Origin of the sequence: uncultured Tenacibaculum sp., assembly GCF_947495995.1 — a bacterium.
In the GTDB taxonomy this organism is placed as follows: Bacteria; Bacteroidota; Bacteroidia; order Flavobacteriales; family Flavobacteriaceae; genus Polaribacter.
The window spans coordinates 57,672-108,609 of sequence record NZ_CANMAX010000011.1; the positions used below are offsets into that span (position 1 = coordinate 57,672).

Consider the following 50,938-nt stretch of genomic DNA (forward strand, 5'->3'; position numbering starts at 1 on the left):
TTAGCATAGACTTTATTTTTTCTTTTGTGAAAATGTTACGTAATCCCTTTTTATCTAAATTTTCGTTATCAACTTCTACTCTATCTGTAGTTGTTTGATTCAATAAAAGTACTTTTGATGAATACTGATTTTGATGAAACTTAAGAAATTCTATAAATTTTGAATCAGATACGATATTGCTATCAAAAACAAGTTCTTTATAACTCATTACTTAGTTCTTCTTTATACTTTGATAATAATCTTCTAGTTATTCCTAAATTCCCTTTCTCTTTATTTAAAGCTAAATAAATAAAATACTCTCCACTATCTGAAATATTGATAACATGCACCTGATCAGAAAGATTAAATTCTATGTCGTTTAATGTATCAGATATATTTAATATTTCCATAGTTTTTCTTTTAGCATTGATAATCTCAACATTAAATGCAGATGCTAACTCCGGATCAAAACCTTCTACAACAGAATCTGAAACTAAAGATTCTCCAGATGACATTTCAGTTACGCTTACACCTATATATCCTGGAATATTTTCTTTGATGTTACTGATTAGTTTGTTTAATATTACTTCCATTATTTTTTATTTATTTCTCTTTGTACACTTACGCCTAATAAGGCTAAATTGATATTTTTATCAGAAAAAAAACAAAGAATTAATTCTTCTAATTTTACGAGAACAATGTTTTCTTTATTTGATTTCATAACTACTGACTTTAATCCTGATTTTAAAAAATCTTCAAAAAAATGATTTATCATATTTGAAATTGTACCACTGAATGCAATTATTCTGTCTTCTAGTATTTTATCTGTAGTGTCATCTTTTGAGTAAGAATCTATGACTTTACAATTTTTATCAATAAGAAAGACTTTATTCGATTTTGTATTTAATAATAACTCTTCTAAATTCAATGTTATGCTATTTAATTATTTCCAATGCTTGTGAAGTATGAAATCATACTTTTATAATCCTGTGCAAAGTTATGTTTCCACTTAGTTTTGATTCTGGAAATAAGACGTGTAAGAGTTCATAATTCGGAAATATGAACCGAAAACGAAGAGTGAGATTAATCTTTGGAGTTCTTGTATTGAGCTGGAGTCATATTCACATTCTTTTTAAAAGCATTGTAAAAAGTTGTTTTAGAACGAAATCCAGATTCTACACCAATTCCTTCAATAGATAGCGTGCTAGCTTTGCTACTTTTGAGAATTTGTTTTGCTAAAGCAACTCTGTAAGAATTAATATAATTATTGAAGTTTAACGATTTAATGGTATTTACAGCATATGAAATTCTCTTAGGATGAATTTGAATAGCTTCAGCAATATCAATAATGGTTAATGTATCGTTTTTATAACACTCAGAATTCTTAACATAATCATCAAGAATCTCAAAAGTATTTTCAGCTTCATCTTTAGTCATAAAATCTTGTATGTGCTGAGAAGTACTTAAATCTAATTCTGAAGTTTCTTCTAGTTCAATCTCTTGTTTAGCATCAATTATTTTTTTCTCTTTTGAAGTATCATTATCGATCCAAATCAACGCAATTATTTTTTCTTGTTGTATACCTTTAAAAGAAACCCAGTATATTAAAATCACATTTAAAACTGAAATCCATGCATACCAAACATGACTATCTATAAAAAAATTGAAAAAGTTAAGTCCTAAAAAAATAATATTCGTGTAGACAAACCATTTACACCAGTTTAATGTTTTCTTATCTAAAAATGTGTATTGATTTTCAACCTCTTTGGTATGAAAAGTAATTCTTTTCAATATTATAATCATTATATATACTGAATAACACAGTCCTAAAAAGAAGTAGATAATTGCAAAAGAGGAATCTTTTATTTCTAGCTTTTTAGCATAAGGCAATAAAAAAACAAAAGTTGCAGCTATGAATTCAAAAACTCCAGGAATTAATGTCCAATAACTCAAACTTTTATTATTGAATATTGAAATTTTTTCTACATAGATTAATAAAAACGGATAAGCTAAAAAGTGAAAACCTACAGGTAATAATTCTAAATTCGGATTGGTATTTAATATTCCTAAATCGTGTAAAATATTTGGAATTGGTTCTAATGAAAACAAGAAAATAAAAATCCCCAAAAACAATAATGATTTATTTTTTTGAATATGTATTATCATCAATAAAATTGCTAATAACACTCCTTGAACAACACCTAAAGCATCTATAAAACTGATAATACTATTCGATAAATCCATGTATTCTGATTACTTAATGAGTATTCTCATTAATTTTATTTAAAAGTTTACAAAAGTCTCATTTTTAAATTTTAATGACGCTATTGTAATCTCTTTTCTGTTTAAATTTCTGAATTTTGGACTTAAAAACAAAAAGCCTTACTAGATTAGTAAGGCTTTCGTGTTCTCTTAAATGACTTTCTTTATTGTTGCTTTATTATTTCTTCTTTAGATTGCTTTTTTTGCCACTCGTAAGCCGATTTTAAAGCTTCATTTAATGTTTTTTCTGTTTTCCAGTCCAACTCTCTATTTGCTATAGTTGTGTCTGCAAATGCAGCCGTAACATCTCCTTCTCTCCTAGCTACAATTTTGTAATTCAGTTTTAAATCATTTGTTTGCTCAAATGCGTTTATTATTTCAATTACAGAATTTCCTTTTCCTGTACCTATATTGAAATACTCAAAATTTTGCTTATTCTTTTTTTCAATCAATCTTTTAAGCGCTTCAACATGAGCTTTTGCTAAATCAACTACATGAATATAATCACGAATTGGTGTTCCATCTGGTGTATCATAATCGTCACCATAAACAGATAATTGTTCTCTAATTCCTAAGGCAGTTTGAGTAATATAAGGCACTAAATTTTGAGGAACTCCTAATGGTAATTCTCCTATATTTAAACTATCGTGCGCGCCTATTGGATTAAAATATCGTAACGCAATTGCATTTAAACCATTGGCTTTACATGTATCTCTGATGATTTCTTCTCCGATCTGTTTTGTATTTCCGTAAGGAGATTCTGCTGGTTTTATTGGTGCATTTTCAGTTATTGGTAATTCATCTGCTTGACCATATACTGTACATGAAGAACTGAAGATAAAATGATCTATATTTCTATCTCTCATTTCTTGAAGAAGATACACCAAAGCCCCGATATTGTTTTCGTAATAATCTAAAGGTTTTTGTACACTTTCTCCAACAGCTTTAAACGCAGCAAAATGGATGATTCCATCAACTTTTACATTATTGAAAAAGTTTTTCACCTCTTCTTTAACTCGTAAATCTATTTGATGATATTCTGGAGTCTTACCTGTTATTTTTCCAATATTATCTAGTACTTCTATCCTAGAATTTGATAAATCATCTATGATAACAACATCGAACCCTGCGTTCTGTAATTCTACAACTGTATGTGAACCAATAAAACCTAATCCACCAGTAATTAAAATTTTCTTCATTTAAATTATTTTGATGATTTAGAGATTTCTAAAAGTAATACTCCTTTAGATTTCAATTTAAAGTTCCCTCCTATCTCTAATCCGTTTATCATATTTTTTATAGCAATATTTTCTTCACCTTCTAAGCTAACTGTTAAATCTGCTGTGTTTTTTCCTAAATTCACTATTGACATTACATAACCATCTTCATTTTCTTTTTTTACTACTTTCCAAACACAACCTTTCCAATCTGTTCCGTTAGTTTCTGTTACAGATACTTTTCTATCTGTTTTAATTTCTGAAATAGCTAAATCTTTAAACTCATTCAAGCTTGTATTATCTGCATAGATTAATTTTCCTTTACTAGCTAATAATTTTGTAGCACGTGTTTGTCCGTATTCATTTTTAGTCAAGCTCTCTTTAGAGTCAACAAGTATAACTCCACCTTTATCTAAGTAACTTTGTAAAGCTTTAAACTCATTATCGGTTACATATTGCGTTTTATACACTACAATAACATCCCAATTTTTATGATCTTGTTTATTAATGATTTTCTCTGTTGCAAAACCAATATTAACCCCTTCAAAATACAACGATTCGTATAATTTTGATTGCTCCGTCATGTGATGATTTTTATTAATCGCTGAGGTTTCTGAATGAAAAATTCTCAACGGTCTTCTTTGATCTCTTAAAGCTAAAATTTCTTCAGAAAAACTATTTAAATCGTACATCACTTGAGAAACTTCGTTCACCACATGAGGTTGCATATTTGCTGAACCTGCGTATGAACCTGCCAAAGCTGGATCGAAGAAATTCAATTCTCCTTCTAATCTATCTTCTGGAGAACCATCAGCATCTCTAGCCCAGAACCAAGACATACTCGCATCCATTCCATGTAAAGTTGCCAACCAAAAACTACTTCTAACATAATCGATATCTGTATCTAATTCTCTAAACCCAGAAGTTGACAAGAAATGTCCTTCTGAATTAATATGCAGTTTATTTGGTGAAACTGATTCTTGAAAATCGTAAGAATGTGCTAATTCATTCCAATAAAAAGCGTACTTCTTTTCCCATTTTTCTGGTTGTTTGGCTCTGAAATTTCTTCCTCCTGTAATTTTCGCATCATCACCAATCATCGAAGTTAATTCTGTTAATGCTTCATAATCGATTCCATGAGAACGGTGATCGCCGATAAACATTTTGGCCATGATTTTAATATGGGTATCAGCATCTGGATTTACACTACGTAATTCATTCTGTAAAAAAGTAAACCATTCGATACCTCTATCCATATTATAACGACACCAATCGTACCATAATGCCGTTCCACGTTGAGCTGGATCCATAGGAATATCAATAGTAACTTCATTAAAACTTTTAAAACTACTGTTCCAGTTTTTATTGAACTCTTTTAAGTTACCATCGTATTTTTTTTCTAACCAAATTCTAAACTTATTTAAAGTATACGATGAAATTGAATTCATCTCTAAATACTTTTGAGTCCAATGTCCTTTTTCAGAAAACCAATGTGGTTCGTTAGATAAAATGTAACCTAAATCAGTAACTTTTTTCCCTTTTGTTACTTCTCCTGTTTTTTTAATTACTTTACTCCAAACCTCTCTCAACAAAGGATTATCGACATCAAAACCTGTGAATAATGATCTTCCTTTTTCTATTTCAGGTTCTTGCTTTTTCATCCAATCAGGAACGCCCATATTCCAAAGTAACAAGAAACCAATATTAGTATCTGGAACCTCTGTGATATAACTCAATAACGTTTCATCAAAAGTTCCATCTTCGTTTAACATGTACGGATTACTAGGACGATCTTTATTTACATCGTATAAATGACTTCCTGTGTGATAAATTGCACCTAAATGATCGTTATAAATATTTTTATCGGTTAAAGGAGCTCCTACAGTTTTAGAAAAATAATCATGTAAAAAAACAGGTCTTCCATTATTTATCAATTTATTTTTTTCTACTGTAATATTATCCCAAGCGACTTTTTGTGCAGGTTTTCTAGTTACCTTTCCTTTTAAAATATTTTCTAAATCTTCAATTCCTTTATCAAGAATTTGAATTACTTTTTTTCTTTCAAAATCTGGTAAATCTTTAGCTAAAGTTTCTTTATCTGCTTCATATTTTTTATAGTAACCAAATAGTTTTTCGACTGCATCGTAATTTTCTTGATCCCAATTGGCAAACTTTAAAAATTCTTTAGAAAACCATAAAACAGTTTCTTCTCTAGCTACATCTATTGATTTTTTCCTAGCATCATCTGTTAGTTTTTCTAATGTTTTAATCTTCTCTAAAGCTTCGCTTTCTAACTTATTTTTAGGTGTTGTTTTACAACCAAAACATAAAATTGTAAAAACTACTAAACTTAAAACCTTTAGTAGTTTTATTCGGTTTATTAATCTCATTATAACTTGTATTTGTTTTTACATCATCTGAACTAAGCTTTTTCAGACTTCTTCATCAATTTTTGAATTTCTTCGATAGTTAAATTCTTTGTTTCTGGTAAGAATTTATAAAGTATTAAAAGCCCGACCGAAACGATACTTGCATAGAAAATAAAAATCGTGCTTGCTCCCATATTTTGTAATTGCCACGGAAAGAAGAATTGTACAATTGCACTTACTGTACTTGATATTAAAGCAAATAAAGGAATTGCAACTCCTCTTAAAGAAATAGGAAATATTTCTGATAATAATACCCACATTATTGGTCCGATTGAGAAATTAAATGCAGCCACAAAACTTAATATTCCTAATAGAATAAGTAAGGCATTAATATTTGTAGCTTCTTTTAATAATGCTCCAGAATTATCTCTTGCTGAAGTTTCTCCTAATACTTCCTTTATGGCTTCTTTAAACTCAGTATCGCTATTGTATTCTTTCCCAACTAAAACGGAAAGTTTATCGACATCTGGAATATCATTCATTTTACTGATAGCTTCATTCGTAACTTTATAAGTAGCCTGATTGAATCCGAATGCGCAAATTCCTAAACTTAGAATAATCCATATTAATCCTCCAACAACTAGCGGTCTTCTTCCTATTTTATCGATCAATGAAAGCGATAAAACAGTTGCTAATAATCCAATAACTCCTAACCAAATTGCGCTCGCAAAAGCTCCATCTGTTCCTAAACCAAGTTGTTCAAACATTGTAGAAGCATAAGTCATTATCGCATTGATTCCTGTTGATTGTTGAACGATAGCTAAGGTTAATGCTACGATACAAACAACTTTCATTGGTCCACTAAAAATTTCTTTTAATTGTGAAGTAGTTGATTTATTGTTATCTGCATTAGATACACTTTCTTTCATTTCCTGAATATGATCTTCTATTTCATTTTCAGGATATACTTTCGCTAAAGAACTTCTAGCCTCTTCTTCTCTGTTCTTATAAATTAACCAAGCCGGACTTTTAGGAATTATAAATAAAAAAAAGAACCATAACACAGCAGGTAAAATTTCAATTCCTAACATCCAACGCCAACCAGTTTCATCTAGATTAATAGCTGTTACCCAACCTGCATCTGTTCCCATTTGCTGTAAAATCCAGTAATTGATAAAATATGCAGCTGAAAATCCAATTCCAATATTGATTTGTAACATTGAAACTAACTTTCCTCTTTGTTCTGGTGGAGCTATTTCTCCAACATACATAGAAGCTAACGTAATAGAACTAAAAGCTAATCCGCCTAAAAAACGTGCTAAAAATAATGTGGTGAATGATGTTGCTAGTGCAGATCCTATTGCAGAAATTATATACAATAAAGCAATTGTTTTTAATGTAGTTTTTCTACCGTATGCGTTACTAGACCAAGCAGCTAATGGCAATGCAATTAAAACGCCTAAACCTGGGCCAAAACCTATGGCTCCAACTTCCCATTCGTTTAAATTAAATTCAGCAGTAATAAATTTAAATCCTCCTGAAATTAACGCTGCATCTAATCCGAAGACAAAACCACCTAGAGCAACTATTGTTGCATATATAAATACATTTCTCTTATACGATTTCATAAAATCATTTCAAATTAATTTTAGTTTGTTTTCTGATAGATTTCAGAATATTTAGTTTCAAACTATTTTAAGTTTTTAAGAATAATAGCAGCCTTACAGTACAAACTCTCTTGCATTATACTTCTATAAAATTTAATACGTAAAACTGCTAATCTTACATGGGGATTATAAAATTATTACCAAACAACAGGCATAAAGACTGTCATTTCAGCTTGTCCTCTATTACTCCATGCGAAATAAGGAACAAGATTCGTTTTATAAGAATTCCACTGAGGAGCTTTTACTGTTTTGTACATTGAATTTGGATTATCACTACGTAACATTAATTCACTATTAATTGTAGTAACTCCACCTAAAAAATCTGGTTTAAATTCTGCTTCTAAAGCTTCTTTTCCGTTGATGTAAACATCTAAAATATTTGTATCCTTTGGTAAATCTGGAGATTCAACACAATATACAACCGGACCTCTTTTTACAGCAACCTGATTTCTTACCTCTTCAATACGTGGATGACCTTCTACAAAGTGAGTTTCCATAGGTAAGTTTATTGTAATTACATCTCCTGCATTCCATTCTCTGTTTAAAATTGCATAAGTACCAGAAATAATTTCTGCAGTAACTGTTTCTCCGTTAATAGAAATTGAAGCATTATTTACCCATTCTGGTATACGAACTAATATTTCAAATGCATCTGATTTACATTCATCTATTGTTAGATTGATGCTTCCTTCCCAAGGATAATTGGTTTCTTGAGTTACTTTTATCGAAGAACCGTCAAGTAATTTTGTATCTAAAACACTACTTCCGAAAAGATTTACTACTAATCCGTTTTCTGATAAATTATATGCCCATTCTGAAACTCTAGCAATTGTACGTACTAAGTTAGGCGGACAACAAAAACATTCTAAATATGGTTTTCTTTCTGGAGTTTCTGTTACATCTTTATGTGCATCGTAATCTCTAGTATTGTTTACCATTCGTAATGGATTTGCATAGAAATACTCTTTTCCTGATAAACTAATTCCAGAAAGCGCGCTGTTGTACATTACCAACTCTATAATATCTGCATATTTAGATTCTCCTTTAACTCCTAACATTCGATAACTAAACATGGCATTACAAAGATTTGCGCAAGTTTCGTTGTATGCTGTCATATTAGGCATCATATAATCATCAATAAAACCTTCTTCGATCATATCTCTGTTCTTTGATGCTCCATAATGTGTTTGTCCGACTGCTCCAGTTACATACATTTTCTTCTGAGTTACACTTTCCCAAAGTCTATCTAAAGCATCCAGTAATGCTTGCTCACCAGTTTCCGCATAAACATCTGTAGCTCCTGCATAATAATACAAAGCCAATACAGCGTGTCCAACAGGTTCTGTTGCATCACGAAGAGCAGTTCGCTCTTGCACCATATCTCCAATAGGATATCCTTCTGTTGTAGAATGATGTGCTACTTCGTATTTACCTCTATTGTTTATAAAACGTTCTGCTAGTTCTAAATACTTTTTATCACCAACAGTTCTATATAATTTTACCAATCCCATAATTTGAGTTTGATTAAAACCAAAACGGCCATAATGTTTGGTTTCAGGCATAAAAATGGTGTGTAATAAATCGGCATGTTTTATAGCAATATCCAAGAAATTTCTTTTTCCCGTAATTGTATAATGTGCACAAGCACTCAACAATAAATGCCCTGTGTTATACATTTCGTGATACTTTCTATTTTCGTAACGATCTGCATCTTCTCTTAGTTGGATTTGAGTTTGCAGATATCCGTCTTCTTCTTGTGCTTTTCCAATGATACTGATATACTCGTCAAGTTTTTCTAAGATCTTTTCATCTTTATTATGTCCGTAAACATAAATTTGCGCTTCCATGTATTTGTAAAAATCGCCATCGTGCCAATACATCCCTTTATGCTCTCCTGTTTTTTCTCCAGCAGCAATCTTAAAATTATTTAAAGCGTGACCTATATCTCCGCATAATACATCTCCCATATAAGGAACCATAATATCTTCACAAAGCTTGAATTTATCTGCCCAAAAACCTGTGGTCCATTGACAATCTCCTAACTTAATTCCTTTAAACTTTGTATGAGTTGCAAATGCTTCTTTATTTGATGAAACCTGATCTTCTATACTTGTTGATTCTGTTATCATTATCTGCTATATTTTTATAAACATGTTGAATTTATCAGAGAAAACTTCAACATTAATTCTTTGATTCAGTTATTTAATTTTTGATAGATTTTTTACTCTTGAAATCTGAAGTTTTTTCTTCTTTCTTCCAATAGTCATCCATTCTATCAATATCGTATTTCTCATAACTCTTTTTCAACATCCATCTTGGTCGTTCTAAAGTTAATTCCCACTCGAATAACTCTTTATACATTTCACGAAACAATTCTGGGTGTTCACTAGAAACATCGTATAATTCTTTTTCATCTTCTACAATATTAAACAACATCGCTGGACGATCTGGAAATCGTATTAGTTTAAAGTCTCCTTTACGAATTGCTCCTCTTCCGTCTTTTCTCCAAAACAAAGTTTTATGAGGTCTTTTCGTATTCTGTCCCTTGATATAAGGAAGTAAGCTTACTCCGTCAATATCTTTAATCTTTGATACATCACCTCCACCAACTTCATAAAAAGTTGGTAATAAATCGAAAGTACTAATCGGATATTTATAACTTGAGCTTACTTTATTTTTCTTCGGAAGCTTTAAAAGAAAAGGCACTCGAATACCGCCTTCTAAATGATTTGATTTTGTTCCACTAAGCGGATAATTTACTGAAGCATTTTTATCTGAAGGTCCGCCATTATCATTTGTAAAAACAATTAACGTGTTATCATCTAAACCTAACTCTTTTAATTTATCCATAATTCGACCACAAGCTCTATCTAAAGCTAAAGTCATTGCTGCAACTTCTTTTCGCTTTCCTTTTAATTTCGGAAACTTTTCTAAGTCTTCTTTTTTAGCATCCATTGGTGTATGCACAGCATTAAAAGAAACAAATGCAAAAAAAGGTTTCGATTTATTTTTCTCTATAAACTTTATCGTTTCATCAGCTAAAAAATCAGTCAGATACCCATTATGCTCCTGATAATTTTCAAATCCTTTTTCTAACCAATTCAATTTATCTTTTGGTAATTTCTTGTACGCAAAATAATCTCTTGCTCCTCCTCTAAATCCATAAAACTCATCGAATCCTCTTCGAGTAGGATGAAAACGATCTGCACCTCCAACATGCCACTTTCCATAAAAACCTGTTACATAACCCAAACTCTGCATGTAATCTCCCATGGTTTTTTCTTCTAAAGACAATCCCATTTCTGCATTATCTTGAGCAGAAACTTTACTCATATATCCTGGCACATTGTTTTCTTCGTAACCAAAACGTTGTTGATACTTCCCTGTTAACAAACCGGCTCTAGACGGACCACAAGTTGGGTCTGTAACATAAGCTTGTTTAAACTGAATACTTTCTTTTGCCAACTTATCTAAGCTAGGAGTCAACATTTCTTTACTTCCTTGAAATCCGAAATCGTGATATCCAGCATCGTCTGCAAAAAGTAATATAATATTAGGTTTATCTTGAGCTTTAACAACAGCGGTTATCTGAATTGTAATTAACAAGAAAAGTATTTGTAAATGTTTTTTACTCATTATTCCGTTTTTATAAAACATACAATCACCAAATTTAGAATTTAAGCAACCATATTTATTAGTTAATTTTATCGCAACCTTATTATATTTTACCCTCTTTTACCTACTTTTCACAAATAAGTAGGTAAAATATTGTTATTAACAGGTAATATACACTTCTATCTCTTGCTTCATTTTTTATTGTTTTGTTGAGGTTATCCTTAACCGTATTTACATGATTACAAAATCTTGTACAATAAACTAAAGCTCCAAACATAAAGTTGAACAATATGAAATCTAAATATTTTATTAGCTGTGATTGGGGAACTACTAATTTCAGATTACGTGTAATTGAAACAGAAACTTTATCTATTCTTGAAGAAAGAACTTCGAATCTCGGTATTCGAGATTTATATGAATCATTTAAAACTTCTTCAACAGTAACACAGGTTGATTTTTTCTCTGAGCATTTGAAAGAAGAAATTTTAAAACTCTCACAAAAATATCAAAATGAAATTATTGTAATTGCTGGAATGGCTTCTTCTAATATTGGAATGAAAAATTTGCCTTATGCTGATTTTCCTTTTCATGTTAATGGAAGCAATTTAAATGCTGAAAATCTGGAGACTTCAAACGGATTAAAAATCATTTTAATTTCTGGAGTAAAAAACAATTCTGGAATGATGCGCGGTGAAGAAATTCAGGCTATTGGATTATCAGAATATTTAGCATATGTAGAAAAAGGTATTCTTTTATTACCAGGCACACACAGCAAACATATTAGTTTTTCAAATCAGTTTTTTACAGATCTTAAAAACTTTATGACTGGTGAATTATTCGAAGTGATTGCTAACAACAGCATTTTAGCTAATTCTGTTATTAAAAGTCCTTGGAATTCTGAAAGAAAACAAGCTTTTAAAAATGGTGTTTCCGTAGGCATTAAAAACGAATTAGCATCAAATTTATTTAGTGTTCGAGTTAATGATGTACTTGAAAACAAGAATAAAAAAGATAATTATTATTACCTGAGCGGAATGCTTATAGGTGACGAGCTGCGTTATTTACAAAATACTGACACAAAAATATTTCTAGCAGCTTCAAATCCTATTTTTGAAATGTATAGAACTGCTCTTGAAACTATTATTCCCGAAAATCAACTTGTGCTTTTAGATGATTTAGCATTAAAAAATGCGCTTTTAATAGGACAGAAAAAAATACTCACGTTACATGACACAAAATAATTCATCTTTCTCTTGGGATCTATTTAATGAAGGTCCCGTAGTTGGAATCGTAAGAGGATTATCAAAAGAAATCACTCTGAATATTGCTAAAACTCTTTTAGAAGCAGAGTTCTATACACTTGAAGTTACTATGAATACAGAAGGTGCTTTGGAACTAATAAATGAATTAGCTAAACAGTTCCCTAAATTGAATATCGGTGCTGGAACTGTATGCACTTTAGACGATTGTAAAAACGCTATTAAAGCTGGTGCTCAATTTATTGTTACTCCTATAATAGATGAAGACGTTATTACATATTGTGTTTCAGAAAACATTCCTGTTTTTCCTGGAGCTTATACTCCAACAGAAATTTATAAAGCTTGGTCTTTAGGTGCTTCTGCTGTAAAAGTATTTCCAGCAACTCAGTTAGGTTCAAAGTATATTAAAGATGTTTTAGCTCCTCTTAATGAAGTAAAATTACTTCCTACTGGAGGAGTTTCTAAAGATAATATTACTTCATTTTTTAACGCTGGCGCTGTAGGTGTTGGTATGGGAAGTTCATTACTTCATAAAGAACATATAGCTGCACAAAATTTCACTGCTTTAAAAGAGCATTTTGTAGCTATCAAACAAGAAATTCAAGATTATACACAATGAATATGAATCCGAATTTAAAATATGATGTTGTTATAGAATCTCCAGGAAGAATTAACCTTATTGGAGAACATGTTGATTACAGTGGAGGTCATGTTTTACCAGCATCAATTGATAAAAAAATAACGCTTCGTTTCCGCAGAAATAATAGTGAAACTTGTAAGGTTTATTCTGAAAATTTTAAAAATCATTTTGAAATTAATTTGAATGATTTGAAAAGAAGTGAAATTGAATGGCATAATTATATTATTGGTGTAATTTTTCATATTAATGTTTTAAAACCAAATTCTATAAAAGGGTTTGATTGTAATATTTACAGTAATCTTCCTTTAGGTTCTGGTGTAAGTTCTTCTGCTGCTTTAGAATGTGGCGTTGCTAAAGGATTAAATGAATTGTTTGATATCGGACTTACTGATCTTGAAATTATTAATATTTCTAAAGATGCTGAACACACATTCGTGGGAACTAAATGCGGAATTATGGATCAATTCGCTGTAGTAAAAGGAGCTGAAGATCATTTACTTTTATTGAATTGCGAAACACTTGAACATGAACTAATTCCTGCTGATTTTGGTGATTATCGAATTATCTTACTGAACACGAATGTTTCTCATAATTTGGCTACAAGCGAATATAATATTCGACGTGATGAATGTAGCACCGCTTTAGAAGCTATCAATAAAAAATATCCGCAATACACATTGTTAGCACAAGTAAGTCCGGAAATTATTCAAGAATTTGAAAATATTCTTCCTCTTAAAATTTTTAATCGTGCTTTGTATATCACTAAAGAAAACAGGCGAACACTTTATGCTGTTGAATGTTTAAAAAACAAAGACATTATTGGTTTTGGAGAATGGGTATACAAATCGCATCGAGGTCTTACAAATTTATTTGAAGTAAGTTGTGAGGAGCTAGATTTTCTGGTTGATTTTACTCACAATTTAGATTATGTAGTTGGTGCTAGAATGATGGGCGGAGGTTTTGGTGGTTGTACCATAAACATTATCCATAAAGATTATTGTGAAGAATTCATCAATATTATTTCACCAGCTTACCAAGAGAAATTCAATATTAATCTTACTCCAATTACTGTTGCTATTGGCAACGGGGTTTCAAAAATTTAATTATGGAATTTAATGCAAAGTCACACAGACGATATAACATATTAACTGGAGAATGGATTTTAGTTTCTCCGCATAGAACAAAACGACCATGGCAAGGAAAAAAAGACAAACCTGTAGTTATAGAAAAGGTTTCGTATGATCCTAATTGTTATTTATGTCCAGGAAATACAAGAGCAAATGGAAGTATAAATCCTAATTACGAAAGCACATATAGTTTTGTAAATGATTATGCAGCTTTAGTTGAAAATCAAGAGCACGAAACTTACACTAACGGATTACTAAAAGCGGAAAGTGAAGAAGGAATTTGTAAAGTAATTTGTTTTTCTTCAGATCATTCTTTAACATTACCATTAATGTCTGTTTCAGCAATTACAGATGTAATTACTTTATGGCAAAAAGAATATGGTGAATTGGGAAAAAAACCGAATATCAATCATGTTCAAATTTTTGAAAATAAAGGCGCAATTATGGGATGTAGTAATCCTCATCCACATGGTCAAATTTGGGCTCAGTTTTCTATTCCAGAAGTTGTTTTGAAAAAGCAATTTCATCAACTTAAGTATTGGAACGAAAATAGCAGCAGTTTACTTGCAGACTATATTCAACAAGAACTAGCATTAGATGAACGTGTTATTTTAAAAAACGAACATTTTATTGCTTTGGTTCCATACTGGGCTACATGGCCGTACGAAGTTATAATTGCTCCAATCAAACAATTTCAACATATCGGACAATTAAATGAAGAAGAAAAAACAGCTTTTGCAGAAATCATAAAACAGTTAACAACGAAATACGATAATCTGTTTAAAACTTCGTTTCCTTATTCTTCAGGAATACATCAAAGCCCGACAGATAAAAAACATCCAGAATGGCATTTTCATATGTCTTTTTATCCGCCATTATTAAGATCAGCAGAAGTGAAAAAATTTATGGTTGGTTACGAAATGTTTGCCAATGCACAACGAGATATTACTGCTGAACAAGCCGCTGACACTTTAAAAAAATTAGATCTTAAACATTATAGTCTTGTATAAATTGTAATGAAAAGTAACGTCACTTTAAAAGACATCGCGAAACTTTTAAACGTTTCTACTTCAACAGTTTCTAAAGCTTTAAACAACAGCTATGAGATTAGTGAAGAAACTACAAAAAAAGTAAAAGAATTAGCTTCGAACTTAAACTACATTCCCAATGATGTGGCTCGAAGTTTAAAATCTAATGTTACGAAAAGAATCGGTGTTATTGTTCCTAATGTATTAGATGATTTTTTTGCTAAAATTATTCACGCCATTGAACGAGAAGCTAATCAATTCAATTATAAACTTATTATTTGTTTATCGAATGACGTACTTAATAAAGAAGCTGATTCTGTTTCATTTTTACTCAATGGAAGTGTAGATGGTATTCTTATTTCTCTTGCGGAAGAGACTCAAAATAAAAACAACTTTACCCATTTTAAAAACTTAACGCGTCGTAATTTTCCTTTGGTAATGTTCGATCGTGTTTCTGAAGAAATTAACTGTGATAAAGTAACTGTTAATGACTTTGAAGCTACCTACGATGCTGTAAAATATTTAATTCAAAGAAATCATAAACACATCGCTTTCTTGTCTACAATTACTACTACTAGTGTTGGTGAATTAAGAACCCAAGGATATTGTAAAGCGTTAAAAGACGAACTTTTTGCAACTCCTAATTTGATAAACATTACAGATTATAACGAGTTTGAAAGTAAGTTAACAATAGCTTTACAACAACATAAAATTGATGCTTTAATTACTGCTGATCAACTTTCCGCGATTTGTGCTATTAACATTATTCAGAAAAAAGGATTACATGTTCCAAATGATATTTCAGTTATTGGTTTTACTGATGGTTCTATTCCTAAATACACATTACCTTCGCTAACTACAATTAATCAGAAACCCGAAGAAATGGGGAAATTAGCGTTCAAAACTTTAATGAAACGTATCGAGAATAAAAACCGAACCGTTAAGAACTTAGTTATTGAAACAGAATTAGTAAAAAGAGCATCGACCAACTAATTATGAATACTTATATTTTAAAGAACAAAAATAATCTTGAATTAGAGATTAGTACGCTAGGTGCAACAATTCTAAGTCTAAAAGTTCCTGATAAAAACAATAAGCTTGTTAATGTAGTAGTCGGACTTAGTTCTAGTGATGATTATAGTGCTGAACATTATTTACAAAACTATCTTTATTTAGGTACAACTGTTGGCAGATATGCTGGTCGAATTTCTAAATCTAAACTTCATTTTGGAACTGAAAAATATCCAATTCACACTATAGATGGAGTGCATTTACATGGTGGAAAAATTGGTTTTGATAAGAAAATTTGGAAAGTAGAAAACATTACAAACAGCGAAAATTCTTCGATAACATTATCGTATTTAAGTAAACATTTAGAAGAAGGTTATCCAGGTAATTTGAATGTTACAGTTACTTATACTCTTACAGAAAATAATGAACTTAAGATTATTTATACTGCAACTACAGATCAAACTACACATGTAAATCTTACCAATCACGCTTATTTTAATTTGAATGGAAAACAATCTATTTTAGATCACGAATTATTTATTGACAGTGATTTCTATTTAGATGTTGATGATCAATTAATTCCTTCAGGAAGAAAAAACCCTGTTAAAGAAACTTGCTATGATTTTACCGAAAAATCTAAAATTGGAAGCACTAATCTTCAAGGTTTAGATGATACTTTTATTTTAAACAAAAATCATCGTAACGCAGAAATAAGTTCTGAAACATCTGGAATTTACATGGAAGTTTTCACTAATCAACCTGCGATTGTGGTGTACACTCCAAGAAGATTTGACGGATTAACTTTTAAAGAAAATGCTATTTACAGTGATTTTCCAGCAATTTGTTTTGAAACTCAACATTATCCAGATGCGCCTAATAATCCTGATTTCCCCTCTACACTATTACAACCTGATGAGGTTTACACGAATGAAACTACTTTTAAATTTTCAGTTTTAAAATAATTCTTACAGTTTCGTTTTAAGTTCATCTAAAAATCTCATGTATTGTGGATTTTCAGGATGTGCTTTTATCAATTTTTCAATTATGGTTTTAGCCTTTTTATACTTTTCTTTTGTATAAAATTGATATGCTAATGCATACAATAAACTTTCATTATTCTTATCAATTTTCAAACCTTCATAAAGTATTTTTTCAGCATTTACTTTATCTCCTTTTTTATCGTACAACAAACTTAAATTATAGTAAATACGTATATTTCCAGGCATTTTAACTTGTGCATTTTTTAGCGCTAGAATTGCTTCATCAGTTCTATTTTGCTCAGCCAATAATAACGCTAACGAATAATACACTGGTCCGAAATCTGGTTCTAAAGCAATCACCTTTTTGAATAAACCTTCAGCTTTGGTAAAATCTCTATTTTGATAATATAAATTTGCTAAAGTTAAGCGTAAACTGTTATTCAATTCATCAATTTTAAGCGCATCAACATAACCTTGAATTCCTTTTTGAAGTTCTCCTTTTTTAAGGTAATAATTTGCTTTTTTAACTCTTCCGCCTACAAAATCAGAATTTATATTTATATGTTTCCAAAACTCTTTTTCAACCTTATCATAATCTGTTTTATATGCTTCAGGAATTTGACTTTTTGGAAAACTACTCAATCCGTAAAAAGCTTTAATCCGAACACTTCTCTTCGGATCTTTTAATAACGAAAAGAAATAAGAAATATAATTTTGATTGTTAATTTCACTCAACGCATCTACACTTACCGCTCTTACTAAAGGAGAATCGTCGTTTAATAAATTGATATATTCTTTTACAAAAACAGTTGTATTATAATTTGATAATGCTTTGGCTGCTGAAGCTCTTACAATTTCTGGATATTTATCATCTTTTATTAATGATAATAATTCTGTATGTCCGTTTGGAATTCCTTTAATTCCTGGAATAAGTTTTTCAGAAAAATGGATAGAATCTACTTCTCCATACAATTTTTTAAATGAGTTCCACGCCCACTGGTTGTCTTTATCATTATGACAATTAGTACAGGCATTTGGTGTATTATATTTTAAACTTAAATCTGGCCTTGGAACTCTTAAACTATGATCTCTTCTAAAATCATTTCCCATATAATATTTCCCTGGCATATGACAATTCACACATTTAGCCCCTTCTGAATTTTCTGGATGTGCATGATGTTCTGTAGTATTATATTTTTGAGGTTCGTGACACTGTGCGCATAATTTATTTCCTTCGAATTTCAATTCTAACGAATGCGCATTATGACAGTTCGTACACGTAATGTTATTCTGATACATTTTACTTTGAACAAACGAACCATAAACATACACTTCATCTAAAATTTGTCCATCTGCATGATAACGACCTTCTTCTATTAATTGAGGGAAATAATGATCTAACATTGTTCCTTTGTAATCGTAAGCTTCTGAGAATTGTTCTCTTCTCATATGACAACGTGCACATTGATCAACTAATTCTTTCGGAGAAGTTTCAGAAGTCATAAAAAAAGTGCCTGTTGTTTTATAATTTTCACCTAAATCAACTACATCATTTACATGTTGTTTTCCTGGTCCGTGACAAGCCTCACAACTCACATTAATTAAAGAATATTGTGTATTGTAACTATCTGTCTTATGCGAATAGTTTTTTCTAACATTTGTAGAGTGACAATCGGCACACATTGTATTCCAATTTAATCCGCCTCTCGACCAATGCAACCATTCTGAATGCACAACTTTAAAATCTGGATACAAATCGAACCATTTTTCTTCTTTACAATCCCAAGCAGTTCGTAAACATTGAAAACGTCCGTTCGGGAATTTCACGATATACTGTTGTAAAGGAAAAATGCCAAACGTATATTCTATTTTATAATCATGATAATTTCCATCTGGTCCTTCTGTGTTTACATAAAAGTCCTTTCCTTGTTTGTAAAACCTTGATTTTACACCTTGACTTACAAAAGTAGTATCGTTAAAATTCCCTAAAACAGTTAGACTATCTGCAATTTGCATTGCTTTATCATGATGAGAACCTTTCCATTCTTTAAATTCTTCTTGATGACATTCTTTACATTTTTTATCTCCTAGGAATAAATCGTCTGTGATTTTATCATATGGATATTCTTTTGCTACCGAAGCAACACTCTTATATGTATTCTTTTCTTTACATGAAAGAATAATACAAGAGCAAACTATTGATAAAAAAATGTACTGAATTAACTTCACCTAATATTTCGTTTTACAAACACAAATGTATTACAAAACAAACAAGTCAATTTCTTCTAATTTATCTTTGATCAGTGAAATTCTATTCAAATACGGTTAAAAAAAAGTAATTATAAGATAATAACTACTTATTCTTTGAACATATTATTTCATTATTTAGACGGTCAAACAAACTGAATATGATGCTGATGATAAAATCATTTACGAATACACGAATATTAAAAACTACAATGATCGCAGTACTGCTATGTGTAGCGAGTTGTACTAAGAATAAAAAGAAAGCAAAAGAAAATACAGAACAACTTTCAATTTCAGAAAAACCAACTAAAAACAGACCTAATATTTTGGTGGTTTTGTGTGATGATTTGGGTTATGCCGATGTAGGCTTTAATGGTGCAAAAGACATAAAAACACCTGCTTTAGATAAACTTGCAGCCAATGGAACAATCTTTACTTCTGCTTATGTTGCTCATCCGTTTTGTGGTCCGAGTAGAACTAGTATTATGACTGGAAGATATGCGCATAAAATAGGCGGACAATTTAATCTTCCTAGAGCTCATGAAAATGCTGGTTTAGGTGTAACTACACAAGAAGAATTTATTAGTAAAACATTACAAAAATCAGGTTATTACACTGGTGCTGTTGGAAAATGGCATTTAGGAACTGTTCAAAAATATCATCCAAATAGTAGAGGTTTTGATGATTTCTATGGCTTCTTAGGTGGCGGACATAACTATTTCCCTGAGCAATTTAAAGCTGAATACGAAAAACAAAAAGCTAACGGAAACACTCAAATTAGAGATTATATTACTCCGCTTCAATTCAATGGAAAAGAAGTAGATGAAAACGAATATATTACTGATGCACTTTCTAGAGAAGCTATCAATTTTATTAATAGAGCTCATAAAAAAGAAGATCCGTTTTTTCTTTATGTTTCTTATAATGCTCCGCATACTCCGTTGGAAGCTAAAGAAGAAGATTTAGCACTTTATACACATATTAAAGACAAAAAAAGGAGAACTTATGCAGGTATGGTTCACGCTGTAGATCGTGGTGTTACTAATATTGTAGAAGCACTTAGAAAGAACAAACAGTTAGATAATACTTTAATCGTTTTCTTTAGTGACAATGGTGGTAAACTTAGTAAAGGAGCGACTAACTTTCCTTTAAAAGAAGGTAAAGGAAGTACAAATGAAGGTGGTTATAGAGTTCCAATGTTTTTTCACTGGCCTAATGTTGTTCCTTCTGGACAAAAATTTGAACATCCAATTTCTGCTCTTGACTTATATCCTACTTTCACTTTCCTAGCTAAAGCGGAATTACCAACTAATAAAATTCTTGATGGTAAAAATATTTGGAATGATTTCTTAAATGGAAAAAACGCTTATGAAAATGAAAATATTTATGCATTACGACATCGAATTGAATTTGAAAATCATACAGATGTAGGAGTTCGTAAGAACCAATGGAAAGCTTTAAGAACACATAATAAAAATTGGACTTTATATAATATTAATAATGATCCTGGAGAACAAAATGACTTGAGTAGTAAACATCCTAAAATACTACAAAACTTAGTTAAAGAAGCTGAAGCATGGAGTACTACAAATAAGAAACCATTATGGTTTCATAACGAGCGAACAGCTACACAATGGAAGAAAAACAAGATGCCTCATTTTAATCAAACTTTTAAAATTAACTAAGCATGTCTAGAAAAATAAAATCCATTTTACTTATACAATTAATTATCATAGTTAATTTTTCATTTGGACAAACTTCGTCAGAAAAAGCTTCTGTTAGAAATATTAAAAATTATAACGATTGGAAATGGGATGAAACTTTTGTCGCGAAAAATAAATTTATAAGTGTTGCGGTGGTTCCTGACGCAGCCGGTAGAGTTTTAGAATATAATTTAGGTGATGTTCCATCACTTTGGATTAATCCGAAATTATTTGGAAAGTCGTTCTCTAATGATGAACATGTAAAAATGAAAGATTGGAGAAATTTTGGTGGTTACAGACTTGTTCCTATTCCTGTAAAAAATTGCGCAGTAAATAAAAACGGGAAAAAAGTAAAGAGGTGGCCGCCACCGGTAAGTATTGGTGATGCTCCTTATCAAGCTGAAATTATCAAAAAAGATGATTTTACATCCATAAAAGTTACTTCAGGAATCCAAAATTTACCAGTTCCAAAATTTGATTACAAATCAAAAAGTTTTTCAACACCTGACAAGATTGAAGAACAATTTCAATACAGTCGTTCTTTACATATTGAAGATAATAGTAGTTTAGTTTTTATAGATCATACACTAACAAACAAAGGAACAAATACTATTCAAAGAGGATTAAAAATCTCTAGTCAACATATTTCAAGAAGTAAACCTGAGCTCGAAGACGGAGAAAATTTTGTCGCGCATATTCCATTCAGTAAAGAGTTCAAGCTTCCTGACGGAAAACAATTTCATATTAGCGTAACTCCAGAATCAAGATGGAGATATATCAATAGAAATAGAATGAAGTTAGATAAAAACAATCCTGATCATGTTAAGAAGTATTTCAATCATGGAACAAATTGGACAGGTGAAGTTTCTCCTGGAATCTACGAAACACATTATGATTACTATTTAATGGGTGGTATTGAAATGATTTCTTCTAAATCTTGGCTTAGTTATGTAAACAAAACCAACAATACAGCATTTGTAAAAATGTTTGAACCATATGACCCGAAACTCACTTATGAAGATGGTGCTAATAGTGTGATATTTCATAGTGGTTTAGAAGATGGATATTTAGAAACAGAAGTTAAAACTCCTATTTATACTTTAAAACCAAACGAAAGTTTTAACTACAAAGAAATACATGGAGCAGCGAAAATTAAATCTACTCCGATACTAGATGTTAATCAATCTGGAATAATTACCCAAAGACTAAATTTAAATAAAAAAACAAAGACTGTTACCGGTGAATATGGAGTTTTTAAAGCAGGGAAAGCTATTTTACGAATTGTAAAAAACACTGGAAAAACCGAAGATATTTCTATTGCTGATGTAGATCCTTTACATGCATTCTCATTGAATATTTCTTCTACAAAAATTACAAAAGCAACAACGATTTTACTTCTTATAAAATCTAAAAACAATTATTATACATTAGACAAGTTAGCAATATAAATTATTGCTTTTATTGATAATCTCTAGGAATTATAAAATTGATTTTCCGCTATTCAATCTTATATTTTTCTAGAGATTTTTCTTTGCATCAGAAAAAGTTAAAAAAAGCTGAAAATTGTTTTAATGATTAATAATACTTAATTTTGATGATATTTTTTAAATTATTTATGGTTTATTTTATTAATACCATATTTAAGTAACACTTAAAGTATTTATTGAATTACATAATGAAGTTAGTATTAAAACACCCGGAGGAGATTACGAATAAAAAATTAAGCGTTTCTAAAAACACTACACCTTGTTTAGACTCTTCTTGGCATTATCATAGTCAATACGAACTTATTTATATTTCAGTAAGTCATGGTATCCGATTTGTTGGCGATAGCGTATCTAGATTTCAACCTGGAGATTTAGTTTTAGTCGGACCATATTTGCCTCATTTATGGTTAAATGAACCTGCAGATTATAAAGACCAGCCTGACAATAAAAAAGTAAATACAATTGTTGTAAAGTTTACTGAAGATTTTATTGGAACTGATACTTTTAAAAATCCAGAGTTTTTAAAAATTGACAAAATACTTAAGGAATCTAAATACGGAATTAGCTTTGGTCAACATGTTAGTGATAAACTTCACAATGAATTAATGGGATTAAACAAACTGTCATACACAGAACAGGCTATTAAACTATTAAACATCTTAAATCAATTATCATTAACCAATTCTAAGGAAGTACTTTCGTCTACAGATATGCGACAGTATACTTCTATAAATTCGACTAGAATAGATACTGTTTTAAAATATATTTCTGATAATTATTCAAAAAACATTTCATTAGAAGACATCTCACAGGTTGCATGTATGACGACTAATTCTTTTTGTCGTTTCTTCAAAAAAGTTACGAATAAGTCATTCACTCAATTCTTAAATGAAGTTCGTATTCGTAATGCTTCTCGTTATTTAGCTCAAAATAATTTATCTGTGTCTGAAGTTTCTTATTTAGTAGGATATAATTCTATTACAAACTTCAATAAACAGTTCAAACAAATTATGGGTAGCACACCTAAAAGTTACAGAGAAGCTATCTAAACGTTAAGAAAACTTTGTTGACTAGCTTATTTTATACATTATCCAATTTCACTCTTTTAGATTAGTAAAAATGTAAATTTTACCCAACTTTTTTATGCTTTGTGCATTCTAGGGTAAAAATGGAGTAGTAAGAGATAATATTGACAATTCTTAACATCTGCATTTTGTATAATTTTCACATCACAAAAAACCACTTAATATTAAGTTAACTTTTTATTTAAGATAGACTTACAACATTCATAGATTATTAAAAAGTAGTCTTACATTTTCTGTCTTCTTCAATAAAAAAGTTAAAAAATCCAATTAGAAATAATTAAAAATAAATTTTCATTTTATGAAAAAAACAACATCACTTAAAGTTCATAAAAACTTTATTAGGTTGAATTTTTTTGATTTAGATAAGATTTTCAAAAAGCTATGTGTTTTTATTATTATCATTTTTGTTGGTAATAACAATGCTTTTGCCAAAAACTCTACAAGTTTACAAGAACAAATATCTGGAACAGTTTCAGATAGTAGCGGACCTTTACCTGGAGTAAATGTCGTAATTAAAGGCACTACAAAAGGAGTTGAAACCGACTTTGACGGTAACTATAAAATTACTGCATCGGGGGGAAATACAGTATTAATCTTTTCGTATGTAGGTTACAAAACTCAAGAAATAGAAGTTGGTAGCAAAAAAGTTATTAATGTTGTACTTACGCCAGATAATGCAAAATTAGAAGAGGTTGTTGTTTTAGGATATACAACTAAAAAGAAAGGTGAATTAACTGGAGCTGTAGGAAAGATCGACAACGAAGTAATTCAACGATCTTCAAGTAAAGACATTGCTAAATCTTTATCTGGTAGAGTAACTGGACTTAATATTATTGACAGAGGTGGTACTCCAGGAGCTGGAAACGGTGGTGATGGTGATACTTCTAACGATGCAACAACAATTTTAATTAGAGGTAAATCTACCTCAAATAATAACTCTCCATTAATATTAATTGATGGTATTCAATCAACTACGTTCTCTAATTTATCCCCAGAAGATATCGAATCTTTAACAGTTTTAAAAGATGGAGCTGCAGCTATTTACGGTTCAAGAGCTGCAAACGGTGTAATTTTAATTACTACGAAAAGAGGAAAACTTGGAGCACCAACAATTAATGTTTCAAGTTCATTTACAGTGTCGTCTTTTACACAAAGGCCACAAATTATGAATGCTAGACAGTACGCAATTTATGAAAATGAAATTGCTGCAAGACAACGTTTAATCGATCCAAATATTACGATTCCTTTTACCGATGAACAAATAGACAGATTTGGTACAGACCCAATCAGATTTCCTGATACAAATTGGGCAGATGTTACTTTTGCTGATTTTGCTCCTGAATCAAGAAACTCTATTTCTATCTCTGGAGGAACAGAAACTGTTAAGTACTTTGTAAGTGCAGATGCAATTAGACAAGGTGGATTATTTAGAGCTCGATCTTTACAGTTTGATCAAAATCAAGTACGTTCTAATTTAGATATTAAAATGACAGACGATATTAAAATTGGTGTTGATATCGCTGGAATTTTTGGAGACAGAAATCAACCTGGAGTAGATTTAGGAAACATTTATAAACACATTTACACAAACTTACCAACTGATGTAGGAATTTACCCTAACGGATTACCTGCACGTGGTGGAGAAAATGGACAAAATCCATTTATAATGTCTAGTAATGAATCTGGTTTTATTAATACTAAAACTACGAACTTACGTGGTCGTTTCTCTTTTGATTATAATCTAGATAAAATTACAAAAGGATTAAAGTTTAAGAGTTTCATGGGAGTACGTAAGATTTTTACTAAAACAAAATCTTGGTATACGCCATGGACATATTATACTTTTCAAGAAGGTACAAATGAGTACATCCCTGAAACAGGTTTTTCTCCAAGAGGAGAAGATAGAATCTTACGTGAAACATCAAACACGTTTGACCAAATTCTGTTAAATGCTACATTAAACTATACGACCAAAATTAAAGACGATCATTCTCTTAATGTAATTGTTGGTACAGAAAAATTAGATTCAGAAGTAAGTAATTTCTTTGGAGAAAGAATTGGTGGTTTCCCATCTTCAGATGTTCCTGAATTATTTGCTGGAAGTGAAGAAAATGCGAGAACAAATGGTTCATCTGGTGAAGGTGCTCGTTTCGATATTTTCGGTGCATTATCTTACGATTACATGAAAAAATACTTCTTAGATTTTACAATCCGTCGTGATGGTTCTAGTAATTTTGGTCCAGGAAAACGTTTCGGAGTTTTCCCAGGATTATCTGCTGCATGGGCATTGGATAAAGAGAAATTTCTTGAAAAAGCAAGTTGGATAAACGCTTTAAAAATTAGAGCTTCTTGGGCTCAATTAGGTAACGACCGTATTGCTCCTTTCCAATTCTTATCTCGTTTTAACTTCGGAAGTCAAAACCCAAATACACCGCAACCTAACTTTTTTGTTTTTGGTGTTGATGGTGAAATTTTTAATGGTTTTTCTTCTACGTTCGAACCTAATCCGAATGTGACTTGGGAAAAGTCTACACAACAAAACTTAGGATTAACATTCTCTTTATTTGACAATAGATTATCTGGAGATGTAAACTATTATTTTGAAAAAAGAACAGATATTCTTAGATCAAGAAATGCTAGTACACCAGACTTTGTTGGAGTATTACCAGGAGAATTTCCTTCAGAAAACTTTGGTGAAGTAAATAATTTTGGATGGGAATTAGAATTGTCTTGGGCTGATAAAATTGGTAATGTTGAATACAGCTTTGGCGGTAATGTTTCAACAAACAGAAACGAAGTGGTTTTTATTGACGAACCAAGCAATGTTCCAGATGCATTAAGAGCTGAAGGAAAATCAATCGATACTTATATTGTTCAACCTACGGCTGGTATTTTTAGAGATCAAGCTCAAGTTGACGCAACAGCAGTAAAACTGCCAGGAACAGTAGAAGGTGAACCAATATATGTAGACACAAATGGTGATGGTGTTATTGATGATGGAGATAGAATTCGTTTAGATGCTTCGAGTATTCCACGTGTTCAATATGGTTTTTATGGTGGTTTCAAATACAATAATTTTGATTTTAACTTCCTTTTCCAAGGACAAGCAGATGTGCAAACTTTAGTTTTCTTCGATCAAGCAGGATCTAAACCTGCACATGTTTTCGAAGACAGATGGACTCCAGACAACAGAAATGCTAGATACCCAAGAGCTTTTCAGCAAGAAGATAGATTTAGTGGAAATCAAAGTGGTGATGTAGATAACTTTATCGGTGCTGATTTATGGTTACACGATGGTTCTTTCTTACGTTTAAAAGAAGTAGAAGTTGCTTATACTATTGATAAGAAAATCGCAAAAATAGGAGACATAAGACTTTTCATGAGAGGTTTTAACTTATTTACTATGTTTTCAGAAATTGCAGATTTAGGTTTAGATCCAGAAGCAAATGGATACAATAATTTTAGAGGCTCAACTTATTCAACTTTGAAGAGTTATACGCTAGGTGTTAACTTTAATTTTTAACAAAACGAAATGAAAAATATCAAAATTGTTTTCGCATTAATGTTACTTTTTCTAACCTCAAGTTGTGAGGAAGTGTTAGAAATAGAATCAAGAAATACATTTACTGAAGATTTTATTTATAGTGATCCCGATCAATTAGAACGATTGGTTTTCACATCATACAACAGTACAGAAAGTTGGGGATTAAATAAATTTATTTGGTGGTCGAGAAGATTTAATATCGAAGGTGCTTCTTTTGAAGCTAAATTTAACTTCAGAAATTTAGATCAATATAGATTACGCGCAGGTTGGAATCCTAATAACGTTGGGGTTTTTAGAGATCAATGGAGAAAATACTATAGTTACATTCGTGATATTTTAGTTTTCTTAGATAAAGTAGACGATAGTGAAGCTATGCAAATTGATCCGCAAAGAGTTAACATGCTTAAAGCTGAAATGAAATTTTTATTAGCTAACACCTACAGCAAACTCATAAAATATTACGGAGGCGTTCCTTTAATTACTAGAGCTTTAAGTTTAAATGAAGATTTCAATATTCCTAGAAATAGTTACGAAGAATGTGTTAATTTCATTGTAACTACTTTAGATGAGGCTGCTGATGTTTTACCATTAACTCGTCCTGACAACGAATTTGGTAGAGCTACTCGTTTGGCTGCTTTAGCTGTAAAATCTAGAACATTATTATATGCAGCGAGTACTTTACACGATCCAAGTACATTACCAAACGGACCTTTATATGATTATACTGCTCCTAATAAATGGCAAGCTGCTGCAGATGCTGCAAAAGAAGTAATTGACGAGGTTGGTGCTAGAGATTTAATTCCAGTTGCAGATGCTGAAGGATATAGAGATTTATTTTTATCGCCAAATAGAGATATTATTTTTGCAAGACCTTTTGGTGCTACATTATTTGATTTTGGAACCGATGTAAACTCTTTATGGAACCAAACACAAGCACCAAGTGGTTATGGTGGTTGGGCTTTAAGTTCTCCTTCTCACAACTTTGCTTTATTGTATAACATGAATGATGGTTCTTCTACTTCTAGTGCTTTATACGATCCTGCAAATCCTAACGATAATAGAGAAATGAGATATTATGCAGATCTTAATTTTAATGGAGCTGAGTTTAGAAATAGAAATGTAGAATATTTCGAATCTAGAGATACTAATATATTTCCTCATGGTTTAGATTCTCCTTTTGGTTTAGGTAATGTTTTACACTCATCAAAAACCGGATACAATATCAGAAAATTTCAAGATGAATCTGTTGGAACAACAGAAACTTCACCTGGTCGTCCTTTTATCTTATATCGTTTATCTGAAATTTACTTAAATTATGCTGAAGCTAATTATGAATTAGGTGAAGAAGGAATTGCTCAAGAATATGTAAATAAAATTGCAACTAGAGCCTTACAACCTGCAATTACAGCTACAGGAACAGATCTTTTAGAGGCAATTAAAAGAGAGCGAAGAATTGAATTATCTTTCGAAGGACATAATTTCTTTGATGAGAGAAGATGGATGAACACAGCTCATTTAGGTTTTGATGTTAAAGGATTAAAGTGGTATAAAGAAACTGATGGTAGTTTTACAAATGAAGAAATAACTGTAGTAACTAGACCTTGGTTCGACAGACAATATTATTTACCAATACCACAATCAGAAATTAATAAAACAGCATCATTAATTCAGAATGATGGCTATTAAACAATACGAATTATTGTAGATTATTTGAATTATAGTATTCCTGAATAGATAATACCGAGTTAACCTCTCGGTATTATTTATTTAAGAAAATTAAACAATCTTAGTTTATATAAAACACTTTTATCATTTTTATACTAATGAAGTACAACTTAAAAAATCCTCAACTATTTTTTCTTTTTCTCCTTTGCATTTTCAGTTGTAAAACAAAAGAAAAACCAACTACTCCGGAAGAAAAAACAAAACCAAATATTGTTTTTATTGCTGTAGATGATTTACGTCCGGAATTAGGATGTTACGATTCTGATATCGCAATTACTCCAAACATAGATAAACTAGCATCATCAGGATTAAAATTTAACAAAGCTTATTGTCAAGAAGCAATTTGTAGTCCGTCTCGAGCTAGTTTAATGACTGGAGCAAGACCAGAAAGTATTAATGTTATTGAAAATTTCACTTACTTTAGAGATGCAAATCCTGATATTGTAACCTTACCTCAACACTTTAAAAACAATGGTTACGAAACTGTTCATACAGGGAAAATATTTCACAAGCCTTCTTTTGCTGATTTAGATCTTTCTTGGAGTAGAAAACCTGCTTATGACAAAATGAGTATTAAAAAAGAAAGTACTCCTGGTGGTTATGCTTTACTAGAAAATCAAGTTTTATTCAAAAAGAATAGAGCTAATGTTATTGCCAAATACGGAAAAAATGCACCTCGTAACGGTTTAGGAAAAGGTCCGGCTTACGAAAATGCAGATGTACCAGATACATTCTATGAAGATGGTTATAACGCAGAATTAGCCATTGCTACTTTAAAAGATTTGCAAGAGAAAAATCCAGATAAACCTTTTTTCCTAGGAATGGGAATGAAAAAACCACACTTAGATTGGTTAGCTCCAAAAAAGTATTGGGATATGTACGATCCTTCAAAAATTAAATTAACCGATCAAAACAATGCTCCTATTGATGGTGCTGCTATGGGATTACATCCTTCATTTGAATTAAGAGCTAGATTTGGAATTCCTAAAAAAGGACCAATTTCAGAAGATTTAGCTAAGAAATTAAAACATGCATATTTAGCTTCTATCAGTTATATCGATGCACAAATAGGAAAACTAATTAATGCTATTGATAAACAAAGTTTACGAGAAAATACAATCATTATTTTATGGAGCGACCATGGTTGGCATTTAGGTGAAATGGGAATTTGGGGAAAAGCGACTAATTATGAAATCTCTACTCGAGTTCCGTTAATTATTGCTACTCCAAATATGACTAAAGAAATTAAAGGAACAACATCTGAAGCTTTAGTAGAATTGGTAGACATGTATCCTACTCTTGCAGATTTAGCTGAATTACCATTACCGAAACATTTAGAAGGGCAAAGTTTTAAACCATTATTAGACAATCCGAATAAAAAATGGAAAGATGCTGCTTTTTCACAGTTTCCTTCACCAGCACTCAGAGAATGGGCGGCAAATCCGCTTTCTAAAGGAATGCGAGAAACGTATTTCGGACCTTTAATTGAAGAAGTTGAAACTAAAATTAAAAAGCAACAGAAAGATAAATGGGACAGAAATTTATTTGAAAACTATTTAATGGGATATGCAATGCGTACCGAAGATTATCGATTAATCGTTTGGAAAGATTATAAAGATACGAATGCTGAACCTGTTTTTATAGAGTTATATGATCATAAAACAGATCCAAATGAAACTGTAAACATCGCTAACAAAAAACCAGAATTGACAAATACATTATTAGCACAATTTAACAAAGGTTGGAAAGGAAATCTAGCAAAGTAAAGATCAAATACGATTGTAATTAATAAACCCCGTTTAATGAAAATTAAGCGGGGTTTAACGTTACCAAATTTACTTACTCAAAGTTGATTGAGTTCTTATATATCGTTTAAAATATTGCTGTAGAAACACGCTTTTTTACTAAATAATCTTCTAAAGCTAAATGTGAACAATCGTGACCAATTCCGCTTTCTTTAAATCCACCATGTGGTAAATAAATAGCATATTTTACACCGTTAATTTGAATTTCTCCAAAATCAAGTTCTTCTGTAAATCGTGCTATTCTTTGATGATTATTAGTAAAAATATATGATGCTAATCCGTATTCAGTATCATTTGCTAAAGCCAAAACTTCTTCATCAGTTTCAAAACTCATGATTCCAGCTACTGGTCCGAAAATCTCTTCTTTAAATACTTTCATATCTGTAGAAACTCCAGATAAAACAGTTGGCTCTAACCAATTTCCGCCTTCAGGTAAATCTGTTGGAATTTCTCCTCCAAATTCTAAAGTAGCGCCTTTATCTACTGCATCGTTAATTAAAGTTAACATTCTGTCTCTACCTTTACGACTTGCTAAAGGTCCCATAAATACATCTGGATTTTCTTTTGTCCCTAAACCAACTTTTAGCTCAGAAGCTTTCTTAGCATAAGCTTTTACGAACTTATCATAAATTGATTTATGCACAAAAATCCTGTTTGCTGCTACACAAACCTGACCACTATTTCCAAAACGTAAAGCAACTGCCAAGTCTAAAGCTTTATCAAAATCAGCATCATCGAAAACTATAAACGGAGCATTACCACCTAATTCTAATCCGAATCTTTTGATAGAAGTTGTACTCTCAGCTATAATTTTCTTTGCAGTTTCTGTAGAACCTATCATTGTAATTACAGCAGGAATTTTACTCGAAGTCATTGTTTTTGCAACAATTTCACTTGGTCCTTCAATAATATTTACAACTCCAGGAGGGAAATTAATATCATTTAGAATTTCACCAATTAAGTATGCTGACAAAGGTGAAATTTCTGATGGTTTGATAATTAAAGAACAACCAGAAGCTAAAACAGGTCCGATTTTATACCCAATATTTAGAATAGGAAAATTCCAAGCCAAATATGCTACTACAACTCCAGCTGGTTTTGAAATCATCTTGTGTGTATGCGTATTTTCATAATCTGGAATTTGTTCTTCACGCATGTTTTGCATAGCTGCAGGATACCATTCTAAAGCTTCAACTAATCTGTCAATATCTTCTGCTCCACCTCCATAAGTTTTACCCATTTCGTAAACCATGGCCGTGCGTAATTCTTCTTGTTTTTCAAGAATAGCAGTTCTTAATTTTTGCATCCAGGCAGTTCTTTCTCCTAAAGATAAAGCTGACCAATATCTGAAACCTTTCTCTGCTGCTAATAAGACTTTTTCTGCATCTTCTTTTCCTGCCTTTGCTATTTCTGCGATAACTTCACCTGTAGCAGGACAAATAACATTACTACGTTCTCCACTAATGGCATCAACTAGTTCGCCATTAATGTACATTTTTTTATATCCGTAATTTTTAATCTTCATTTTTATCAATATTAAAGGACATTTATTTCAGCGTCAGAAAGTGCATATTCCATTAAAACATCTTCATCTACTTCTATTCCTAAACCAGGTCTTTTCGGAACTTCTATCATACCATCAACCATTTCAATTTTCGGGTATGTTAAACGTTCTCTTAATCCGTTTTCTGTTTGATCGTATTCAATTAAGAAATCTGGAGTTTTCATACGTCCAGGAATGAGCTCTAAATTAGCAATAAAATGTAAAGCAACATGAATTCCAATAGCTGTTCCCCAAGTATGAGGCACAACATCTACTCCGTATGTACTTGCCAAAGCTGCAATTCGCTTCGCTTCTGTTAATCCACCTGCTGCACAAATATCTGGTTGTACAATATCTACAGAATTATTTTGGAATAACTGATGAAAACCAAAACGTAAATATTCACATTCTCCGCCAGAAATTGGTATTGAAGTTTTATCTCTAAGTTCTTTGTATTGCTTGTAGAACTCAGGAGAAATAGGTTCTTCAAACCAACCAATATTAAAAGGTTCTATTTTATTTGCTAAAATTGTTGCTTCTCTAAGACTATACGCATGATTAGAATCTACCATTAACTGTATATCGTCTCCAATAATTTCTCTTACTTTTTTAATGTTTTTATAATCCTCTTCAATACCTAAACCAACTTTCATTTTAATTGCCTTAAAACCTTGTTTTACATAAGATTCTGCTTCTTCTTTAAAATGTTTTGTTGGATTATCAGGATCCATAAAATATAAACCTGTTGCGTATGGTTTTATCTTATCTCTAAATACACCACCTAACAACGTTGAAACAGGCAAATTCAATATTTTTCCTTTTAAATCCCAAAGCGCAATATCGATAGCACTTATAGAAGCTACCAAAACTCCACGCCTTGCATAATCTAAAGTTTTACGGTAAAGGTGATTCCATATCACTTCATTTTCTAACGGATTTTTTCCAATGATCTGATTCTTTAAAAAATCTACTCCTGCTTTTAAAATAGGTGCTGGTCCGTAACCTTCTCCCCATCCATATTGACCATTAGAAGCTGTGACTTTAACAACACATATACATCTTTCAGAATATTCCCATTGTGAGAAATAAAAACTACTTGACAATTTATCTTTAAGTATAAAAGTTTCTATTTTTTCAATTGTCATATTTAAATAAATTAAGTGATAGTAAACAAAGCTAATGATTCACCTCACTCTTTTTAAGCTCATAATTATCTCAAACAAGTCAAATATTACCCTTTGATTTCAGTTGATATCTTGATTTATTTTACTTTTTTATAATTTTAAAAATTTCATTATTGTAGCGTAAAAGGTAGAATCCACTTTGTAACTCTTTTCCTATCTGAATACTTTCTCCTACTGTTACTTTTTTATCTATTAATAATTTTCCTCCGACAGAAAAGATTTCTACTAAACCATCTTGTTGTGCATTCTTAATATTAAGTTCAGAAATAAACGGATTTGGAAACATTTTCACTTCATTATTCTTTACAAAATCTTCAGTCCCTAGCGTATTACTGTTAAGTACAAAAGGATAAAATGTTCCGCCACTTGGTGGTGTAGATGATAATTCTCTCGGATTGCTATATTGATCGAAAACAAATACTTTCGTTACACTACTAAATCTTGAGGAATTGTTTTTCCCACTAACTTCGTTATTAAAAATGATATTGTTTTCACCTGGTGGTTTGTGTCCGAATTGACTTCCTCCACTTGCAAAAGCTCCCCAAGATCTCCATTGTTCACTTTTTACTTTATTATTTTCAATTAAGTTAAACCCGTCGTCTCCATTATGAAAGTTGATATCAACTTCAAAATCACAACCGTAAACAACATTATATTTAGCGCCAACTTGAATAGCGAAATGACGAATTCTTCTTACTCTCTCATTAACAATAAGATTGTAATCTCCATTAATTGCATAATAAGCAGCACCTCCGCCGCCTTTATTGTAGGCCGCATCAACAAAATTATTACGAAAAGTATTATTTCTTCCGTTTACGTTAATTGGATTACTTCCTGAATTTTTAAGTGTACAACTATCAACCCAACAATTTTTACTTTTCTTCTCGATCATAATAAAACTAACGTACATATTTCGTAGTCCATCAGGATCGTTACCAAAACAACGATTTCCGCACCATCTGTTTCTATCTACATTTCTATCATCATAAATTGTAATTGGTCTTTCAGGAATATATTCCATCGTTAAATTTTCAATTCCCACATGCTCGACTTCGTCTAATACAAAAGCTCCTTCATGTTCAAATCTTCTTCTTTGATAACGAATTGTAACGTCTAACTTTACATTATCTCTACTTTCACCTCGTAAAATTATATTCGATTTTAGCTGAATGGTTTTATCAATATCGTATGTTCCGTTTTTCAGTAAAATCACACTTAATTCCCCATTTGTATTTAAGTTGTCGATTGCAGATTGTAATCCATCAGAATCTGTTGGATTTACTTCAAGTTTTACTGGTAATGAACTACTAAACGGAACTCCGCCTTCAACTCCAGATTTTTGCCATTCTTGCATAAATGGATAAGCAGGATCGTTTTTCGAATTATCGAAAGTTACACCTGGATCTCCAATATTTAGTTGCGCATTTATGAAGTTACTATTGGTTACAACAACTAAAAAGATTATTAGATATTTGATTGATTTTTCGGTTTTAATAATTAGGAAATTATTTTTAGAAATAACATTACCTTTTAAATAGGATAAATTCACTATTATAAATTTTAATTTTTAATTACCTTAAAAGTCTTCGTTTTATTTACCGTTAAAAAATACACCCCTACAGGTAATGATGATATATCTATTGTTAATGCTTTACCTGTAAAAAGTTCTCTTCCATTTAAATTAGTTAATTTCCAAGAGATTTTTTCTATATAATTATTTGAAAGGTTTGTAATTTTAATTAAGCTGTTTGATGGATTAGGATATACAACAATAGATTCTTTTTTAAGATCTGAAGAATTAGTAGATAATGTTGATGAATCTGATATTAACTCAAAAGAAATGTCTTCTGGATCTATATTTGAACCTACATCTGGAAAACTAGAACCATATTCAATTGCTCCTACATCTGGTGCGTTCCCGTTAAATCCATCTGTAATTCCAGAAACCTCTGTTCCTCCATCTATAGCTACGGAATTGGTTTGAAGTCTAAAATCACCTTGATTAGCATCAACAAATAATGCATTTCCATTTCCTGTTATGTTTCTTATATTGGTTTTAAATGATAATTTTGCTAACAATGAGTTTACATTTCGATCATTATCACTAGTTTCTCCATCGTTTGCTTTTCCATCTATAATATTGTTCCAAAAGAGAATATTTTCTACATCTCCTCTATTCTCTCTATTCCAAACTCTTAATCCCCAATCTACATTCCAAACAGTATTATTATAATAATAACAATCTTTAATAGTTGTCATTCTAGGCCCTAAATAAACAAAAGTACCGTCAGGAACTACATCTGTTTTAAAATTATATATCAGATTATGGTGTACTGTATAATTAAAACATCCTTCAAGATAAAGAGCTAGTACAAATTCTTTATTCCCATCAGTTAAAGTATTACAATCATGTATTCTATTGTAAGCAATTTCAGCTCCTTTTAAGTCTAAAGGGACACCCCAATTACCACCATTCGTGCTTTGAATAGAACCAGCATCTTGTCCCATTTTCATACAATCATATAAATCATTGTATGTAATATCTATTTTGTTATTAGTTCTTATGTGAAATCTACCCGATGATCCTAAAGTACTTTTTGTAACTATAGTACCATCTCCAAAATTTTGTATTGATGATGTAAATTGGGCTATCCATCCGATGTTATCAATAAAACAATTTTCTATTTTATTTTTTCTACCACCATCAATAAAAATACCATGTCCCCAGCTATGAGCTATGTACATATTTTTAAAAAGGTTCTCATTTCCATCTATAAAAATCCCTCCTTGTTCTGTTTTTGATACTGCATATCCTTTTCTTGTAAAGAAAGGCCATAAATATTGTACAGATCCGTTAGTAATTTCACAATTATTAGTGTTTTTCATTGCTATTGAAGCTGCATGAATATTTATTCCATCAACTTTTATATTTGTTCTATTATTTAAAACAAAAGCTAATTTTCTATTTTTTGCTGATATTACCATATCATTAGGATCTTTACCAACTGGAGGCATGAAATAAATTTTACCGTTTTCTTCAAACCATTCTCCTGGCTGATCCAATGCGTTTAAATGAAAAATAAATCCAAAACCCTTACCATTATCAGTAAACATTTTTGAAGAATTGGTTCCCCAATCATCAGAAATTGCAGTTACAGTTAATTCAGTATCGTTAGAAGATTCAATTATTCCCATAGGATTAATCCATTTTTTCCCTACAATACCTCTAAATATTCCTCCTTTAAAATGATCAACAGGAAACCCCGATAAATTAGGAAACTTTACTCTACGTCCATTTTTCCCACTTCTAGTATTAAAAACTTGGCAATCTTCATAACCTGTTTTTACATCTTCAGGCATCATCATTTCATCGGTTTCGTTATTGGGCCATCTAGCCATTTTTTGCCTTTTATTGTTTACAAACAACATACTAAATTGTGTTTCTGCACCAGTAAAACTTGCTTCAAAAATATTAGAACCTATGTCGCTAGGTAACCAATTGGTTATAAGATCTGCTCCAGAAATAATAACTTTCTCATCTTGATAATTTTTAAAAGTTAAATTGTTTGTTGAAACGATTACTTCTTCTCTGTAGATTCCTTCGCGTATGTAACATATATCTCCTGAAGACATTATATCAGCAGCCTTTTGGATAGTTTTAAAGGGAGAATCAATGGTACCATGATTATTATCATTCCCATTGTGAGAAACGTAATAGTTTGTAGCGTAAAAATTATGATTAAAAATTAAAAAAAATAAGAGTGTATAAACGATTTTGTTCATAATAACAGAAATTATTTTTTAATAAGTTTATATATGTTTTGTTTGTAAACGATAAGATATATACCTGCCTTTAGTTTACTATTGAGCTCTAAATTTCCTGAAGCATTTATTTCTTCTTTTTGAAGAAGTTTTCCGTCCATTGTATAAATACTTACATTTTCACCTTGCTCTACATTTTTTAAATTGATTTGATCTATAAACGGATTAGGAAAAACAGTAACTTTATTTTTATCTAAATTGATAAAGTCATCTGTACTCAAAGTTGAGGTTGACCCGACTCTTATATTTATTGAAATTGATTTCGTATCACCATCTAAACCTTTAATAACAGCTTTTAATTCATGAATTCCTTCTTGCAAATCACCAAGAAAGTCACTGTTTTTGTTCCAACTATATGGTGTTGAATTTTGTGAACTTATTAATGTTCCATCATAAAATAAACTTACTTCATCTACTTTCGCAGAAGCATCGACTGTAACCACTATATGATCACCAATATTAAATTGCTGATTGTCTTTTAAAATCATAAAATATGGTTCTAAATCTCTCGTAGATACAACTGTTGGAGGTGAAACAATGACTGGATATAATGTATTACCTGTTGGAGTTGGATATTTAGATTCGTCAATTTTAAAGTTTGTAGAATGATCTGCAGGCTTTGCTTGTAACGGTCCGTGATAGACTTTATTTACTTGTGAGAAAGGAGATGCGCCGTTATGTTGTAACTCTAAAGTTGAATTATTTAAAAGGAAATTGTCTCGTGCTGAATTTTGATGTTGAATAGACCATGGTCCCATTATTGAAAAATAATCTGGACTTCGAGATGCTGAAGATCTTGATCCTGACATATCTTTTGGTAAAATAACTTTATTTTTTTCGATCAAATTATTTCCATCATCACCAACATGAAAACTAATTTCTTGTTTGATTTCATTATCATAAACCACATTATATTCTACTCCACCACCTTGTAATGAAAAATGACGTAAATGAGTCATTTGACAATCTGTAATTAAATTGTATCCTTTTTGAATAAAGAAATAACCTTGTGCTCCACCAGATTTACTAAATGCGCCATCGACAATTAATCCTCTAAAAGTATTGTGCCTTGCATTACATCGCATTGGATCTCGACCTGCATTAATTAAGTTTACATCATCTAACCAACAATCTGAACTTTCTTTAAAAAACACAAGAATATTATCACTTCCATTGAGTTCATCGTTAGCAGAATTACTTGTATTCCAAGTAAATTTTGGAAAACCACTTGAATCTCCCCATTTACTACTTCCTCTAATGGTCATATTATACAACCCAGCAAATCTTGTATTTCTTTCGAAGTTGAAAGCTTTATTATCGAAGTTTTCATGCATTTCAAAAATGGTTTCGCTTCTACTCTCTCCAATCAGACTTACATTACTTTTCATCTCAATTTTTTTATTCACGATGTAAGTCCCTTTTTTAATTAAAATGGTATTTCTTTTGTTTCCCATTCTACTAACATCACGAATAGCTGTATTAATTTCATCTATACTTGCTCCTTCTTCTATTGTTCTTTGAACAACTAAATTTTCTTTCAAAGGAATTCCACCTCGAACTCCAGCTGTGATCCATTTTTCTATTTGTGGATACTGAGCTTTATTCTGATTGATAAGATCTGTATCGAAAGTTACTCCCGGATCACCAACCCTTATTTGTGCATTTAATAAACTAGGTAAAAAACCTAAAAGCAGTAGTACTACTAAGAATTTTATTGATCTATTTGATTTCATAATTTAGGAGATTATGTGTGTGTTACTTTAGTAACGATGATTATAAATTCATCTTTTAATTAAAATAGACCGCCTATAAAAGGCAGTCTATGTAATCAATTATTTTAAACTATTTTAGTTTGGAAAGCTAGCTGTGAATCTAGTAACATCTGCTGGTCTATTATCACAAATAGCACTTGTATTATACTGTATGTTTTGAATTGAACTTGCTGGGAAATTTCTAAAATTCTCATCAACTAAAGTTACATTGTAATGACCACCAACTGTACTTCCGTTAGTATTATCGTAACTTAAAGAAACTGATGGACCGTGATATTCAAAACCATCAAACATTCCTAAACTAGTTACTGGATTTTTTATTCCGTTTTCCCATAAATTACATGGTATAAACTTTAAATGTGCTTGTTTTATTTTAGCTCCACCATCATTTTGGTAAATTGCAGTAACATCAGTTACCGTAGAAGCTTGATAACTTCCTGCTTGTAATCCGTTTCCTAACTGATCTAATACATAAGCATTTCTAGAAGCAACACTAGCTTCTGGAGACAATCTTGTTGCCCACTGCGTACCGTTATTTCTTTTGTATGGATTACCAGATAACACATTAGTAATTCCTGGGAATTGTGCTTTAACAAATGCTTCGAAATCTCTTCTTCCTTGATTATTGATTGGAAATCTTCTTGATTTATCAAATAACTCTAAGAAACCTTTTTCTACTCTAACTGCAAATGCAGAACCTACAGATCTAACTTTTTCTACAGTTACTTTACCATTTTCAACAAAATGAGGAGAGAACATTACAGCACATAATCCGTTTTTATTTCGCATGTCGTAAGCAAAAATTTGTGTTATACCTCCTTTTTTACTTCCATTTTTAAGTTCATCTTTCATGCCTTTATCATCAGATTCCATTCGTAATGTAATTCCGCCATCACAAGAAAGTTTTCTAAATAAAACGTGTTTAGCATTATAGGTTTGAACTAAACCATAACCTGTATGAGATCCTGTTTGGCTTATGTTTTCTATGACTCCATCTTCAGGACCAGGTCTTCTTTCTTGAGATCCTGGAACGTGAACTAATACAATAGAATTTACAGAACTTCTTCTATCTTTTATATTGATATCTGAAAATCTAAAATTGTCTACACGTCCTACTCTAAGCACGTTTACATTTTGATTCGTTAATGATGGTGAAGAAATATCAACAGTAAATCTTTGATTATTTTTTCCGCTAATACTTACGTTTTTTAAACGATTACCATTTTTACTTCCTCCGATAGAAAACACACTTCCTCTTGTTCCATCGAAAATAACTTTAGTTCCGCCTGCTATTTTTAAATGAATATTAGATTTTAAAGTGATTCTATTCCAATAATAAGTTGACTTTGGAATTTCAATAATCACTCCAGAACCATTTTCATCTGATTGTTGCGTAATTAATCGGTTTAAATCTGCTGAGGTGGTTCCTGTAAATCTAACTCGTGTAGTTTCTGTTGGGGCAATGTAAAAGTTCGATTGATTAAATTTTTGAGGTGCGCGACTTGCAATTTCAATTTCGGGGTTATTGCTCTCTGTCGCGATTTGTAATTTTTCTACATTATCTGAACAAGATATTGCAGTTGCAGCTGTTAGGGTTGCAGCTACTAAAAAATTTTTCTTGAAAATCATAATTTAGGGTTTATAATAAAGTCCGCTAAACTACTTCCAACGAAAACGTTAAAGAGATTCAATCTTACCCTATGATTATCTTATTTTATCCAAAAAAGGCAAATAACCTACTCTGTTTTGTTTTTATGAAAATTAATATTTAACTAGTTAAAAACATTAAACAAACAATTAATTAACAACAACTTAAACCATCTATCAATTCTTTTTTCTAGCAAGAAAAAGTAACTAAAAAAAGAGTAAAACACCATTTCATCATCCTTTTTGCTCAAGTAATCTTGATCTATTTTTATCGTTATTTAATACTAAAAAATCATATTCAAACTTTCTTTTTTTTATGAGCAAAATAAAAAAAGACATACTATTATTAACACTACTTTTTTCATTTTTGAATGCTAAGGCATATCAATCTAAAAGGATTAGTTTTATTTCTGATATCAGTGTACATGACTTGAACATTTTTCAAAAGTTTAAAAACTATACTATCACATCAATCTTTGATTTTAAACCAGTCAAAAAGAAAAAAGACATGATAACTTCTGTTGTTAATGATGATAGCAAGAATAAAATCTTTTCAGAAGACAATCATAATTTAGATTTAAGAATATTAAAAGTTAGACAGAAGTTTAGATACTTACTTATTGTTTTTATTGTAGTTTGTTCTTTATTAACCTCTTTATTGATTATCTTTATTTCAAAATTGAGAAGTAATAATACGCAGATTAAAAACTTAGAAATAAAAGAAAAAGCAACGCTACAAAATCACATCAAACAAAAAGAAGAAGAGATTTTAGCTACAGTAATTGCTGTTTCTGCACAGCAGGAAGAATTGATACAAACCTTAAAAGTTATTGAAAATTTAAAAGATGAAAAACATAATCAGAATCTTCAAGAAGTATACAATAAACTAAAAAATATTATACAATCGTCTTCTAATCTAAATTTGATATTTCAAAAATTAGAATCACAGTATACTTACTTTAGTACAACGATAAAAAACATACATCCTAACCTTACAAAAAACGATATTCGAAATTGTATTTTACTTCGATTAGGTTTCAGTTTAAAAGATTCAGCTGAACTCTTAAATGTTTCTGTACATGCTATAAAAATAGCTCGACAACGTATTAAAAAGAAAATAAATTATAACGATAATATTAGTTTAAAAGAATACTTAGATACTTTTCAGAACTATCAATCTTTTCCTAAGAAAATTTAAGCATTATATACCTAAAGTATTACTAAACAAGAGTTGTATACATAATGTATACCTGTTTTGTACCTTCTTTGTAACCCTATTTTTTGAGTATAAAAATTAAGGCGTCAGTAATTTTGCTTCGTTGATTAACAACATTAATTATGGATGTTAGGAAAACAAAGTATAACGTTAAAAAATTATATACCCCAATGATTAATTTATGCTGATTTTGGATTATGAGAATCATTTAAATATCCCTTAAAAACCCCAAACGTTATCCCCTTTACTTTTTTAACCTCCCAAAACATCAATTTTTATAAAATGAAAAAAACTAATCTCTTAATTTTACTATTAAACCTTAGTGCTATTTTTAGTGCTAGCTCTCAAAATTTTGACGAAAAATCTCTTGAAGAACGAACTAGACCTTACGGTGATGCCGATGATCCAACCATTAATTGGAGAATTCGTTGGGATAGATCCGATCTTTTTAAGAATGATAATTTTCCAGATTCTGAATATAAATACAATACAAGAATTTGGGCTAAAGAACCTGAAAATGTGCAAAGTTGGGTTTGGAGAAATAAACAAAATATAGAACAAAAAAATGGTTCTTTATTTATTACTGCTCGATACAATGAAGCTGGTTTTCCTGAAAATATGGTTCCTGATGGTTGTGTAAACGGAAACGCTTCTACCAATATGGTTCCAGTTCGATTTTCTTCTGGAATGTTAAGAAGTACTTCTCCTGGATTTGTATATGGATACTACGAAGCTGCAATTAAAGGAAGCGATGGTTTTCCTGGAGTTTCACCTGCATTTTGGTTATACAATCAAATAAGATCTAATACAACTGTTGGTAAAGTTCGTTATCAAGAAATTGATGTGGTAGAACTTACTCAAGAAGGAACTAGTGAAGCAACTCGTAAAGTTATGGATCATAATTTACACGCAATTACTACGGCTTCTTCTAAACAACGTTTTGATAGTTCTTTAAATCCTCCTGTTGGTGCTTTTGTTCCGTCTGTAGAAAATGGAGGATTAACAGTTGGACCAATTAATAGTACTGCTGGTAGAAGATGGTGGAGACCAAAACAAAACACAGCTGCTGAACGAAATGAAACACATGAATTTGAACCTAGAGACATCAACATTTTTGGATGTAGAGTTACAAGTCAGGAAATTATTTGGTATGTAAATGGTAAAGAAATAGGAAGAAAACCTAATGTGTTGTGGCAAAAAGAAGCAGACTTAACAAACCCTATGCGAATTACTTTGTCTTTAGGAATACGTGCTCCTTATAATCAATTTTGTAGCAATCGATTTGTAATGCCAAATCCGACTGTATTATCTAGAGCAAGAAATTTCTTCCCACAATCGATGCAAGTACTTTATGTAAAAGTATTTGAGCCAATGAATGAATCTACACAAAACATTCCTGTTACTGGTGTTACTTTAAAAAAGTCTGAAGTTCCTGTAAGAGTTGGTGGAAATACGATTCTAACTCCTGTTATTGCTCCTACAAAAGCTAGTAATAAAAAGTTTACTTTTTACAGTGTTTCTGGGATGGATGTTGCTAGAGTAGATTCTAAAACCGGAATTGTAACTGCATTAAAAGAAGGAACAGCTACATTTAGAGTAATTACAGAAGAAGGTAACTTTTTTGATGACATAACGATTACTGTTGGTGCTAATCCTAGTCAAACTAGAAGAGCTGTTATTCCTGTTCCTCCTGGATCTGCGGGTTTAGCTCCTGATGGAGATACAGACAATGGATCTGATAATGATAATGATAATGATAATGATAATGATAATGGAGATACTACAAATCCGCCTAATAACGGAAATTGTAACCAAATTCCTACTTGGAAAAAATCTGATTCATATAAAAAAGGAGATAAAGTAAAACTAAACGCTTCTATATATGAATTGGTAAATAACAGTATTGGAAAGTGTAAACCCGGTGGAAATACTACTTGTTCAAAAAATCAGTGGAAAGAAATTGGACAGTGTACTGCATCTCGAACAAGCTTCTCTTCTGTGAATACTGAAGTAAAAGTTTTTCCAAATCCTTCTATCAATATTGTAAATATTACTTCTCAACAAGGTGCTAAAATAAGTATTACTGATACAGCTGGTAAAGTAATTTTATCAAAAGTAGCTGAAGGACAAATTACTTCTTTCAACACTGATAATTTCTCAGAGGGATTATACTTAATTCGTGTTCAAAAAGAAAATGAAACAGTTACTAAAAAACTGATTATAAAGTAAATTAATTCTATCGTATAAATTAATTTGGGTTATTTATTTTTAAAGTCTGATCATAAAAATGATCAGACTTTCTTTTTTTAGTTTATAACTCACTCACTATATCTTGTAATGACATTTCAGAAGTTAATTCCATTTTTTTTCTTAGTCTGTATGTTGCTTTCTTAACTCCTTCATATGTAATATTTAAGATTCCTCCAATCTCTTTATAAGACAAATTCATTTTTATTAGTGCTAGTAATCTAAGTTCTCCTGATGTAATTTTCGGGTATTTTTCTTTTATCTGAATGTAAAAATTAGGATGCACTTTTTCAAAATAGTTTTTGAAATTATTCCACTGTTCTTTATCGTGAACCAACTCACTTCTAATAATTTGCAATAATTTTCTAGAATTAAACTTGACAAAATCATTTTCAGATTTCATTGTATCTTCAATGTATTTTTTCAGTTTTTCTAACACCATATTCTTTTTGGTAATCTGTAAAGTATGTGTTACCAATTCTCGTTTTTTAAATGCTATTTCTGCACTTAATTTTTCTTTTTCTAAAATTGAATTTTGCACTAACAACCTAGATTGTATTACTTTCTGTTTATTCGTGTAAAAACCTAAAATTAAAAACACCATAAATAAAAGGACACTAATAATTAAGATATTAAATCTTAAATCTCTTATTTCTTTTTCCTTTTTAAAGAATTCAATCTCTATTTCTTGCTTATTAATTTGCTTCTCTTTTTCTTCTATTTCATAAATAACTTGTAATTCACTTACCTTTTTTAGCTCTTCTAGCTTGTAAATAGAATCATTGAGAACATTTACTTTCTCTGCATATTTCAAAGCCGTATTTATTTTACCTTCTTTCTTTAAAATATCCATGTAAATTTTATAAGACTTTTTTTGTAATTCTATGTCTCCTACTTTCTCTGAAATTTGTATGGCTTTTTTAACATGCTGCTTAGCTAAATATAATTTATGAACTGCTAAGTAACTCTTAGCTATCATATAATGAGCTGAGATCTGATCTAAAAAATCACCTTTTTTCACAAAATTACCCAATGCTTTATTTAAGAATTGAATCGATTTATCGTATTCTTTTAAGTGATAATGAACCTCTCCAATTCTTACTTGAACAATAGCTATACTTTTTTTATTTAATATTGAAAGTCTAATCTTTAATGCTTCTTCGAAATAATGTAATGCTTTATCAAACTCTTTTAACCCTAAATAGCTTTTTCCTAAGTTTAAATAAACTACTGTAACTTGTTTTTTGTTTTTTGCCTTTTTTACTCCACTCAAAGATTTACCTATATACTCTAATGCTTTATTATATTTTTTTTGTTTGAGATACATGGTACCTATGTAATGATATATCCTACCAATTCCTTTTGTATTTTTTCTCTTTTCATATATTTCATTTGCTTTTAAATAAAAAGAAATTGCTTTCTGATAATACCCCATCAAGTTGTATGAAGCTCCAATATTTTCATATGCTTTTGCTACTGAAATTAAATCATTATGTGACTCAAAAATTGATTTTGCTTCTTGAAAATTAAATATTGATTTTAGGTAATTACTTTGATATTTATTAATCACTCCTATTTGAAACAATGCAGATGCTTGTCCCCACAAATACTTTTCTTCTCTATTAATAGTCAAAGCTTTATTAAAATAAACCAAAGCAGAATCGTATTCCTTTTGATAATAGTGTGCAATACCTAAGCAGTTATTAGCTCCAGCTAAACCACGTCTATTATTACTTTTTCTGGCAATACGAATTGCCTTTGTTATATAGTCTTTACTGAGTTCATAATTAGAACTCACGTATTCAAAACCTATTTCATTATAGGCTACAATTAAGGTAGAATCAGTTAATTTTTTACTTTCTATTAAACTTTTTAAACTATCAATTTTTCTTAAGTTTTGGGCTGAAAATTCATGAATATTAAGCAACCAAAAACATATAGCAATTATTAAATGTGGGATTTTCACTTAGAATTATTTTTTTAATAATCGCGAAAATAGAATTACACATTTGTTTTTATGTTAAAACTTTATTTAAACAAATAATTATAGCTGATTGATTTTTATGTTAATCACTTATATACAGATACCCAGATTTGGTCAACAACTCTAAATTTCCATTATTAGGAAAATCATACTTTATAATATAAAAGTAAGTCCCTGTAGGTAATTTTTCATTTTTTGCTATAGTTAATCTTCCTTCTGAAACTCCTCTAAATACATTAGTTACATTATCATAATTTTCTGTTTCAAAAACTAAAACTCCCCATCGATTAAAGATTTTCACAGTATTAGTATAGCATTCTATTCCTTCCAATAAAAAAATATCATTTACACCATCATTATTAAATGAAATACCGTTATAAACATTAACCGGACAAAAAACATCAACTTGTTGTGTAAAAGTACTAGCATTACCACAAACATCAGTAGCTGTCCAAATTCGTTCAATAAGATATCTGTTTGAACAAGCTCCGTCTATTCTATTTTCACTAAATGTTATATTTACTGAATCTCCGCAACTATCTGTTGCTTGAGGTGTTATTACTTGTGGAATTGTATCACAAGAAACTAGTAAATTCGGGGGAATAGTGGTTTCGAATACTGGAGGTATTGTATCTTCTATAATTATTTCTTGAGTGCAGGTAACCGTGTCTCCTCTTTCATCTGTTGCTGTAAAAGTTCGTATAAAAGTTCCTGTATTACTACTACAACCATTTGTCAAATTACTATCAGTAAACGTAAGTGTAACTTCTCCACAACTTTCAATAACTGTTGGTATACCTGTATTAGTAGTTTCTAATGATGCTCCACATTCCAAAGTTATTGAAGGCGGACAAGTTATTGCTAAATTAACTACTGGAGCAGCAGTTATGGTTAAAGAAGTTGTAGAGACACAGGTTACATCTAATATATTTCTAACTGTGATTGTATAAGTGTTTGGAATTAAATTTGAAAAAATTGGAGAAGTTTGAAAAGTTGTCCCATTAATACTGTACTCGAAATTACTTCCTGTAGGATTGCTTATTGTAATTTCTCCTGTATTAACAATACAACTTGGCTGTGTAATTATTGATGCTGATATTACCGGTAAATTTGGCACTGAATTAATAACTACTGGAACTGAATTCGTTGCTGAACATGTTATATCAACTGTACTTCGAACTGTTAAATCATAAGTATTAGGTGATAAATTTGAGAAAACTTCACTTGACTGATAAGAAATTCCATCAATACTGTATTCTACATTTGGTTGACTTATAAAAGTGATCGTTCCTGTTGGTATAGAACATGTCGGTTGTAAAACGCTTGCTAAAACTGGAATCGCTGGCGGAATCGGCACTGAATTTATCACCACTGGAACTGAACTCGTTGCTGAACATGTACTATCAACTGTACTTCGAACTGTTAAATCATAAGTATTAGGTGATAAGTTTGAAAAAACTTCACTTGACTGAAAAGTAATTCCATCAATACTATATTCTACATTGGGTTGGCTAACAAAAGTGATTGTTCCTGTTGGTGTAGAACATGTCGGTTGTAAAACACTTGCTAAAACTGGAATCGCTGGTGGAATCGGTACTGAATTAATCACCACTGGAACTGAACTCGTTGCTGAACATGTACTATCAACTGTACTTCGAACTGTTAAATCATAAGTATTAGGTGATAAGTTTGAAAAAACTTCACTTGACTGAAAAGTAATTCCATCAATACTGTATTCTACATTGGGTTGACTAACAAAAGTGATTGTTCCTGTTGGTATAGAACATGTCGGTTGTAAAACACTTGCTAAAACCGGAATCGCTGGCGGAATCGGCACTGAATTAATCACTACTGGAACTGAACTCGTTGCTGAACATGTACTATCAATTGTACTTCGAACTGTTAAATCATAAGTATTAGCTGATAAGTTTGAGAAAACTTCACTTGACTGAAAAGTAATTCCATCAATACTGTATTCTACATTTGGTTGACTAACAAAAGTAATTGTTCCTGTTGGTATAGAACAAGTAGGTTGTAAAACACTTGCTAAAACTGGTACTGTTGGTGGTGCTGGAACTGAACTAATAACTACAGGAACTGAATTCGTTGTAACACAATTTCTTTCTATTGAACTTCGAACTGTTAAATTATAAGTATTGGGTGGTAAATTTGAAAAAACTTCATTAGTTCTGAAAGTAATTCCATCAATACTATATTCTACATTTGGTTGAGAAACAAAAGTGATCGTTCCTGTTGGTATAGGACATGTCGGTTGTAAAACACTTGCTAAAACTGGAACCGCTGGCGGAATCGGCACTGAATTAACAACCACTGGAACTGAATTCGTTGCTGAACATGTACTATCAACTGTACTTCGAACTGTTAAATCATAAGTATTAGGTGACAAGTTTGTAAAAACTTCACTTGACTGAAAAGTAATTCCATCAATACTATATTCTACATTTGGTTGACTAACAAATGTGATTGTTCCTGTTGGTATAGAACATGTTGGTTGTAAAACGCTAGCTAAAACTGGAACCGCAGGCGGAATCGGCACTAAATTAACAACCACTGGAACTGAATTCGTTGCTGAACATGTACTATCAACTGTACTTCGAACTGTTAAATCATAAGTATTAGGTGATAAGTTTGAGAAAACTTCACTTGACTGAAAAGTAATTCCATCAATGCTATATTCTACATTGGGTTGACTAACAAAAGTGATGGTTCCTGTTGGTATAAAACATGTTGGTTGTAAAACGCTAGCTAAAACTGGAACCGCAGGCGAAATCGGCACTGAATTAACAACCACTGGAACTGAACTCGTTGTAACACAATTTCTTTCTATTGAACTTCGAACTGTTAAATTATAAGTGTTGGGTGGTAAATTTGAAAAAACTTCATTTGTTCTAAAAGTTATTCCATCAATACTATATTCTACATTTGGTTGACTAACAAAAGTGATTGTTCCTGTTGGTATAGAACATGTCGGTTGTAAAACACTCGCTAAAACTGGTGTTGGTGGTGAACTAGGTACAGGATCTATAGTTACAGGGAACAAACTTACTGTAGAACAACGTGATCCTGCCGTATTTCTTACTGTAAGGGTATAAGTATTTGGTGTCAAACTGGTAAATACTTCACTAGTTTGAAAATTCACTCCATCAATACTATACTCTACATTTGGTTGTACCACAAATGTAATTGTACCGCTAGGAACTAAACAAGTTGGTTGAGTTAATATTGCACTTGGAGTTGTAGGAACTGGTAATGCAGGATCAATAACAATTGTAGTCACAGCAGAAATACAACCATCTGCATTTGTTTCTGTCAACTCGTAAGTTCCTGGTGCTAAGGTTGTAAAACTAGTCCCAGTTTGTGCAGCTACTACAGGAGTTATTCCTGTTAATGTATATGTTGAAGTCGCTACTGGACTAGTTACGCTAATACTTCCTGTTGCTACTAAACAGGTTGGATCTACATGTGTTGCAGCTGGTGCAACTGGTGTTGTTAATGCAGGATCAATAACAATTGTAGTTGCAGCAGAAACACAACCATCTGCATTTGTTTCTGTTAATTCATAAGTTCCTGGGGCTAAGGTTGTAAAACTAGTCCCAGTTTGTACTGCTACTACAGGTGTTATTCCTGTTAAGGTATATGTTGAAGTTGCTACTGGACTAGTGACATTAATACTTCCGGTTGCTACTAAACAGGTCGGATCTACATGTGTTGCAGCTGGCGCTGCTGGTGTTGTTAATGCAGGATCAATAACAATTGTAGTCACAGCAGAAATACAACCATCTGCATTTGTTTCTGTCAACTCGTAAGTTCCTGATGCTAAGGCTATAAAACTAGTCCTAGTTTGTGCAGCTACTACAGGTGTTATTCCTGTTAAGGTATATGTTGAAGTCGCTACTGGACTAGTTACGCTAATACTTCCTGTTGCTACTAAACAGGTCGGATCTACATGTGTTGCAACTGGCGCAGCTGGTGTTGTTAATGCAGGATCAATAACAATCGTAGTCGCCACAGAAATACAACCGTCTGCATTTGTTTCTGTTAATTCATAAATCCCTGGTGCTAAGGTTGTAAAACTAGTTCCGGTTTGAGCAGCTACTACAGGTGTTATTCCTGTTAAGGTATATGTTGAAGTTGCTACTGGACTGGTGACAGTAATACTTCCAGTTGCTACTAAACAGGTTGGATCTACATGTGTTGCTACTGGCGCAGCTGGTGTTGTTAATGCAGGATCAATAACAATCGTAGTTGTCGTAGATACACATCCATCCGAATTTGTTTCTGTTAATTCATACGTTCCAGGAGCTAAAGTTGAAAAGCTAGTTCCTGTTTGCGCTGCTACTACAGGAGTTATTCCTGTTAAGGTATATGTTGAAGTTGCTACTGGACTAGTGACGGTAATACTTCCTGTTGCTACTAAACAGGTTGGATCAGTATGTGTTGCAGCTGGCGCAGCTGGTGTTCTTAATGCAGGATCAATAATAATCGTAGTCGCCACAGAAATACAACCGTCCGCATTTGTCTCTGTTAATTCATAAGTTCCTGAGGTTAATCTTGTAAAGTTAGTTCCAGTTTGCGCAGCAACTACAGGCGTTATTCCTGTTAAGGTATATGTTGAAGTTGCTACTGGACTAGTGACATTAATACTTCCGATTGCTACTAAACAGGTCGGATCTACATGTGTTGCAACTGGTGCAGCTGGTGTTGTTAATGCAGGATCAATAACAATTGTAGTCGCCCCAGAAATACAACCAT

32 protein-coding genes (1 of these 32 running past the window's edge) are annotated in these 50,938 nt (G+C 31.2%); 14 read left to right on the forward strand and 18 right to left on the reverse strand.

The features are described 5' to 3' along the window. From Q1A15_RS19240 to Q1A15_RS19280, 9 genes are all read right to left on the reverse strand, one after another. Positions 1 to 208, reverse strand: partial view of a hypothetical protein gene (locus tag Q1A15_RS19240; protein ID WP_299627779.1) — the 5' portion only. It extends 41 nt beyond the left edge of the window; only the first 208 of its 249 coding nucleotides appear in the window; its start codon is at positions 206 to 208; the stop codon falls past the left edge of the window. Beyond that, on the reverse strand, positions 198 to 572 hold the full coding sequence (locus tag Q1A15_RS19245) for a hypothetical protein (RefSeq protein WP_299627781.1): 375 nt from the start codon (positions 570 to 572) through the stop codon (positions 198 to 200). The genes Q1A15_RS19240 and Q1A15_RS19245 overlap by 11 nt, the downstream gene beginning before the upstream one ends. After that, positions 572 to 907 carry a hypothetical protein gene (locus Q1A15_RS19250; RefSeq protein WP_299627783.1) on the reverse strand — a complete coding sequence of 112 codons (336 nt, stop codon included), beginning with the start codon at positions 905 to 907 and terminating at the stop codon, positions 572 to 574. Before Q1A15_RS19250 ends, Q1A15_RS19245 begins: the two co-directional genes overlap by 1 nt. 155 nt (positions 908 to 1,062) lie before the next feature. Beyond that, positions 1,063 to 2,223, reverse strand: a complete 1,161-nt coding sequence (locus Q1A15_RS19255; protein WP_299627785.1) for a helix-turn-helix domain-containing protein — start codon at positions 2,221 to 2,223, stop codon at positions 1,063 to 1,065. A 182-nt stretch (positions 2,224 to 2,405) separates the two neighbouring features. Then, positions 2,406 to 3,440 carry a UDP-glucose 4-epimerase GalE gene (gene galE, locus Q1A15_RS19260; RefSeq protein ID WP_299627787.1) on the reverse strand — a complete coding sequence of 345 codons (1,035 nt, stop codon included), beginning with the start codon at positions 3,438 to 3,440 and terminating at the stop codon, positions 2,406 to 2,408. 5 nt (positions 3,441 to 3,445) lie between these two features. Then, positions 3,446 to 5,848 carry a hypothetical protein gene (locus tag Q1A15_RS19265; protein WP_299627789.1) on the reverse strand — a complete coding sequence of 801 codons (2,403 nt, stop codon included), beginning with the start codon at positions 5,846 to 5,848 and terminating at the stop codon, positions 3,446 to 3,448. Between the two features lie 32 nt (positions 5,849 to 5,880). Beyond that, complete coding sequence (locus Q1A15_RS19270) at positions 5,881 to 7,455, reverse strand: MFS transporter (RefSeq protein WP_299627791.1); 1,575 nt, start codon at positions 7,453 to 7,455, stop codon at positions 5,881 to 5,883. A gap of 176 nt (positions 7,456 to 7,631) precedes the next feature. After that, positions 7,632 to 9,623 carry a beta-L-arabinofuranosidase domain-containing protein gene (locus Q1A15_RS19275; protein ID WP_299627793.1) on the reverse strand — a complete coding sequence of 664 codons (1,992 nt, stop codon included), beginning with the start codon at positions 9,621 to 9,623 and terminating at the stop codon, positions 7,632 to 7,634. Positions 9,624 to 9,696: 73 nt separating this feature from the next. Next, the gene (locus tag Q1A15_RS19280; protein ID WP_299627795.1) at positions 9,697 to 11,130 is read right to left on the reverse strand and encodes a sulfatase-like hydrolase/transferase; all 1,434 of its coding nucleotides are present in this window, start codon (positions 11,128 to 11,130) and stop codon (positions 9,697 to 9,699) included. Positions 11,131 to 11,399: 269 nt separating this feature from the next. On the opposite strand from Q1A15_RS19280, the gene Q1A15_RS19285 reads away from it, so the two are divergent. The 6 genes from Q1A15_RS19285 to Q1A15_RS19310 are packed head-to-tail and all read left to right on the forward strand — an operon-like array spanning position 11,400 to position 17,136. Then, positions 11,400 to 12,350, forward strand: coding sequence for a 2-dehydro-3-deoxygalactonokinase (locus Q1A15_RS19285; RefSeq protein ID WP_299627797.1), 951 nt, complete (start codon positions 11,400 to 11,402; stop codon positions 12,348 to 12,350). Further along, positions 12,337 to 12,987, forward strand: coding sequence for a bifunctional 4-hydroxy-2-oxoglutarate aldolase/2-dehydro-3-deoxy-phosphogluconate aldolase (locus Q1A15_RS19290; RefSeq protein ID WP_299627798.1), 651 nt, complete (start codon positions 12,337 to 12,339; stop codon positions 12,985 to 12,987). The genes Q1A15_RS19285 and Q1A15_RS19290 overlap by 14 nt, the downstream gene beginning before the upstream one ends. A 2-nt stretch (positions 12,988 to 12,989) precedes the next feature. After that, on the forward strand, positions 12,990 to 14,111 hold the full coding sequence (gene galK, locus Q1A15_RS19295; protein WP_299627799.1) for a galactokinase: 1,122 nt from the start codon (positions 12,990 to 12,992) through the stop codon (positions 14,109 to 14,111). 2 nt (positions 14,112 to 14,113) lie between these two features. Next, positions 14,114 to 15,145, forward strand: coding sequence for a UDP-glucose--hexose-1-phosphate uridylyltransferase (locus Q1A15_RS19300; protein ID WP_299627801.1), 1,032 nt, complete (start codon positions 14,114 to 14,116; stop codon positions 15,143 to 15,145). 6 nt (positions 15,146 to 15,151) lie between these two features. Next, entirely contained in the window at positions 15,152 to 16,156 is a 1,005-nt protein-coding gene (locus Q1A15_RS19305; RefSeq protein WP_299627803.1) for a LacI family DNA-binding transcriptional regulator, read from the forward strand. Positions 16,157 to 16,158: 2 nt separating this feature from the next. Continuing rightward, positions 16,159 to 17,136, forward strand: coding sequence for an aldose epimerase family protein (locus Q1A15_RS19310; protein ID WP_299627805.1), 978 nt, complete (start codon positions 16,159 to 16,161; stop codon positions 17,134 to 17,136). Between the two features lie 3 nt (positions 17,137 to 17,139). On the opposite strand, the gene Q1A15_RS19315 is transcribed toward Q1A15_RS19310, so the two are convergent. Next, complete coding sequence (locus tag Q1A15_RS19315; RefSeq protein WP_299627807.1) at positions 17,140 to 19,383, reverse strand: tetratricopeptide repeat protein; 2,244 nt, start codon at positions 19,381 to 19,383, stop codon at positions 17,140 to 17,142. Between the two features lie 188 nt (positions 19,384 to 19,571). On the opposite strand from Q1A15_RS19315, the gene Q1A15_RS19320 reads away from it, so the two are divergent. The 6 genes from Q1A15_RS19320 to Q1A15_RS19345 all read left to right on the forward strand — a co-directional run bounded on the left by Q1A15_RS19320 (position 19,572) and on the right by Q1A15_RS19345 (position 30,711). After that, on the forward strand, positions 19,572 to 21,086 hold the full coding sequence (locus Q1A15_RS19320) for a sulfatase-like hydrolase/transferase (protein ID WP_299627809.1): 1,515 nt from the start codon (positions 19,572 to 19,574) through the stop codon (positions 21,084 to 21,086). A gap of 2 nt (positions 21,087 to 21,088) precedes the next feature. Further along, positions 21,089 to 22,552: a hypothetical protein gene (locus tag Q1A15_RS19325; RefSeq protein WP_299627811.1), complete on the forward strand. Its 1,464-nt coding sequence runs from the start codon at positions 21,089 to 21,091 to the stop codon at positions 22,550 to 22,552. Between the two features lie 227 nt (positions 22,553 to 22,779). Continuing rightward, positions 22,780 to 23,640 carry an AraC family transcriptional regulator gene (locus Q1A15_RS19330; RefSeq protein WP_299627813.1) on the forward strand — a complete coding sequence of 287 codons (861 nt, stop codon included), beginning with the start codon at positions 22,780 to 22,782 and terminating at the stop codon, positions 23,638 to 23,640. A 334-nt stretch (positions 23,641 to 23,974) separates the two neighbouring features. Next, positions 23,975 to 27,199, forward strand: a complete 3,225-nt coding sequence (locus Q1A15_RS19335; RefSeq protein WP_299627815.1) for a TonB-dependent receptor — start codon at positions 23,975 to 23,977, stop codon at positions 27,197 to 27,199. A 9-nt stretch (positions 27,200 to 27,208) separates the two neighbouring features. Then, positions 27,209 to 28,906, forward strand: a complete 1,698-nt coding sequence (locus Q1A15_RS19340) for a RagB/SusD family nutrient uptake outer membrane protein (RefSeq protein ID WP_299627817.1) — start codon at positions 27,209 to 27,211, stop codon at positions 28,904 to 28,906. Positions 28,907 to 29,043: 137 nt separating this feature from the next. After that, entirely contained in the window at positions 29,044 to 30,711 is a 1,668-nt protein-coding gene (locus Q1A15_RS19345; RefSeq protein WP_299627819.1) for a sulfatase, read from the forward strand. Positions 30,712 to 30,817: 106 nt separating this feature from the next. On the opposite strand, the gene Q1A15_RS19350 is transcribed toward Q1A15_RS19345, so the two are convergent. The 6 genes from Q1A15_RS19350 to Q1A15_RS19375 all read right to left on the reverse strand — a co-directional run bounded on the left by Q1A15_RS19350 (position 30,818) and on the right by Q1A15_RS19375 (position 40,700). Beyond that, positions 30,818 to 32,275, reverse strand: a complete 1,458-nt coding sequence (locus Q1A15_RS19350) for an NAD-dependent succinate-semialdehyde dehydrogenase (protein WP_299627821.1) — start codon at positions 32,273 to 32,275, stop codon at positions 30,818 to 30,820. 11 nt (positions 32,276 to 32,286) lie between these two features. Beyond that, a complete protein-coding gene (locus Q1A15_RS19355; RefSeq protein ID WP_299627823.1) occupies positions 32,287 to 33,438 on the reverse strand; it encodes a mandelate racemase/muconate lactonizing enzyme family protein in 1,152 nt (383 codons plus the stop codon). A 121-nt stretch (positions 33,439 to 33,559) separates the two neighbouring features. Then, the gene (locus Q1A15_RS19360; protein WP_299627825.1) at positions 33,560 to 35,026 is read right to left on the reverse strand and encodes a T9SS type A sorting domain-containing protein; all 1,467 of its coding nucleotides are present in this window, start codon (positions 35,024 to 35,026) and stop codon (positions 33,560 to 33,562) included. Positions 35,027 to 35,037: 11 nt separating this feature from the next. Beyond that, entirely contained in the window at positions 35,038 to 37,260 is a 2,223-nt protein-coding gene (locus tag Q1A15_RS19365) for a T9SS type A sorting domain-containing protein (protein ID WP_299627827.1), read from the reverse strand. 11 nt (positions 37,261 to 37,271) lie between these two features. Beyond that, positions 37,272 to 39,032 (reverse strand): Ig-like domain-containing protein, encoded by a 1,761-nt coding sequence (locus Q1A15_RS19370; RefSeq protein ID WP_299627829.1) that lies wholly within the window; start codon positions 39,030 to 39,032, stop codon positions 37,272 to 37,274. Between the two features lie 114 nt (positions 39,033 to 39,146). Then, entirely contained in the window at positions 39,147 to 40,700 is a 1,554-nt protein-coding gene (locus Q1A15_RS19375; RefSeq protein ID WP_299627831.1) for a hypothetical protein, read from the reverse strand. A gap of 334 nt (positions 40,701 to 41,034) precedes the next feature. Here Q1A15_RS19375 and Q1A15_RS19380 point away from each other — a divergent pair, with 334 nt between their 5' ends. Together Q1A15_RS19380 and Q1A15_RS19385 are read left to right on the forward strand one after the other, a co-directional pair. Further along, positions 41,035 to 41,916: a hypothetical protein gene (locus Q1A15_RS19380; RefSeq protein WP_299627833.1), complete on the forward strand. Its 882-nt coding sequence runs from the start codon at positions 41,035 to 41,037 to the stop codon at positions 41,914 to 41,916. 300 nt (positions 41,917 to 42,216) lie between these two features. Further along, positions 42,217 to 44,163 carry a T9SS type A sorting domain-containing protein gene (locus tag Q1A15_RS19385; protein WP_299627835.1) on the forward strand — a complete coding sequence of 649 codons (1,947 nt, stop codon included), beginning with the start codon at positions 42,217 to 42,219 and terminating at the stop codon, positions 44,161 to 44,163. Positions 44,164 to 44,245: 82 nt separating this feature from the next. On the opposite strand, the gene Q1A15_RS19390 is transcribed toward Q1A15_RS19385, so the two are convergent. Then, entirely contained in the window at positions 44,246 to 46,147 is a 1,902-nt protein-coding gene (locus Q1A15_RS19390) for a tetratricopeptide repeat protein (protein ID WP_299627837.1), read from the reverse strand. 100 nt (positions 46,148 to 46,247) lie between these two features. Further along, positions 46,248 to 50,938: gliding motility-associated C-terminal domain-containing protein (locus Q1A15_RS19395; RefSeq protein ID WP_299627839.1), on the reverse strand; the 4,691-nt coding region annotated here is incomplete at its 5' end.

Excerpts from the sequence above, each read along its gene's own strand:
- Q1A15_RS19245 (WP_299627781.1), bottom strand. The coding sequence starts at position 572 with ATGGAAGTAATATTAAACAAACTAATCAGTAACATCAAAGAAAATATT.
- Q1A15_RS19255 (WP_299627785.1), bottom strand. The coding sequence starts at position 2,223 with ATGGATTTATCGAATAGTATTATCAGTTTTATAGATGCTTTAGGTGTT.
- galE (WP_299627787.1), bottom strand. The coding sequence starts at position 3,440 with ATGAAGAAAATTTTAATTACTGGTGGATTAGGTTTTATTGGTTCACAT.
- Q1A15_RS19265 (WP_299627789.1), bottom strand. The coding sequence starts at position 5,848 with ATGAGATTAATAAACCGAATAAAACTACTAAAGGTTTTAAGTTTAGTA.
- Q1A15_RS19270 (WP_299627791.1), bottom strand. The coding sequence starts at position 7,455 with ATGAAATCGTATAAGAGAAATGTATTTATATATGCAACAATAGTTGCT.
- Q1A15_RS19275 (WP_299627793.1), bottom strand. The coding sequence starts at position 9,623 with ATGATAACAGAATCAACAAGTATAGAAGATCAGGTTTCATCAAATAAA.
- Q1A15_RS19280 (WP_299627795.1), bottom strand. The coding sequence starts at position 11,130 with ATGAGTAAAAAACATTTACAAATACTTTTCTTGTTAATTACAATTCAG.
- Q1A15_RS19285 (WP_299627797.1), top strand. The coding sequence starts at position 11,400 with ATGAAATCTAAATATTTTATTAGCTGTGATTGGGGAACTACTAATTTC.
- Q1A15_RS19290 (WP_299627798.1), top strand. The coding sequence starts at position 12,337 with ATGACACAAAATAATTCATCTTTCTCTTGGGATCTATTTAATGAAGGT.
- galK (WP_299627799.1), top strand. The coding sequence starts at position 12,990 with ATGAATCCGAATTTAAAATATGATGTTGTTATAGAATCTCCAGGAAGA.
- Q1A15_RS19300 (WP_299627801.1), top strand. The coding sequence starts at position 14,114 with ATGGAATTTAATGCAAAGTCACACAGACGATATAACATATTAACTGGA.
- Q1A15_RS19305 (WP_299627803.1), top strand. The coding sequence starts at position 15,152 with ATGAAAAGTAACGTCACTTTAAAAGACATCGCGAAACTTTTAAACGTT.
- Q1A15_RS19310 (WP_299627805.1), top strand. The coding sequence starts at position 16,159 with ATGAATACTTATATTTTAAAGAACAAAAATAATCTTGAATTAGAGATT.
- Q1A15_RS19320 (WP_299627809.1), top strand. The coding sequence starts at position 19,572 with ATGATAAAATCATTTACGAATACACGAATATTAAAAACTACAATGATC.
- Q1A15_RS19325 (WP_299627811.1), top strand. The coding sequence starts at position 21,089 with ATGTCTAGAAAAATAAAATCCATTTTACTTATACAATTAATTATCATA.
- Q1A15_RS19330 (WP_299627813.1), top strand. The coding sequence starts at position 22,780 with ATGAAGTTAGTATTAAAACACCCGGAGGAGATTACGAATAAAAAATTA.
- Q1A15_RS19335 (WP_299627815.1), top strand. The coding sequence starts at position 23,975 with ATGAAAAAAACAACATCACTTAAAGTTCATAAAAACTTTATTAGGTTG.
- Q1A15_RS19340 (WP_299627817.1), top strand. The coding sequence starts at position 27,209 with ATGAAAAATATCAAAATTGTTTTCGCATTAATGTTACTTTTTCTAACC.
- Q1A15_RS19345 (WP_299627819.1), top strand. The coding sequence starts at position 29,044 with ATGAAGTACAACTTAAAAAATCCTCAACTATTTTTTCTTTTTCTCCTT.
- Q1A15_RS19350 (WP_299627821.1), bottom strand. The coding sequence starts at position 32,275 with ATGAAGATTAAAAATTACGGATATAAAAAAATGTACATTAATGGCGAA.
- Q1A15_RS19355 (WP_299627823.1), bottom strand. The coding sequence starts at position 33,438 with ATGACAATTGAAAAAATAGAAACTTTTATACTTAAAGATAAATTGTCA.
- Q1A15_RS19365 (WP_299627827.1), bottom strand. The coding sequence starts at position 37,260 with ATGAACAAAATCGTTTATACACTCTTATTTTTTTTAATTTTTAATCAT.
- Q1A15_RS19370 (WP_299627829.1), bottom strand. The coding sequence starts at position 39,032 with ATGAAATCAAATAGATCAATAAAATTCTTAGTAGTACTACTGCTTTTA.
- Q1A15_RS19375 (WP_299627831.1), bottom strand. The coding sequence starts at position 40,700 with ATGATTTTCAAGAAAAATTTTTTAGTAGCTGCAACCCTAACAGCTGCA.
- Q1A15_RS19380 (WP_299627833.1), top strand. The coding sequence starts at position 41,035 with ATGAGCAAAATAAAAAAAGACATACTATTATTAACACTACTTTTTTCA.
- Q1A15_RS19385 (WP_299627835.1), top strand. The coding sequence starts at position 42,217 with ATGAAAAAAACTAATCTCTTAATTTTACTATTAAACCTTAGTGCTATT.